47 protein-coding genes, 1 rRNA gene and 1 riboswitch (1 of these 49 running past the window's edge) are annotated in these 57,671 nt (G+C 43.9%); of the genes, 29 read left to right on the top strand and 19 right to left on the bottom strand.

Annotation, left to right across the window (positions count from 1 at the left end; genetic code table 11):
* Both rpoB and rpoC read left to right on the top strand, forming a co-directional pair.
* Positions 1-3,011, top strand: partial view of a DNA-directed RNA polymerase subunit beta gene (gene rpoB / locus D3222_RS16140; protein WP_118987074.1) — the 3' portion only. It extends 1,018 nt beyond the left edge of the window; only the last 3,011 of its 4,029 coding nucleotides appear in the window; its start codon lies beyond the left edge, outside the window; the stop codon is at positions 3,009-3,011.
* Between the two features lie 130 nt (positions 3,012-3,141).
* A complete protein-coding gene (rpoC, locus tag D3222_RS16135; protein WP_118987073.1) occupies positions 3,142-7,362 on the top strand; it encodes a DNA-directed RNA polymerase subunit beta' in 4,221 nt (1,406 codons plus the stop codon).
* A gap of 275 nt (positions 7,363-7,637) precedes the next feature.
* On the opposite strand, the gene D3222_RS16130 is transcribed toward rpoC, so the two are convergent.
* Both D3222_RS16130 and D3222_RS16125 read right to left on the bottom strand, forming a co-directional pair.
* Positions 7,638-7,940, bottom strand: coding sequence for a helix-turn-helix domain-containing protein (locus D3222_RS16130; protein ID WP_118987072.1), 303 nt, complete (start codon positions 7,938-7,940; stop codon positions 7,638-7,640).
* A gap of 7 nt (positions 7,941-7,947) precedes the next feature.
* Positions 7,948-8,298, bottom strand: a complete 351-nt coding sequence (locus tag D3222_RS16125) for a type II toxin-antitoxin system RelE/ParE family toxin (protein WP_118987071.1) — start codon at positions 8,296-8,298, stop codon at positions 7,948-7,950.
* 364 nt (positions 8,299-8,662) lie between these two features.
* Between D3222_RS16125 and D3222_RS16120 the strand changes: the two genes are divergently transcribed.
* The 9 genes from D3222_RS16120 to waaB all read left to right on the top strand — a co-directional run bounded on the left by D3222_RS16120 (position 8,663) and on the right by waaB (position 15,844).
* Positions 8,663-8,920, top strand: a complete 258-nt coding sequence (locus tag D3222_RS16120; protein ID WP_118987070.1) for an AbrB/MazE/SpoVT family DNA-binding domain-containing protein — start codon at positions 8,663-8,665, stop codon at positions 8,918-8,920.
* Complete coding sequence (locus D3222_RS16115; protein WP_118987069.1) at positions 8,920-9,249, top strand: type II toxin-antitoxin system PemK/MazF family toxin; 330 nt, start codon at positions 8,920-8,922, stop codon at positions 9,247-9,249. The genes D3222_RS16120 and D3222_RS16115 overlap by 1 nt, the downstream gene beginning before the upstream one ends.
* 396 nt (positions 9,250-9,645) lie before the next feature.
* The gene (locus D3222_RS16110) at positions 9,646-10,542 is read left to right on the top strand and encodes a hypothetical protein (RefSeq protein WP_118987068.1); all 897 of its coding nucleotides are present in this window, start codon (positions 9,646-9,648) and stop codon (positions 10,540-10,542) included.
* 11 nt (positions 10,543-10,553) lie between these two features.
* On the top strand, positions 10,554-11,210 hold the full coding sequence (locus D3222_RS16105) for a hypothetical protein (RefSeq protein ID WP_118987067.1): 657 nt from the start codon (positions 10,554-10,556) through the stop codon (positions 11,208-11,210).
* Positions 11,210-12,349, top strand: coding sequence for an aminotransferase class V-fold PLP-dependent enzyme (locus tag D3222_RS16100; RefSeq protein ID WP_118987066.1), 1,140 nt, complete (start codon positions 11,210-11,212; stop codon positions 12,347-12,349). The genes D3222_RS16105 and D3222_RS16100 overlap by 1 nt, the downstream gene beginning before the upstream one ends.
* A gap of 252 nt (positions 12,350-12,601) precedes the next feature.
* Entirely contained in the window at positions 12,602-13,228 is a 627-nt protein-coding gene (locus D3222_RS16095; RefSeq protein WP_118987065.1) for a hypothetical protein, read from the top strand.
* Positions 13,229-13,238: 10 nt separating this feature from the next.
* Complete coding sequence (locus tag D3222_RS16090) at positions 13,239-13,985, top strand: hypothetical protein (protein ID WP_118987064.1); 747 nt, start codon at positions 13,239-13,241, stop codon at positions 13,983-13,985.
* A gap of 1 nt (position 13,986) precedes the next feature.
* Positions 13,987-14,757, top strand: a complete 771-nt coding sequence (locus tag D3222_RS16085) for a PIG-L family deacetylase (protein ID WP_118987063.1) — start codon at positions 13,987-13,989, stop codon at positions 14,755-14,757.
* A gap of 10 nt (positions 14,758-14,767) precedes the next feature.
* Complete coding sequence (gene waaB / locus D3222_RS16080; RefSeq protein ID WP_118987062.1) at positions 14,768-15,844, top strand: lipopolysaccharide 1,6-galactosyltransferase; 1,077 nt, start codon at positions 14,768-14,770, stop codon at positions 15,842-15,844.
* Positions 15,845-15,907: 63 nt separating this feature from the next.
* Here waaB and malM read toward each other — a convergent pair whose 3' ends face one another.
* The 3 genes from malM to malK all read right to left on the bottom strand — a co-directional run bounded on the left by malM (position 15,908) and on the right by malK (position 19,386).
* Entirely contained in the window at positions 15,908-16,825 is a 918-nt protein-coding gene (gene malM / locus D3222_RS16075) for a maltose operon protein MalM (RefSeq protein ID WP_118987061.1), read from the bottom strand.
* 122 nt (positions 16,826-16,947) lie between these two features.
* Complete coding sequence (locus D3222_RS16070; protein ID WP_118987060.1) at positions 16,948-18,240, bottom strand: maltoporin; 1,293 nt, start codon at positions 18,238-18,240, stop codon at positions 16,948-16,950.
* A 36-nt stretch (positions 18,241-18,276) separates the two neighbouring features.
* Positions 18,277-19,386 carry a maltose/maltodextrin ABC transporter ATP-binding protein MalK gene (gene malK, locus D3222_RS16065; protein WP_118987059.1) on the bottom strand — a complete coding sequence of 370 codons (1,110 nt, stop codon included), beginning with the start codon at positions 19,384-19,386 and terminating at the stop codon, positions 18,277-18,279.
* Positions 19,387-19,767: 381 nt separating this feature from the next.
* On the opposite strand from malK, the gene malE reads away from it, so the two are divergent.
* From malE to malG, 3 genes are all read left to right on the top strand, one after another.
* Complete coding sequence (gene malE / locus D3222_RS16060) at positions 19,768-20,967, top strand: maltose/maltodextrin ABC transporter substrate-binding protein MalE (RefSeq protein ID WP_118987058.1); 1,200 nt, start codon at positions 19,768-19,770, stop codon at positions 20,965-20,967.
* A gap of 124 nt (positions 20,968-21,091) precedes the next feature.
* The gene (gene malF, locus D3222_RS16055; protein ID WP_118987057.1) at positions 21,092-22,648 is read left to right on the top strand and encodes a maltose ABC transporter permease MalF; all 1,557 of its coding nucleotides are present in this window, start codon (positions 21,092-21,094) and stop codon (positions 22,646-22,648) included.
* Positions 22,649-22,660: 12 nt separating this feature from the next.
* A complete protein-coding gene (gene malG / locus D3222_RS16050; RefSeq protein ID WP_118987056.1) occupies positions 22,661-23,551 on the top strand; it encodes a maltose ABC transporter permease MalG in 891 nt (296 codons plus the stop codon).
* A gap of 66 nt (positions 23,552-23,617) precedes the next feature.
* Here malG and D3222_RS16045 read toward each other — a convergent pair whose 3' ends face one another.
* Positions 23,618-25,633 (bottom strand): LTA synthase family protein, encoded by a 2,016-nt coding sequence (locus D3222_RS16045; protein WP_118987055.1) that lies wholly within the window; start codon positions 25,631-25,633, stop codon positions 23,618-23,620.
* A gap of 1,131 nt (positions 25,634-26,764) precedes the next feature.
* On the opposite strand from D3222_RS16045, the gene D3222_RS16035 reads away from it, so the two are divergent.
* Positions 26,765-27,019: a type II toxin-antitoxin system Phd/YefM family antitoxin gene (locus tag D3222_RS16035; protein ID WP_046974258.1), complete on the top strand. Its 255-nt coding sequence runs from the start codon at positions 26,765-26,767 to the stop codon at positions 27,017-27,019.
* Positions 27,016-27,270, top strand: a complete 255-nt coding sequence (locus D3222_RS16030; RefSeq protein WP_118987053.1) for a Txe/YoeB family addiction module toxin — start codon at positions 27,016-27,018, stop codon at positions 27,268-27,270. The genes D3222_RS16035 and D3222_RS16030 overlap by 4 nt, the downstream gene beginning before the upstream one ends.
* Before the next feature lie 199 nt (positions 27,271-27,469).
* On the opposite strand, the gene malQ is transcribed toward D3222_RS16030, so the two are convergent.
* Complete coding sequence (gene malQ / locus D3222_RS16025; RefSeq protein WP_118987052.1) at positions 27,470-29,557, bottom strand: 4-alpha-glucanotransferase; 2,088 nt, start codon at positions 29,555-29,557, stop codon at positions 27,470-27,472.
* 9 nt (positions 29,558-29,566) lie between these two features.
* Positions 29,567-31,969, bottom strand: a complete 2,403-nt coding sequence (malP, locus tag D3222_RS16020) for a maltodextrin phosphorylase (protein WP_118987051.1) — start codon at positions 31,967-31,969, stop codon at positions 29,567-29,569.
* A gap of 428 nt (positions 31,970-32,397) precedes the next feature.
* On the opposite strand from malP, the gene malT reads away from it, so the two are divergent.
* A complete protein-coding gene (gene malT, locus D3222_RS16015) occupies positions 32,398-35,112 on the top strand; it encodes an HTH-type transcriptional regulator MalT (protein ID WP_118987087.1) in 2,715 nt (904 codons plus the stop codon).
* Positions 35,113-35,120: 8 nt separating this feature from the next.
* Here the strand turns inward: malT and D3222_RS16010 are convergent, their stop codons facing one another.
* A complete protein-coding gene (locus D3222_RS16010) occupies positions 35,121-36,314 on the bottom strand; it encodes a multidrug effflux MFS transporter (protein ID WP_118987050.1) in 1,194 nt (397 codons plus the stop codon).
* Between the two features lie 664 nt (positions 36,315-36,978).
* On the opposite strand from D3222_RS16010, the gene D3222_RS16005 reads away from it, so the two are divergent.
* Genes D3222_RS16005 through D3222_RS15985 form a run of 5 tightly spaced genes read left to right on the top strand, consistent with a single transcriptional unit; the run spans position 36,979 to position 41,742 of the window.
* The gene (locus D3222_RS16005; RefSeq protein WP_118987086.1) at positions 36,979-38,229 is read left to right on the top strand and encodes a class-III pyridoxal-phosphate-dependent aminotransferase; all 1,251 of its coding nucleotides are present in this window, start codon (positions 36,979-36,981) and stop codon (positions 38,227-38,229) included.
* Positions 38,229-39,290: a zinc-dependent alcohol dehydrogenase gene (locus D3222_RS16000; RefSeq protein WP_118987049.1), complete on the top strand. Its 1,062-nt coding sequence runs from the start codon at positions 38,229-38,231 to the stop codon at positions 39,288-39,290. The genes D3222_RS16005 and D3222_RS16000 overlap by 1 nt, the downstream gene beginning before the upstream one ends.
* Before the next feature lie 13 nt (positions 39,291-39,303).
* Positions 39,304-39,936, top strand: coding sequence for an HAD family hydrolase (locus D3222_RS15995; protein WP_118987048.1), 633 nt, complete (start codon positions 39,304-39,306; stop codon positions 39,934-39,936).
* Positions 39,937-39,994: 58 nt separating this feature from the next.
* Complete coding sequence (locus D3222_RS15990; RefSeq protein ID WP_118987047.1) at positions 39,995-41,146, top strand: MFS transporter; 1,152 nt, start codon at positions 39,995-39,997, stop codon at positions 41,144-41,146.
* A gap of 14 nt (positions 41,147-41,160) precedes the next feature.
* Complete coding sequence (locus D3222_RS15985) at positions 41,161-41,742, top strand: DUF1349 domain-containing protein (protein WP_118987046.1); 582 nt, start codon at positions 41,161-41,163, stop codon at positions 41,740-41,742.
* Positions 41,743-41,848: 106 nt separating this feature from the next.
* Here the strand turns inward: D3222_RS15985 and D3222_RS15980 are convergent, their stop codons facing one another.
* The 8 genes from D3222_RS15980 to D3222_RS15945 all read right to left on the bottom strand — a co-directional run bounded on the left by D3222_RS15980 (position 41,849) and on the right by D3222_RS15945 (position 49,285).
* Entirely contained in the window at positions 41,849-42,325 is a 477-nt protein-coding gene (locus tag D3222_RS15980; protein WP_118987045.1) for a carbohydrate binding domain-containing protein, read from the bottom strand.
* A 573-nt stretch (positions 42,326-42,898) separates the two neighbouring features.
* Positions 42,899-44,023, bottom strand: coding sequence for a 2-iminoacetate synthase ThiH (gene thiH / locus D3222_RS15975; protein ID WP_118987085.1), 1,125 nt, complete (start codon positions 44,021-44,023; stop codon positions 42,899-42,901).
* Positions 44,024-44,037: 14 nt separating this feature from the next.
* Entirely contained in the window at positions 44,038-44,805 is a 768-nt protein-coding gene (locus D3222_RS15970; RefSeq protein ID WP_118987044.1) for a thiazole synthase, read from the bottom strand.
* Between the two features lies 1 nt (position 44,806).
* On the bottom strand, positions 44,807-45,007 hold the full coding sequence (gene thiS / locus D3222_RS15965; protein ID WP_118987043.1) for a sulfur carrier protein ThiS: 201 nt from the start codon (positions 45,005-45,007) through the stop codon (positions 44,807-44,809).
* On the bottom strand, positions 45,004-45,753 hold the full coding sequence (locus tag D3222_RS15960; protein WP_118987042.1) for a HesA/MoeB/ThiF family protein: 750 nt from the start codon (positions 45,751-45,753) through the stop codon (positions 45,004-45,006). The genes thiS and D3222_RS15960 overlap by 4 nt, the downstream gene beginning before the upstream one ends.
* A gap of 10 nt (positions 45,754-45,763) precedes the next feature.
* On the bottom strand, positions 45,764-46,414 hold the full coding sequence (gene thiE / locus D3222_RS15955) for a thiamine phosphate synthase (protein WP_118987041.1): 651 nt from the start codon (positions 46,412-46,414) through the stop codon (positions 45,764-45,766).
* Positions 46,398-48,335 carry a phosphomethylpyrimidine synthase ThiC gene (thiC, locus tag D3222_RS15950; RefSeq protein WP_118987040.1) on the bottom strand — a complete coding sequence of 646 codons (1,938 nt, stop codon included), beginning with the start codon at positions 48,333-48,335 and terminating at the stop codon, positions 46,398-46,400. The genes thiE and thiC overlap by 17 nt, the downstream gene beginning before the upstream one ends.
* 106 nt (positions 48,336-48,441) lie before the next feature.
* Positions 48,442-48,567: riboswitch (TPP riboswitch) on the bottom strand.
* Between the two features lie 55 nt (positions 48,568-48,622).
* Positions 48,623-49,285: an HAD family hydrolase gene (locus D3222_RS15945; protein WP_118987039.1), complete on the bottom strand. Its 663-nt coding sequence runs from the start codon at positions 49,283-49,285 to the stop codon at positions 48,623-48,625.
* A gap of 162 nt (positions 49,286-49,447) precedes the next feature.
* Here D3222_RS15945 and nudC point away from each other — a divergent pair, with 162 nt between their 5' ends.
* The 6 genes from nudC (at position 49,448) to D3222_RS15915 (ending at position 53,897) form a co-directional block, all read left to right on the top strand.
* Positions 49,448-50,215: an NAD(+) diphosphatase gene (gene nudC, locus D3222_RS15940; RefSeq protein ID WP_118987084.1), complete on the top strand. Its 768-nt coding sequence runs from the start codon at positions 49,448-49,450 to the stop codon at positions 50,213-50,215.
* A gap of 108 nt (positions 50,216-50,323) precedes the next feature.
* On the top strand, positions 50,324-51,388 hold the full coding sequence (gene hemE / locus D3222_RS15935; protein WP_118987038.1) for a uroporphyrinogen decarboxylase: 1,065 nt from the start codon (positions 50,324-50,326) through the stop codon (positions 51,386-51,388).
* A gap of 4 nt (positions 51,389-51,392) precedes the next feature.
* Positions 51,393-52,061 carry a deoxyribonuclease V gene (nfi, locus tag D3222_RS15930; RefSeq protein ID WP_118987037.1) on the top strand — a complete coding sequence of 223 codons (669 nt, stop codon included), beginning with the start codon at positions 51,393-51,395 and terminating at the stop codon, positions 52,059-52,061.
* A 76-nt stretch (positions 52,062-52,137) separates the two neighbouring features.
* On the top strand, positions 52,138-52,728 hold the full coding sequence (locus D3222_RS15925) for a YjaG family protein (RefSeq protein WP_118987036.1): 591 nt from the start codon (positions 52,138-52,140) through the stop codon (positions 52,726-52,728).
* 186 nt (positions 52,729-52,914) lie between these two features.
* Entirely contained in the window at positions 52,915-53,187 is a 273-nt protein-coding gene (hupA, locus tag D3222_RS15920) for a nucleoid-associated protein HU-alpha (protein WP_012776594.1), read from the top strand.
* Positions 53,188-53,255: 68 nt separating this feature from the next.
* Positions 53,256-53,897 carry a DUF1481 domain-containing protein gene (locus tag D3222_RS15915; RefSeq protein WP_118987035.1) on the top strand — a complete coding sequence of 214 codons (642 nt, stop codon included), beginning with the start codon at positions 53,256-53,258 and terminating at the stop codon, positions 53,895-53,897.
* Between the two features lie 18 nt (positions 53,898-53,915).
* Here D3222_RS15915 and purD read toward each other — a convergent pair whose 3' ends face one another.
* On the bottom strand, positions 53,916-55,199 hold the full coding sequence (gene purD / locus D3222_RS15910; RefSeq protein ID WP_118987034.1) for a phosphoribosylamine--glycine ligase: 1,284 nt from the start codon (positions 55,197-55,199) through the stop codon (positions 53,916-53,918).
* Positions 55,200-55,220: 21 nt separating this feature from the next.
* Entirely contained in the window at positions 55,221-56,810 is a 1,590-nt protein-coding gene (gene purH, locus D3222_RS15905; RefSeq protein ID WP_118987033.1) for a bifunctional phosphoribosylaminoimidazolecarboxamide formyltransferase/IMP cyclohydrolase, read from the bottom strand.
* Between the two features lie 582 nt (positions 56,811-57,392).
* On the opposite strand from purH, the gene D3222_RS15895 reads away from it, so the two are divergent.
* Positions 57,393-57,671, top strand: a 16S ribosomal RNA gene (locus tag D3222_RS15895); the annotation flags it as partial.

Below are 57,671 nucleotides of genomic sequence, written 5' to 3'. Positions count from 1 at the left end.
ATTTAGATCACGGCGCATATATTTCCGAGACACTTCGTGTTGATCCAACCAACGATCGTTTAGGTGCATTGGTTGAAATCTATCGCATGATGCGTCCTGGTGAGCCGCCAACCCGTGAAGCAGCAGAAAATCTGTTTGAAAATCTGTTCTTCTCAGAAGATCGTTACGATCTTTCTGCGGTTGGTCGTATGAAATTCAACCGTTCACTAAGCCGAGAAGAAGTTGAAGGCTCTGGTATTCTGAGTAAAAATGACATCACTGATGTCATGAAGAAGCTCATTGACATCCGTAACGGTAAAGGCGAAGTCGACGATATTGACCACTTAGGTAACCGTCGTATCCGTTCTGTGGGTGAAATGGCGGAAAACCAGTTCCGTGTTGGTCTGGTACGTGTTGAGCGTGCGGTTAAAGAGCGTCTGTCTCTGGGTGATCTGGATACTCTGATGCCTCAGGATATGATCAACGCTAAGCCAATTTCCGCCGCGGTGAAAGAATTCTTTGGTTCCAGCCAGCTGTCTCAGTTTATGGACCAAAACAATCCACTTTCTGAAATCACTCACAAACGCCGTATTTCTGCGTTGGGCCCAGGTGGTTTGACCCGTGAGCGTGCGGGCTTCGAAGTGCGTGACGTACATCCAACGCATTATGGTCGCGTATGTCCAATCGAAACCCCGGAAGGTCCGAACATCGGTCTGATTAACTCATTGTCTGTTTATGCGCAGACTAACGAGTATGGTTTCCTTGAAACCCCATACCGTCTGGTTCGTGATGGTGTTGTCACTGATGAAATTCATTACTTGTCTGCGATTGAAGAAGGTAACTTCGTTATCGCACAGGCAAACACCGTATTGGACGATGAAGGTCACTTCGTTGAAGATCTGATAACCTGCCGTAATTATGGCGAATCCAGTTTATTCAACCGTGAACAGGTTGAGTATATGGACGTTTCCACTCAGCAGGTGGTTTCCGTCGGTGCTTCCTTGATCCCATTCTTGGAACACGATGACGCAAACCGCGCATTGATGGGTGCAAACATGCAACGTCAGGCTGTTCCTACTCTGCGTGCTGATAAGCCGCTGGTCGGTACAGGTATGGAACGTGCTGTAGCGGTTGACTCAGGTGTAACTTCCGTTGCTAAACGCGGCGGCGTGGTTCAGTACGTTGATGCATCCCGTATCGTTATCAAAGTAAACGAAGACGAAATGTATCCGGGTGAAGCAGGTATCGATATCTATAACCTGACTAAATACACCCGTTCTAACCAGAACACCTGTATTAACCAAATGCCATGTGTTTCTCTGGGCGAACCCGTAGAGCGCGGTGATGTACTGGCTGACGGCCCATCCACTGACTTGGGTGAATTGGCGCTGGGTCAGAACATGCGCGTAGCGTTCATGCCGTGGAATGGTTATAACTTCGAGGACTCCATCTTAGTTTCTGAGCGTGTTGTCCAGGAAGATCGCTTTACAACTATTCACATCCAGGAACTGGCTTGTGTGTCTCGTGATACCAAATTAGGGCCTGAGGAGATCACTGCTGACATTCCTAACGTGGGTGAAGCGGCACTCTCCAAACTGGATGAATCCGGTATTGTTTATATTGGTGCGGAAGTGACTGGCGGTGACATTCTGGTTGGTAAAGTGACACCTAAAGGTGAAACTCAGCTGACGCCAGAAGAAAAACTGCTGCGTGCTATCTTCGGTGAGAAAGCGTCTGATGTTAAAGACTCTTCTCTGCGCGTACCCAATGGCGTATCCGGTACGGTTATCGACGTACAGGTATTTACCCGAGACGGCGTTGAAAAAGATAAACGTGCTCTGGAAATCGAAGAGATGCAACTGCGTCAGGCTAAGAAAGACCTGACAGAAGAGTTGCGGATCTTTGAAGCTGGCTTGTTTGCCCGTATCCGTTCTGTCCTGATTTCTGGCGGCATTGAAGCTGAGAAATTGGATAAGCTGCCTCGTGAGCGTTGGTTAGAACTGGGTCTGGCGGATGAAGAAAAACAGAATCAGCTGGAACAGTTGGCTGAACAGTATGACGAACTGAAAACTGAGTTCGAGAAAAAACTGGACGCTAAACGTCGTAAGATCACGCAGGGCGATGACTTAGCACCGGGCGTGCTGAAAATCGTTAAAGTTTATCTGGCGGTTAAGCGTCAGATTCAGCCGGGTGATAAGATGGCGGGCCGCCACGGTAACAAGGGTGTTATCTCCAAGATCAACCCGATCGAAGATATGCCTTACGATGAAAACGGCACTCCGGTAGATATCGTACTGAACCCACTGGGCGTACCATCACGTATGAACATTGGTCAGATCTTGGAAACTCACCTGGGGATGGCTGCGAAAGGTATTGGTGACAAGATTAACGCGATGCTGAAACAGCAGCAGGAAGTCGCCAAACTGCGTGAATTTATCCAGAAAGCTTATGACCTGGGTGATGAAACCCGTCAGAAAGTTGATCTGAACACTTTCTCTGATGAAGAAGTTATGCGTTTGGCAGAAAACTTGAAAAAAGGTATGCCAATTGCAACACCAGTATTTGATGGTGCGAAAGAGAAAGAAATTAAAGAACTGCTGAAACTGGGTGACTTGCCAACTTCTGGGCAAATTACCCTGTTTGATGGTCGTACTGGTGAGCAATTCGAACGTCAGGTTACAGTTGGCTACATGTATATGTTGAAACTGAACCACCTGGTGGATGACAAAATGCATGCTCGTTCAACCGGTTCGTACAGCCTGGTTACTCAGCAACCGCTGGGTGGTAAGGCGCAGTTCGGTGGTCAACGCTTCGGTGAGATGGAAGTGTGGGCATTGGAAGCATATGGTGCCGCGTACACCTTGCAGGAAATGCTCACCGTCAAGTCCGACGATGTTAACGGCCGTACCAAGATGTATAAAAACATCGTGGATGGCAACCACCAGATGGAACCAGGAATGCCGGAATCCTTCAACGTATTGTTGAAAGAGATCCGCTCTCTGGGTATTAACATCGAGCTGGAAGACGAATAAACCGTATTCCCGCTGGTACTGCCCTGAATGGATATGACGGGCAGTTTACCAGCCAGTGGTTGCACTGGTCATAGGGGAGAGTGGCATGGGCCGCTCTCCTGACAGGTCTAACTCCGACAGGAGCCATTTCGTGAAAGACTTATTGAAGTTTCTGAAAGCGCAAACTAAGACCGAAGAGTTTGATGCGATCAAAATTGCTCTGGCCTCACCAGATATGATCCGTTCGTGGTCATTCGGCGAAGTGAAAAAGCCGGAAACAATTAACTACCGCACGTTCAAACCTGAGCGTGACGGCCTTTTCTGTGCCCGTATTTTCGGACCGGTAAAAGACTATGAGTGTTTGTGTGGTAAATACAAACGCTTAAAACACCGTGGTGTGATTTGTGAGAAGTGTGGCGTAGAAGTTACCCAGACTAAAGTTCGTCGTGAGCGTATGGGTCACATCGAACTGGCTTCGCCAACAGCACACATCTGGTTCCTGAAATCATTGCCATCCCGCATCGGTTTGTTGCTGGATATGCCACTGCGTGATATTGAGCGTGTACTGTACTTCGAATCCTATGTGGTTGTAGAAGGTGGCATGACCAGCCTGGAGCGCAGTCAAATCCTGACAGAAGAACAATACCTGGATGCACTGGAAGAGTTCGGCGATGAATTCGATGCGAAGATGGGTGCGGAAGCTATCCAGTCTTTGCTGAAAAATCTCGATCTGGAAAATGAGTGTGAAACTTTGCGTGAAGAGTTAAATGAAACTAACTCTGAAACTAAACGTAAGAAGTTGACCAAGCGTATTAAGCTGTTGGAAGCATTTATTCAATCTGGTAACAAACCAGAATGGATGGTTCTGACCGTTCTGCCAGTACTGCCGCCTGATTTACGTCCACTGGTTCCATTGGATGGCGGCCGTTTTGCAACGTCGGATCTGAACGATCTGTATCGTCGTGTTATTAACCGTAACAACCGTTTGAAACGCCTGCTGGATCTGGCTGCGCCGGATATCATCGTTCGCAACGAAAAACGTATGTTGCAGGAAGCGGTTGATGCCCTGTTGGATAACGGTCGTCGCGGTCGTGCCATTACCGGTTCTAACAAGCGTCCTTTGAAATCCCTGGCTGACATGATCAAGGGTAAACAAGGTCGTTTCCGTCAGAACCTGCTGGGTAAACGTGTTGACTACTCAGGCCGTTCTGTAATCACCGTAGGCCCTTACCTGCGTTTGCATCAGTGTGGTTTGCCTAAGAAGATGGCACTGGAGCTGTTCAAGCCATTCATCTATGGCAAGCTGGAACTGCGTGGTTTAGCGACGACGATTAAAGCAGCCAAAAAGATGGTTGAGCGTGAAGAGGCGGTGGTATGGGATATCCTGGATGAAGTGATTCGTGAACACCCGGTTCTGCTGAACCGTGCACCAACACTTCACCGTTTGGGTATTCAGGCATTCGAACCGGTTCTGATCGAAGGTAAAGCGATTCAGTTGCACCCACTGGTGTGTGCGGCATATAACGCCGACTTCGATGGTGACCAGATGGCGGTTCACGTACCGCTGACACTGGAAGCCCAGTTGGAAGCGCGTGCATTGATGATGTCTACTAACAACATCCTGTCTCCTGCGAGTGGTGAGCCAATCATCGTGCCATCTCAGGACGTTGTTCTGGGTCTGTATTACATGACCCGTGACTGTGTTAATGCTAAAGGCGAAGGCATGGTGCTGACCGGGCCTAAAGAAGCAGAACGCGTATACCGCGCAGGTCTGGCTTCTCTGCATGCCCGTGTTAAAGTTCGTATCTCGGAAGAAGTGAGAGATGGCGAGGGTAATATCACCGCTAGCACGGGTTTGGTTGATACTACCATTGGTCGTGCAATCTTGTGGATGATCGTCCCAAGAGGTCTGCCTTACTCTCTGGTTAACCAGCCACTGGGTAAAAAAGCTATCTCCAGAATGCTCAACACTTGTTACCGTGTGATGGGCTTGAAGCCAACCGTTATCTTCGCTGACCAGATCATGTACACCGGTTTTGCCTACGCTGCACGTTCAGGTGCATCTGTTGGTATTGATGACATGGTTATCCCAGAGAAAAAAGCGGGGATCATTACGGAAGCAGAAGCAGAAGTTGCTGAAATTCAGGAACAGTTCCAATCTGGTCTGGTAACAGCTGGTGAGCGTTATAACAAGGTTATCGATATCTGGGCCGCAGCAAACGAGCGTGTTGCTAAGGCGATGATGGAAAACCTGTCCACTGAGACAGTCATTAACCGTAACGGTGAAGAGGAGCAACAAGTCTCCTTCAACAGCATCTTTATGATGGCTGACTCTGGTGCGCGTGGTTCTGCCGCTCAGATCCGTCAGTTGGCGGGGATGCGTGGCCTGATGGCTAAACCAGACGGTTCCATTATCGAAACGCCAATCACCGCGAACTTCCGTGAAGGTTTGAACGTACTCCAGTACTTCATCTCAACCCATGGTGCTCGTAAAGGTTTGGCGGATACCGCACTGAAAACGGCGAACTCGGGTTATCTGACCCGTCGTCTGGTTGACGTTGCACAGGATCTGGTTGTTACAGAAGACGACTGTGGTACCCACGAAGGTATTCTGATGACGCCGGTTATTGAAGGTGGTGATGTTAAAGAGCCACTGCGTGAGCGTGTACTGGGTCGTGTAACGGCAGAAGATGTTCTGAAGCCGGGTACTGCTGACATTCTGGTTCCACGTAACACCCTGCTGAACGAAAAATGGTGTGATCTGTTAGAAGAGAGCTCTGTTGACAGCATTAAAGTACGTTCAGTTGTAAGTTGTGAAACTGACTTCGGTGTTTGTGCGAACTGTTATGGCCGTGACCTTGCCCGCGGACACATCATCAATAAAGGTGAAGCGGTTGGTGTTATTGCGGCGCAGTCCATCGGTGAGCCGGGTACACAGCTGACGATGCGTACGTTCCACATCGGTGGTGCGGCATCCCGTGCGGCAGCGGAATCCAGCATTCAGGTTCGTAACAAAGGTAGCCTGAAACTATTTAACGCGAAATCCGTTACCAACTCCGCAGGTAAGCTGGTGATTACTTCCCGTAACACCGAGCTGTGTCTGATCGACGAGTTTGGCCGTACTAAAGAAAGCTATAAAGTGCCTTACGGTGCGGTATTGGGTAAAGGTGATGGCGAAGCAGTTAACGGCGGCGAAACCGTTGCTAACTGGGATCCACACACCATGCCAGTTGTCAGTGAAGTATCCGGTATCATCCGTTTCGCTGACATGGTAGATGGCCAGACCATTACCCGTCAGACGGATGAGTTGACAGGTCTGTCTTCATTGGTGGTTCTGGATAGTGCAGAGCGTACCGGTAGTGGTAAAGACTTGCGTCCGGCACTGAAAATCGTTGATGCCAAGGGTGACGATGTATTGATCCCAGGTACTGATATGCCTGCTCAATATTTCCTGCCAGGCAAAGCGATTGTTCAGTTAGACGATGGTGTCAGCATCTCTGCGGGTGATACCTTAGCGCGTATTCCTCAGGAATCCGGCGGTACGAAAGATATTACCGGTGGTCTGCCACGTGTTGCTGACTTGTTCGAAGCACGCCGTCCGAAAGAGCCAGCTATCCTGGCTGAAGTCAGTGGTATTGTCTCCTTCGGTAAAGAAACCAAAGGTAAACGCCGTCTGGTTATCTCCCCGTTAGATGGTGGTGATGCTTATGAAGAGATGATTCCTAAATGGCGTCAGCTCAACGTATTCGAAGGTGAGGTTGTTGAGCGTGGTGATGTGATCTCCGATGGTCCAGAGTCTCCACATGACATCTTGCGTCTGCGTGGTGTTCATGCGGTTACCCGTTACATCACCAACGAAGTTCAGGAAGTTTACCGTCTGCAAGGGGTTAAGATTAACGATAAACACATTGAAGTTATCGTTCGTCAGATGCTGCGTAAAGCAACTATCGAAAGTGCAGGTAGTTCCGACTTCCTGGAAGGCGAACAGGTTGAATATGCCCGCGTTAAAGTGGCAAACCGTAAGCTGGAACAGGAAGGTAAAGTCCCAGCAATTTATGGACGTGATCTGTTGGGTATCACCAAAGCGTCTCTGGCAACAGAATCCTTCATCTCTGCGGCATCGTTCCAGGAAACGACCCGCGTGCTGACAGAAGCGGCGGTTGCGGGTAAACGTGATGAACTGCGTGGCTTGAAAGAGAACGTCATCGTTGGTCGTCTGATTCCAGCGGGTACGGGTTATGCTTACCATCAGGATCGTATACGTCGTCGTCAGTTGAATGAGCCTTCTGAAGCGCCACCAGTGAGTGTGGATGAAGCAACTGCAAACCTGGCAGAACTGCTGAATGCCGGTTTTGGTGGCGATAAGAAGTAATTCTATAGAGTACCATAGCTAATTAAATGCCCTCCTTTTTGGAGGGCATTTCAACTTATTGATAACGTACCAATTTTTTACTTGGTGCTCTGTTTTAATCAAGTTCCGTTCACCAAATGGAGCTTGCCGCCACGTTAAGAATCCTCTCCTCAAATTTTTCTTTCCGAAAAGAGTTCACTTGAAGACCTTATTCTTCACAACCGTCTGGTGCGTAAAAAAGTCGATGCGGACATTGATCTTGAATATATCCGCGAGGGCTACCGGAGCGTTTGTGGTTAAACGGAAAATCCGTAGTGGGTACCGTCGGGTAACTCGATATCGAGACGCAGCTTGCTACCTGTTGCCTCAACGTAACGTTTGAGGGAAGACAGTTTCAAGTCGCGGCCAAGCTTCTCCATGTCAGAAACCGTGGGTTGCTTGATACCAAGAGCCAGAGCTATTTCGCTTTGGGTCTTCTGTACCCGCTCACGAAGTTCTGCCAGATGGATGTTTAGCAACATTTCTGTTGCCACAGCTTGTGCATTGGCAACAACTTCGGGCTTTTCATTTGCTAATATTTGATCAAGCGTTCTTGCCATAGTATGTTTACTCCTTTTTTAGCTTTTCCAGATGTGCCGTGAACTCACGATCAGCAATCGGAATCATTGTTTGATAAAACCGTTTCTCGTCTCCGGTTTTATTACCAGCGCAAAGCAAAATTCCTCTCCGCTTGGGGTCAAACGCAAAGAATGCTCGGAGCGGGTCGCCTTTGCTTTGGACGCGCAATTCTTTCATGTTGCTGTGGCATGAACCGTTCACAGTGTCTGCGTATGGCCTGGGCAACATAGGGCCTCTTTCTCGAAGCGCTATTATTGAAGCTAGCATATTGGCCCTATCGGTATCATCCAAAGCATCGAACCATGCATCAAAGGTGTCCGTCGTTTCTATAGCCCACATGACTACTCCTTACTCAATATAGGTCAAATGCTATATAGGAGAAAATCTATAGTCAAGGAAAATCGGTGTTTGTCAGCGGCCTAAAATGCCTGCCTTTTTGTGAGCATTTCGGGTTGTTGGCAAGGTGCTAATTTTTTATCCGGCACTCTGTTTTAATCACGTTTTGTTCACCAAATGGAAAAACTGAGATGGATGAAAAACGGTTATATTAAGGATATGATCAAATTTGCTGATGCTGATTTTAAGAAGTATCCAGCAGAACTGGAGAGATAAGCGAGGCTATTTTCTCAAGAGAGTTTTATGTCTGTAAAACACAAATGTATTGTTATACTCTGGTATAACGTAAACAGAAGGAGAGATAGACATGACTGCTGTTGTCATCCGCCAATCTGGCGGCGCTAATATTGTTAGCATTCCAAAGGCTATTGTGAAAGCACTTAGCTTGCATACTGGTTCAAAGTTAGATTTATCAATTCAGGATAACAAAATTGTGCTCACACCCATCGAAGAAGAGTTGATGCTGGAATCACTGTTAGCCGGAAGTCCTAAAGAATGTTTCACGGTAACAGACGAGGATAGAGAATGGATCGACGTTAATCCTGTTGGTAAGGAAGTGATTTGATGTACGTACCAGACAAAGGAGATATTGTTTCATTAGACTTTGATCCGAGCGCGGGAAAGGAAATCATGAAGCGTCGCCCTGCGTTCGTGATCTCTCGTAAGATGTTTAACGAACATACCGGATTTGCTGTTGTGGCCCCAATCACCAGTACAGTGAGGGGAATGAAGCTAGAAGTGGTCTTACCCGAAGAGTTATCTATCCAAGGTGCAATTCTTATTCATCAGGTAAAATCCTTGGATTTTTCGAATCGTCAGGTCAAATTTATTGAGAAAGCGCCTCAAGATATCATCGACAAAGTGACTGAGCTAACTAAAGTCATCATTTCATAGATAGGGATAGTACAATGAGCATCGAAGAATAAGAATATTCATCTATTTGAACACCTTTCTATTTAATATCCAGCTCCCTCAGCAGGGTATCGACGAACTCAAAGCGGCGAAATCGTCGTTTCTACCCGCTGAGGTTCATGTTATTTAAAGTTCTACCATATAGAATTTATGAAATATTATTCTTTAAAGAACCCATTTTTACCGGGGTTCTTATATCATTAAAGGCGACTTTAATTTAATCTTTCAAGATAACTAATTACGGTTTGTACTGCTGCTGAATCTTTAAATCATGATACAGGTCATAAAATGCAATATTTCATGTTCATATACTCTGAAATAAATATAAACTGAAAATGAGAGGTAATTAGCGACAATATAAAATAACGAGATAAGATAATGGAGAATATTGAAGCCAGGAAAAATGGAGTAACCTTGGTATGCGAAGATATAACGGAGGATAATTATATTCTGTTAAATAATCTTTATAAGCACGATATAGGAGACTTAGACTATTTTATTTGGAAGAATATTGAAGAAAAAAAATATAATCTCTCTAGTGAAATAAAAGCATTTTCGTTTAAAAGAAACGATACACACTTGTCGATTGTGATAGCAAGAAAGTGTGAGTTTAATCTTAAACACAAGTTGGTACCCATTAATATGCTTAGTGATTTTGGCATAGATGAAAGTGTAAAATCACGAACTTTGATAATAGAAAGTGCTAAACAAACACATCGTAATGATGTAGATGCGACGGTTTGCTACTCAGATGCAAGAAAGATCAAATGTTATTCAAAGATCTTCGAAAAATACATCTGTAGCAGAGTGAACGTTTTTGACTTTACAGAAATAGTGGTGGAAGGATATACCGAAATCGATGTAGACCTGATTGATTTTAATGAAATAGATAAGATTAATAAAATCAATTTTTTCGGCAGGGAAGTCAATAACGATTGGATTGCTTACTCAAAGCAGTGTCCTCGCTACACGGATATTAAGCTGTTAACTGTTGGAAAAGAATTAGCGATATTGGGTTTTGATGATACAACTGTGGAAGTAATAGGTTTGTCAAATACAGCTCCCGGTACAATTATGTCTGTAATTGATTCTTGTCTTGCTATTAGAAAAAAATGTAGAATCATCTTACCAAATCCTATTTATTCTGAACTACAAAGTAGACTGAATAAATATAGCATTATAAATAAATTTAGCATGATGATTGCCTGGCATACCGAAGAAGATTTCAATTTGTGCCATGAAGATATATTTATCAGTAGAATCGACAAACGATAAAGGAGTTTAAAATGGGATGTATTTTTTGTCACCCAGAATCTTCCTTTGAAAAAGATAAAATACTTTTACAAGGAAAATATTTCTATGCCTTTGTACCTAAGGGGCAGATAATTGAGGGCTATATAATCATTGCTACCAACAAATGTGAGGCTGATTTAGGGGGATACCGGTGCTTTGCAGAAATATATGAAGAAGAAGCAATAAAAGAACTGAAACAATTTAAGAATATAATAAATGATTTTTATCGAGAATATTACAATATAAGCAATCCTCTTTTTTATGAAAATGGACGAGCTGGTGGTTGTATCGTCATGGACCCAAATCAAAGGTATTGTTACCATGCACATTTATGTTGTTTCCCTAGCGAGATTGATCTTCATAATAAATTAAAGAATCAATTTAAAATGCATACGATAGACTCATTGGATGAACTTAAGATGTTCGGTGAGGTTGGCCCCTATATTTACATTGAAGATAGTGGTAATAAATATGTCTTTACGATAGGTGAATCAGATTTCATTGAGAGAGGAATGATAAGAACAGTATTGGCAAATAGTTTAAATATGCCAGAAAGATCCGATTGGAGAGCTAATGAGGGAATTAAGGAGATGGAGGCGACTGCTAAAAAATTCAAATTATATATTAATAATCATATGGAGATTGGATAATGTTATATGCAGATGTAGCTTCTACCTCATGGCCAAAGTCACAAGAAGTGAAAGACATGATAAATATGTATTTAGACACTCTTGGGGTAACGCCAGGACGATCTTTATCACAACAATCTAAAAAGGTTACGGAACTCATTGAAGAGTGCCGACATGAATTAATCGAACAAACAAATTTAAATGGTCATGGGACGGTAATTTTTAACTCAGGAGCAACGTATTCACTTAATGAATGTATAAAAGGTACACTTAAGCCGGGTGATAATGTTATTACTACCCATTTAGAACATAATTCAGTATTTAGACCGATAAACCATTTAAAAGATATTGGGGTAAGTAATCAATTGATCGATGTGACAGATGGTGAAATTGATATGTCGCATTTGGAATTTTTATTAAAGGATAAAAAAACTAAGTTATTAGTGGTTCATAGTTGCTCCAATACTATTGGTACATTTTGTAATATAGATGAGATAGGAAAACTGGCACATTTATACGGTGCGATGGTTTTAGTTGATGGTTCACAATCTTTTGGTTCACAATTAATTGATTTATCGAAAGGTCATATTGATTACTTTGTTTTTAGCGGGCACAAAAGCTTAGGAGGAGTATCAGGTATTGGTGGGTACTTTATGCTTGATAATGGATTTTCTCATAATGAATTAATCCAGGGTGGGACAGGTGTATTATCAAGATTAACGACACAACCAACGGGAATACCATACAAATATGAATCAGGAACACAAAACACTATTGGCATACTTTCATTGCTAGCGTCCATAAGGCGTTTAAAAAAAATTGGGATAGAGAATATTCAAAATCAATTACAAACTCTGCGTACCAATCTTATAGATGAGCTATCACAATTAAAGAAGGTCAAATTAATTTGTAGATATAAAGCCGGGTTACCGACAATTATTTTTACAGTAGAAGGTTATCATCCCGGAGAAGTCTCTTATATACTAGAAAACAAATACAATATTATTACCCGTCCTGGGTTGCAATGTGCACCATTAGCCCATAAAAAATTTGGAACTTATCCTGATGGTGCTGTTCGGGTTAGCCTTGATGCGTCGCATACAATGGAAGACATTTTGAAAATAAAATCTGCCTTAGTTAAAATCACTGAGGAAAATTAAAAGGAAATACTTATCATTAATGAGAATAGTTTAGGCGATTTAGGCAATAAGCCGAGATGCGAGTAAACGTTTATAGCTCATGATATTAATATCATAAAAAACAATAAGTTATCGCAAAAAAATATCTTGGTAATCACTAGGGAAATCAATTTGATATTTATTTAAAAATAATGAAAATATATCATTAATTACCATTGGTGAATAATACAATGATATACATTTAATTAACCACAATAGCATATGAGAATATAGATGAATATGCCTAACCAGAATGAGCGTTATCTAATCGATTTAATTAATGGTAAGTTGAATTATATACATATTGATAGAAACGGAGACTTTAACAATACAGACATAGACTGGAAAAATTCTTTAATTTTATCGGGTTCTTTCAATCCACTTCATAAAGGCCATGAAGAATTAAAAGAAATCGCTACAGCGATGACTAAAAGAAAACCATATTATGAACTGTCAATCAAGAATGCGGTAAAACTTACAATTTCAACCGATGAAATTTTCAAGAGGATAAGACAATTTCAGGAAAAAGGAGATATAGTTTTAAGTGACGCTGAATTTTTTACTCAAAAGTCGCATATTTATCAGGGCGCAATTTTTGTAATTGGTGCCGATTTATGTCAAGAAATTAATAACCCTATTTATTATGGAGGTGAGGAAGGATTAAAAAAATCTCTTATGACAATTAAGAGTAATGATTGTAGATTCTTGGTGGCAGGACGTTTTTTTAATAATAAATATCATACCGTTGATGATTTGGTGAATATTAGAGAGGAACATCGGTTTTTATTTGAATCTATTCCAGAAAATCTATTTCGCTTAGATATATCATCAACAGAAATAAGGTTAATGAACGAGGAATAGGAGATGGATCATGAGTAAAGAAAATAACAAAAAACTGCTGGATAGCACAATTAATTTAAATTCAATATATTTAACCAAAGAGATTCAGAGAAGATTAAAGCAAGCTTCGTTTATATTTAATTCTCATCCTACAACTTTAAATTGCCAGTTAAATAATTCACAAATTAAATTATTTTCTGAAATATGTATATTCTTAGAACGGAACGGTAATTTAGATATTCTGGCCTCTTGTGTACACGATTTATGGTGTGCAAAATATTTAGTCGATAATAAAACTGCTATGCAAGAATCAATAACAAAACTTGAGATTGAATACAACTTACAAGTTAATTTTTTAAAACCTTATCAAGCATTCACTGAAAAAGAAAAGGCGTTTGAGAAAAGGTTAATAAAGAGTGACCTGAGTATTATATTAGAAGTAATAAAAGATATTTATTTATATGATGATAATATTGTGTTTGATGATTTTAATTATGAAATTCTGCTTTCTACAAACGATGCTATTTTTTCTGATTTAATGACAATATTAGGTCACAGTGACAGCGTAATAGACGTTGCAGCAAAAAGAATCCATGCCAGCTGGTTTAATATAATGAAAGAATTTTATGCCCATGATGAAAGAGTGCAATTCCAAGAAAAGCCAAGCATTGACAACTCAGATTTTATAAAAAACAGGGATGGGATACGCATTGATTTAGCCGCTATTTATATTGTACTCATGGAAATAAAATATAATCGCCTTTGCATGGAGACTTGAAATGATACATCTATTTCTATCACCCCATTTAGATGATGTGGCTTTAAGCGCTGGCGGTTTAATACATAAATTAGTTTCAGAAAATCAAAAGGTGGTTATTTTAACATTTTTTACTGAATATGACAAAAATCTTACATCTCATTATTCACATTATGATAATATGTATTCATTTATAAAATTTTACTCAAAGCGAGCTAATGAAGATATTGCTTTTTGCAATAAATTATCAGCGATTCCAATACATGGTAAAATTTTAGATTGTATTTACAGAACCGATCAATACGGTGAACCTATGTATAAAAGTTCTGCCATGATTTATAGTGGCCTGATGCATAAATCAGATTATGCATCCGATATGGCTCAAGATCTCATCGACAAAATATTGTTAAATTATCAACCTGATTATATATATGCTCCTTTGGGAATAGGTCGACATGTGGATCACATCATAATAAACAATCTGGTACATAACATAACAGGTTCACGTAAGTTCAAAATATTACTTTATGAAGATTTTCCCTATGTTTTAGGTCAATACCCTGTTATTAACCCCGATAGTTTGGAAAGTGCTTTATTAAGAAATAACAAATTTAATAAGCACGCCATATTGGTGGATATTGATTTAAAAGAAAAAATGCAAAACATCCTATTTTATGAATCTCAATTAGAACCTCTGTTTGATAATAAATCAAATCTTTTAATTTCATTGGAAAAATATCATCATGCGATTAATAAAATAAAAGTCCAAGAGCGTTTTTGGTTAATTAAGTAAAGGGTTGATAATGAAAAAAATATTCATAATATACCATGATCTTTTCTTGAATGGATATGGCGGGGTAGAAACGGTATGTTCGAATTTAATAAATTTGATTGACCGTGCCAACATTGGAATTGATTTTATTTTCATATCTCTAAATGAGAAAAATAGAATTGAAAATCGTGCTTGGTTATCTAATGCTCAATATATCTCCTTAGCGTCAAGCAATTACGTGTCTCGTCAGGATATTGTATGCGAACTGTCCCTGGTATTAGAAAGATTTCACCCTGAGACTCTAATAAGTTTAGACACAACATCTTGTAATATTGCTCGACTCTCCTGTGGAAAAATTAATTTCCCAGTAAAAATTTATTCTTGGCTGCATACCTCCATTAGAAATCCTACCGGACAGAGAATTAAAGACTTATGCTGTGCTGACGAGCACCTTGTAATCAGTTCTGATTTAAGAGATCAAATGTTATCCTTTGGGATAAAAATAGAGAAGCTTCATCTTATTTTCAATCCTATCAAAATGAACTCCTTTATAATTCCTCAACCGAAACACATAGCCAGATTCTTATATGTTGGAAGAGTTCTTGCCTACAAGTCAAAAAATTTAACTGAACTCTTTTTAGCGCTTTCACAATTGTATGGTCATTGGGAGTTACATATAATAGGTTCTGGTGATGATGAAGGTTATTTAAAAGAATTATCTTCACAACTTAATATAAATAACAATATTATTTGGTACGGTTGGAAAGATCAACCTTGGGGATTTGTTATGGGTAGGATAAAAGAAGTATCAGCTCTTATTTTAACATCAAAATATGAAGGTTTTGGCATGGTATTAGCGGAAGCAATATCTTATGGTATCTATTGTATTAGTTCAGATTGTCAGTGTGGCCCGAACGATATCATCAATGATTTAAATGGTGAACTTTATAAATCAGGTCATATTCTTGAATTGTCTAAAAAATTACAACTCATTATTGATGAATATAAAATAAGAGATCATTATGCAATAAAAAATTCTATTGCTTTTCTTTACGAAGATAATTTCCTATTAAGAATCACTAAAGCTTTATCCCTCCATCCCGACTAGAAAATGTGATGAAAGTTAAACCTGATGCCCTCCTCTTCGGAGAGCATTTGTTTTGTAAACGGTTTATTCCTTGTTTTTGATGCTGTTGATAAATGTTTCTCGTGCAGTCGAGGAGCCAAGGCGTTCTGCTTCATCTAGAAGATTGAGTGCCTTCTCAATATTGCCATTATTAATTTCCTTTTTAATTGCATCACTGAAATAGCGCTCTGTATCACTCAAGACCGGTTTGACTTTTTGCGGTGTAGACGGCGTTACGATGGGATGTGTTGGTCCGATAGTGATCGGTTCTTGTGCTGGACTTGAGAAGACTTGACCAATCGTAATGTTGCCGGTGTTTTGTTCCGATTTCACTTTCAGCTTCAACGTACCGGTTTGCGTATGACGGGCAACGGGATCTGGAATAGCGGGAACGGCATTACCGACGCCTTGAGCATAAGCTTTGGCGGGATCAACCATTTGTGTGGATTTCTGTAAATTGGTACGGGTGGTGTAGACCAGTATATAAATTTGCTGTTGTCCTAATGCTGGCGTCAGCTTTAATGTACCTTCCAGCCGATCTGTGGACATAACCCCTGGACGTTCATACGGAAAATAGTCACTTGGATAAAATGCAGCGGGGCGTAATCCTTGATCCAGTACTAAAACATTTGGTACGTAAACTTGTTTATCTTGTACTAAGCTGCTCAGGGTAATATCCAGAGAGCCTCGGTTTGCCGGCAGCGCGAATGCCGCGATTGGCCCCTGAATGTTTCCTTCATTAAGGTGCTGGGATGTGGCATTGAGGATAATGGTCTGCGTATCGTTTGGGTTAACTGGCAGCCAGTTCAGTTTTTGCAGCGCTGCTGTTGAGAGGGAAGGTACAACAGCATCCTGTGTCGTGGTTGCCTTAGTTGTTGTAGTGATAGGTGTTGCATGGCTTATCAGAGGAGCTGCGCTACAGAGTAAGGCACTAAGACAAAATGAGATAAGTTTGGTTTTCATTTCTTACCTTTGTTCGGTTGAAAAAAAGAGACTGATATCCACGAGCAAAAGGCATATCAGTCCAAAGCGCTAATAGTGGCTAAATAACCCTGTTTACCTAAAACCAGCCATTTTTAATGGCATTACCACCAGGCTTCGAATTGTGCACCAAAGGTGAATTCATCATCGTTGCCACGGCTGAATTTATGTGTCGCTGTATCACGGTAGGCCATGCCAGTGGTGTAGTTGTCGCCGTCGTCTTTCCTTGCATTACCCCATTTTTCATCCCACTTCGCATAGGTGACGAACAGGCGGATAGCCGGACGGGACCAGATGCTATCACCAGCCTGCCATTGCTGAGCCAGGGTGATTTTGTACTGATCGTTAGTGTCATTGGTACGCTGAGATTTGACATTATCATAGCCAATGTCCAGCAGGGTGCTCATCGTCGGTGTCCATTTGTACATCGGACGTACCCCAACCGTATACCATGTGTTGCCATTGTTGTTATCACGGTCAGTATCCTGATACATCGCTACGTACATGAGATCCCATTTTTCCGCGAGATTAATCGCGCCATGATTCAGGATGCGTAGCATATAACCGTCATTGTTTACACTGGCGCCTTCAGAGCGACCACTGTTGTTAGAGGTCATGGAGTCTGTTGCGTACTGTACGACAAATTTGTTGAAGCCTCCGGACACGCTTTGTGTATGCTCGGCAGTAAACATGAAACCATCTTTGGACGCGTTGCGGTCAAGGTGATAGTTGTCCCGCGCATTAGCACGCCCATAGTCAAAACCAAGTTCCAGACTACCGCCGGGGTTCACTTCCAAGCCGGACAGACGCATGTCGTAGACATCGTTAGACGTGGGAATTTCATGGTTCCTACCGGCAATCCAGCCATGAGAACCGCCAGACTCGGTGTTACGGGTGACGGCCAGAGAGAGTTTGCTAAAGCCCAGATCAATATCTTGCAGACCAGCACCCGGACCAGAGATATCCCAGTAGTAGAAGTCGATCATATGCACGTCATGGCGCTGGTAGAAGCGTTTACCTGCCCATAATGTTGAGCCGGGTAACCAGTCGATGACGTTCTTCGCTTGAACATTCACTTCACGGAACGCAGGGTCGGTGGATTCCCAATCATTTTTTTGCGCCACGGAATAAGCCACGTTGGTATCGAAGTAGAAACTCTTATTGCCGTCCTTCCATAGCTCTTGGCCTAGCTTAAGCTCAGCATAGGTTTCACACTCATTACCTAAACGGTATTTGCTCTGCGCACCGGTGCTTTGGAAACATTGTTGCTCACCACCGCTGCCGGCCCAGCCAATACCAGAACGGGCGTAACCGTGAAATTCTACGGCTGACGCCTGCATGGACAGTAATCCAGTTATAACTGTCAGTGATATAGGTAATATACGCATTGATTTCATCAATTATTCTCCTGTCGTTTTGTAATTAGCTCAGGTTCAAACACCGGGTTCTTTATGCAAACGCTGGCATGTTGTTCCGTCTTCCCGGAACAAATGGCAGCGGTGGGGAGGTAATCCGATGGTGAAGGTCGCTCCTTCTTCCACCAGTACAACATCAGGCTGGCGATAAACCAGATTCTGATGAATGGCCGGGATTTCAATGTGAACCTGGGTTTCATTTCCCAGCTGTTCAACAACCTGAACTATGCCTTCCAGCGTGACATCTGCGATATCACTCGGAAGGAGGTGTTCTGGGCGTATACCCAGAGATACATTGCTGCCTACTTTTACCCCTTGGCTTTCTACGGGAAGCCAGATCTGCTGGCGATTGGGCAGAGTAATTTGTACCTGATCGACGGCGGTGGCCGTGACTTTAACTGGCAGGAAATTCATTTTGGGTGAACCAATAAAGCTGGCAACAAAACGATTAACGGGATAGTGGTAAAGTTCAAGAGGTTTGCCAATCTGGGCAACATCTCCACCATCCAGTACCACGATTCTGTCGGCCAGCGTCATTGCTTCAACCTGATCGTGGGTGACATAAATCATCGTACGTTGCAATCGTTTGTGCAGGCGTGAGATCTCAATGCGCATTTGGACCCGCAGTGCGGCATCCAGGTTGGAAAGCGGTTCGTCTAATAGAAAAACACTGGGTTCAGCGACCAGAGTACGGCCAATAGCAACGCGTTGACGTTGCCCACCTGATAGGGCTTTAGGACGGCGATCAAGCAGGTGAGCGAGTTGAAGCATCTCGGCAATTTGCTTTACCCGTTGCTGAATATCACTTTTTTTGGCGCCAGCCAGTTTCATGCCGAATGACATATTGTCTGCAACAGACAGGTGGGGATACAGTGCATAAGACTGAAAAACCATTCCAACGCCGCGTTTGGCGGGTGGCACATCGTTCATTCGGATGTTATTGATCAGCAAATCACCGGCAGTCACATCTTCCAGACCCGCAATCATCCTTAATATTGTCGATTTTCCACAACCTGATGGACCGACAAAGACGATAAATTCTCCTTCTTGTATCTCAAGGTTGATGTTCTTGGAAATAATAGTTTCACCATAAGCCTTCGATACATTATGTAATGTGACGCTCGACATGTGTTCCCCCGGACTTATCACCGCAATTCGCGGTGAAAAATGATAAACCAGAGTGTGTTTAAGATGACGGATGAGTAAATCCTCCATACCCAAGTTTTTTATGGGGGAGGAGTTAGGAGGATGAGATAAGCGTCGTTGAGCTGGTTAGGTATGAGCTACTGGATAAATTGTGATATTTATCGCAAAAAAAGATGCCCCTTTTTGTGGTCAACGGCACGGTTCTTCTGTTTTTGTAATAGAGATCACAGCCATTCCGGGCAGGGAGTAGAGTAGGGGAGGATGAGACTTTCCATTGTTGATTGCACACTAGATCAGCATTCTCCGCCAATGTAACAAAACAGTTCACCCTGAACCTATTCAAACTACTATAAGGACGGAATGATGATAAAAACAACCTTAAAAGTAGGCGCCCGTACCCTGGCGCTTTCTGTTTTAGCTTCACTGGTACTTTCTGCCTCTGTTTTTGCAAAAATTGAAGAAGGTAAGCTAGTTATCTGGATCAACGGCGATAAAGGCTACAATGGCCTGGCACAAGTTGGTGAGAAATTTGAAAAAGATACGGGTGTCAATGTGACTGTTGAGCATCCAAACAAGTTTGAAGAGAAGTATTCACAAGTCGCAGCAACCGGTGATGGGCCGGATATTATCTTCTGGGCTCATGACCGTTTTGGCGGCTATGCCCAGTCTGGGTTGGTGGCGGAAATCACGCCGGATCAGAACTTCAAGGATAAGTTATTTCCATTCACTTGGGATGCTGTACGTTACGACGGTAAACTGGTCGGTTATCCTATCGCCGTTGAAGCCCTCTCTCTTATCTACAATAAAGACTTGGTGAAGACCCCGCCAAAAACTTGGGAAGAGATCCCGGCTCTGGATAAGGAACTGAAGAGCAAAGGCAAAAGCGCCATTATGTTTAATCTGCAAGAGCCTTATTTCTCCTGGCCGCTGATTGCGGCGGACGGCGGGTATGCTTTCAAGTTGGAAAATGGCGCATACGATGTGAAAAACGCCGGAGTGAATAATGCAGGTTCCAAGGCAGGGCTGAATTTTATTATAGATTTAGTGAAAAATAAGCATCTGAACGCGGATGCTGATTATTCCATTGCCGAAGCCGCGTTCAACAAAGGTGAAACGGCGATGACCATCAACGGTCCGTGGACGTGGTCCAACATCGACAAAAATAATATAAATTACGGCGTGGCGTTGTTACCAACCTTTAAAGGCCATCCGTCTAAACCGTTTGTCGGCATATTGACGGCAGGTATCAATGCCGCCAGCCCGAATAAAGAGCTAGCGAAGGAGTTCTTGGAAAACTATTTGCTGACCAACGAAGGTCTGGAGATGGTGAACAAGGATAAACCGTTGGGAGCTGTGGCACTGAAATCCTATCAGGATATTCTGGCCAAGGACCCACGTATTGCCGCCACGATGGAAAATGCTCAAAAAGGCGAAATCATGCCGAATGTCTCACAAATGAGCAGTTTTTGGTATGCCATGCGCAGCGCTGTTGTTAATGCGTTGACCGGCCGTCAGACCGTTGATGCCGCATTAAGTGACGCGGAAGCCCGCATAACCAAGTAACCTGTGAGCGCTCTTCTCCCGAGAAGGGTGTCTCTTTCCTGCAACCAGTAAGGATGCCTGTTTGCAGGAAGATTGATTAAGCTATCCGCAAAACTGTTATGTCGTAGTAAAAAGGAAGAGCATTATGTCAGCGACGCTCGAAAAAACATCATGGTGGCAGCATTCTGCTCTGAAATGGTTTGCAGTGAGCTTGTGTATACTCTTTACCGGTTATCTGGTGGTATTGATGTACTCACAGGGAGAGTATCTATTCGCAATACTGACACTGGTATTGTTAGGAATGGGGACTTACGTTTTTGCCAACCGCAATACTTATGCCTGGCGCTATGTCTATCCGGGTATAGCCGGAATGGGATTGTTTGTACTGTTTCCGCTTATTTGCACCATCGCCATCGCCTTTACCAACTATAGCAGTACCAATCAACTAACTTTTGAACGTGCACAATCTGTCCTGATGAGTCGTCAGTATCAATCAGGGCAAACATTGACTTTCAGGCTTTACCCAAAATCGGACCTGTGGGTTTTGGCACTGAGCGCACCGGGCCAGACTAAACAACTGGTATCCGAGCCATTTTCTCTGTCAGTAACAAAAGAGACGACTTTACACTTGCACGAGCAGGACAACATTGAGAACGGTGAAGCCGCGACATTGCGCATTATCACCCAGAATCGACAGGCGCTGAACCAGTTAGTTGCTGTTTTACCGGATGGTGACCGGCTGAGAATGAGTTCACTGCGTCAATTCTCTGGTGTGCATCCTCAATACTCTCTTGGGGAAGATGGCAAGACTCTTACTAACAATCAAACAGGTACGCTTTATCGCCCCAATATCGATACCGGTTTCTATCAGTCTGTCAATGCTGAGGGAAGATGGGGAAATGAGACTTTGACGCCAGGATTTACTGTTTCCATCGGCTGGAAAAATTTCCTGCGTGTGATCCAGGATGAAGGTATTCAGAAACCGTTCCTCGCTATTTTTGTTTGGACGGTTGTCTTTTCTTTGTTCACGGTGGTACTGACAGTCGCTGTTGGCATGGTTCTGGCTTGCATTGTGCAGTGGGAGGCGTTGAAAGGCCGTGGTGTTTATCGCATGCTACTGATTCTGCCTTATGCAGTGCCATCATTTATTTCTATTTTGATTTTTAAGGGATTGTTTAATCAGAGTTTCGGTGAGATCAATCTGTTGCTTAACGGCCTGTTCGGTCTTAAACCTGCTTGGCTTACCGATCCAACGATGGCCCGAACCATGCTGATTATAGTGAATACCTGGCTTGGGTATCCCTACATGATGATCCTCTGCATGGGGTTGTTAAAGGCAATACCAGACGATTTGTATGAGGCATCGGCGATGGATGGTGCGGGGCCGTTGCAGAATTTTTTCAAGATTACCTTCCCATTGCTGATTAAACCGCTGACACCGCTGATGATTGCCAGTTTTGCCTTTAACTTTAACAACTTTGTTCTGATTCAGTTGTTAACCAATGGCAGGCCAGATCGCATTGGCACCACGACACCGGCAGGCTATACCGATTTATTGGTGAACTATACCTACCGTATTGCTTTCGATGGTGGTAGTGGTCAGGATTTTGGTTTGGCTGCGGCGATTGCCACAGTGATCTTTTTGCTGGTGGGTGCGCTGGCGATTATTAACTTGAAAGCTACCCGCATTAAATTTGACTAAGGAGGGAATGCAATGGCGATGGTTCAACCCAAATCACAGAAATGGCGTGTGTTGGCGACACATTTGTTGATGTTATCCTTTATTGCCATGATTTTATTCCCGCTGCTAATGGTTATTACTATCTCTCTGCGGCCGGGGAATTTTGCCACGGGTAGTTTGATCCCGGAAAGCATCTCTTGGGAGCATTGGAAATTAGCACTTGGCTACAGCGTGGTGTCACCAGATGGTCATGTTACACCGCCACCTTTCCCAGTTATGCTATGGCTCTGGAACTCTGTTAAGGTCGCCTTTATTACCGCCGTCGGTATCGTTACATTATCAACCACCTGTGCTTATGCTTTTGCCCGTATGCGTTTTCGCGGTAAAAGTACCTTATTGAAAGGCATGCTGATTTTTCAGATGTTCCCGGCTGTACTTTTCTTGGTGGCGCTATATGCCCTGTTTGATCGTTTGGGGGAATATATACCGTTTATCGGCCTTAATACCCACGGAGGTGTGATTTTTGCTTATCTGGGGGGCATTGCGTTGCATGTCTGGACAATTAAAGGTTATTTCGAAACCATTGATGGCTCCTTGGAAGAGGCGGCTGCGCTTGATGGCGCGACGCCGTGGCAGGCTTTCCGTCTGGTTCTGCTACCGCTTTCTGTACCAATTCTGGCAGTAGTATTCATTCTTTCCTTCATTGGTGTCATTACGGAAGTGCCTGTTGCCTCACTGCTTCTCAGAGATGTGAGCAATTATACTTTGGCTGTCGGCATGCAACAGTACCTTAACCCACAGAACTATCTTTGGGGCGATTTTGCCGCCGCCGCTGTGCTCTCAGCGCTCCCTATCACCATCGTCTTCTTGGTTGCCCAACGCTGGCTAGTCAGTGGTTTGACCGCAGGGGGAGTAAAAGGCTGATCACAATATTCATCAGTGTGAATCCCTTTAATACTTTGAGATTAAAGGGATGCACGGAAGTATCAATTATTGCTGGTGGTGAACTTGACGATTTAATTGCCATGACAGGAGATCGGTAAATACCTGCCAACGTTGGAACTGTTTGGTTTGGTCTGCTGTCATTGGCTGGGGTTCACCGAGTAATAATCCTGTTTGATTTGCCCACGGCCGAAATTCACCTTTGCCGATCATGATATAAGCCCCTTGCGGTGTAATAGTGACTTCTGGGTTATATCCTTGACACCAGATAGGGTCCAGATGTTCAGCCAGCAAATTACAGCCGGTACGGTAGTAAGCCGTATGTGACAAACTTAAATGATAGAGCGTTGGCCAGATATCTTTATGACTGCCGACTCTGGTCGCATCAAAGATCGTGTTTTGGCGATAAGCGGGTGGCACGTAGAGATAAAAGGGTACGCCGTGGCCGATTGCCAGTTCATGAGCATCTGGATAACTAATACCCCGAATATTATGGTCACCGGTTGCTGCGATAATAGTATGAGAAGCCAGTGACTGAGATTTTACCCAACCAATAAATTGTCCCAATTGATCATTGGCGTAACGCAGGGTATGAAAAACCTCTTGTAACTCATTACCGCTAGCCAAATGACTTAAACGTTGTTTCTCGGTATCACTCAGCTTGATGTCGGTTTTCTGATAGCCTTCCGGCGAGCTATACGGTGGGTGATGGGTAGTAGACAATGACATAATCAGAACATGTTCCCCGTTCTTTTCTGCCTGAATCAGGCGATCTTTAATATAACGGAACATGAATTCATCAGGCACACCCCAAGTGCCAAATTTGGCTTCTGGATAGCGTTTTTTCAGCCCATTCTGATCGATAAATTCACTGACTCCCAGGTTTGGCAGGAACTGGTTCAAATTACGCCATGCTCCGTTACCGGATGTGGCGAAGATGATTTTATAACCATTCGCCAGATAGGGTTTGAACATATTGCTGGTGAAATCGAGATCCTGAGCCGTGGATTGACTGATTGCACTGTTCGGGCTGCGGATCAAAAAACGGCTCAAGCTGTCAATGGTGCCATCCCCTTCAGAAACGAAACGTTCAAAATGCCAGTCGTTTTGCCAGTGCTGGCGTAGGGTGCCAAAAACATCAAGGTCTGGGCGATCCAAGCTTTGTAGGTGATAACCCATACTCTCCATGACGTTAAATATTACATGAGGCGGATTTTTTTGAGCGGTGGGATTATCGGCGGTTTTAGCCATAAACGGTGACAGATTCGCGGGGGTTGGCTTCTCCATAAAATGGTTTAATAACCAGTCACCTTGTTCATCTGTTGCTTCTGGGAAGTAGCTGTTTTTGTAATGATCATTAAACGCCCAGTTCAGTGCCATTGGAGCATTAGGTGTCAGCATATTAAGCATTTTGACTTCTGAAACTTGTGTATTGGACTGACGTAGTGGAAAGGTACCTATGGAGCCTCGCATACCAATGAAGCAGACAGTCAAAATAACCAGTGTCGCTATAGCAGAAATGGGCAGGTTGGTTTTGCGCGTTGTGTGTGAAATAAGATAGCGTTGCCAGAGCAGACAGAGCCAGAAAACAATAACGGCGAACAGGGCTAAACAGAGCAAACTTTCGATAATAGGATAGTCATTCCATAGGGTGTGCAGCACGGCTTGCGTATCATCTTCCACTAAGCCGAAGATGAAAATATCGAACGACCGTTCATAAGTGGCATAGTAGTAAACATTACTTACCGTCAAAGCCCCGACCACGGTATTGAGTGTTGTTGCTAACCACGGATAGGCGTGTTGCCATATGTTGAAGCTGTTTTTATTAATGGCAAATAAGCCAGCAATCAGCAAACAAGGCACAAACAGCAGACTGGCAATACGAATATCAAACAGCCCGCCGATCCAGAACATGCGTTCCACATCTTGAGTAGAGTCAGCAAAAAGCTGATAGCTGCCATAAGTTAAGAGAAGATAGATTCTTCCCGCCATTTGCGTTGCCACCGTTAGCAGCCAGGGAAGTAACAGCACGATAAAAGCTTGTTTAAATCTAGAAAACCACATAATGCCTTCTTATTGTAATAGATTGATAAGGTTAATTTAATATTTATCAGATCAAGATCCTATCTTATTCAGCAAATGATTGCCTATCCTATGTTAGGTTATTTTATTAGACATTTTTTGCAGTAAACAGCAGATCTGACCAAGGTCCAGACAAAATCGATTGAGAAAGGATGGTTTAGATTATGAGCCATCTTTTAGGTTGCTGACAAAACCATTTAAGAAATATGGGTTTTCGCATCATCGAAAATTTCAGATAGCGTGTTGTCGGTTGATTAGTTTTCTCTTGTCTAATAACGGCTTATTGCATCAATGATGATAAAAGGTCTGGCAGATTAATCAGCCAGAAAGGTGATAACAGTTGGGCAGATATTTAAGCGTTAACAGAGCGCAAAAATGATTTAGAAAGTAACGATATGAATTGATTTTAGCGTTAAATCACATTAAAGGCATAAAAACAGGCATAGTTTAAATCAAGTCGCAGACGAAACTGATTAAAACAGTGTAAAGCAAGTTTAATCTGGTGTATTTAAGGTATTGCAGTTTTGCATAATAAATTGCAAAATAATAATACTGTAAGTAACCCGATTTATATTCTGTTAAATCATTTGCTTAGAGACTGTAATTTATTTATGACAAAGTTTATTGTCAGTTGAAAACATTATTAAAGTCGGTTTCTTTGGTGAAATAGATTTTATGATTAAGTTATTCATGTTCATATTCATATTCATATTCATATTCATATTCTTATTCTTATTCTTATTCTTATTCTTATTCTTATTCTTATTCTTATTCTTATTCTTATTCTTATTTATCTTTTTTCCGGAGAGATGAGTATTAATAAAGTTTTCATTTTTCACTGATAGTTTTATGATGGGCAGGTTTTAGACTGTTATCAAAATTCATTTTTTTAACTTTTGGTTTTAATCGGTATAAGGTTTTAACAATTGCTTTTACCCTTTTTGACGCCCAGGGTGGGATTCCACTTTGTTTATAATCTATCCAGGTATGGTTTCGCTGCTAAAATGAGGAACTAACCAGCTCTGATGGTATACAGAAATATTGTTAGCGCAACACTTGCGTACTTATATCTGTACAAGTACAGTTTGGGTACAACATTGTGAGGTAATGACTATGAATACGATGAGTTATTCAGCATTCCGGGCTAACTTGGCGAGAACCCTGGATAAAGTGAATGATGACCACAAGCCCGTTATCATCACTCGCCAGAACGGAAAACCAGCGGTCGTTATTAGCCTGGAAGATTTCCAGTCTTACGAAGAGACGGCCTACTTGATGGCTAGCACCAAAAATGCTGCTCGCTTGAACCAAGCTATCGCGGAAGTGGAGGCCGGTAAAACCGTTGAGAAAGGATTATTGGAAGAATGATTTTATCTTGGGCGGAAATGGCATGGGAGGATTATCTACATTGGCAACAGACCGATAAAAAAATCTTAAAGCGCGTAAATATGTTAATTAAAGATATTAAACGGCAGCCCTTTGGTGGGCTTGGTGATCCAGAGCCACTAAAGCATAATTGGTCGGGATATTGGTCCAGGCGGATTGATCGAGAACATCGCCTAGTTTACAAGGTGACAGACGAAACAATCATTATTGTGCAATGCCGCTATCACTATTAATAAAACCTTATTGATGCTCCTTGCTGTGCGGCATCAGAAAATGCCTTGGTGAAAACTCAGCAGTGATAGTCGAGGAGCCAAAAGTCAGTAATCTGGAGGATGGTTTAGGTTATAAACCATCCTTGAAGATTATAATTGCATTAAGTTATTAAATGGGAAGAGATAGCTCTTTCAGAGGGGGAACCCGGTGCTACGGTGTTCAGCTCTCGGCTGCCCCTGCTTTTTTACGGCATATATTCAAATCATTCAGTAATTGGTTTACGTGATCATCACTGAACATCGTTTCCAGTGTAGTATTTAATTTACGTCGCCAATTGGGATATTCCATTGTAGTACCTGGAATATTGACGGGTTTATCCATATCCAGCCAGTCTTCGGGTTGCAGTCCCAGCAGTGCGCAGGTGCTGTGGGCAATATAGCGATGTAATCCCTGGTTTATCTCGGGTGACATTGCCACCTCTTTCGCAGTGTGGCCGATATGTTCCGGAATACAGCCGTAGCGATGCAATCCTTCTAATAACCCTTGTTTGCTGGCCTGACGTTCAGTATGTAACCCTTGCAGTAGGTCTTTATCAGGATATAGCTTGAGTGATTCACCAAGTGTCAAATCGTCGCTTTGCCAGAATCCACGTAAAGTAGGTAAATCATGCGTGGTGATGGTCGCCATTGCTTGTATCGGGTAATCCTCAGGTACACGGTATTCCCCATTGCCATGACGCTCAAAGTAGAGCACTTTATAAGAATAGACACCGCCATCGCGCAGTTTGCCCACAATATCTTCCGGTACAATACCCAAATCTTCACCAATGACCAGACAACGATGGCGTTGACTTTCTAATGCCAGAATTGCCATTAGATCATCAACTGGGTAGTGTACATATGCCCCCTTGTCGGCGGTTTCGCCATAGGGAATCCACCAGAGCCTGAGCATTGACATAACGTGATCAATACGTAAGGCACCGCAGTGGGTCATATTGGTGCGCAGCAGATTAATGAACGGTTGGTAAGCTTGGGTTTGCAAAACATGAGGATTCATTGGTGGTAAGCCCCAGTTTTGACCCAGTGGCCCTAGGGCATCCGGTGGCGCTCCCACTGATGCTTTGGTGCAGTAAACAACTCGGTTGCACCAAGTTTCCGAGCCTCCTTCCGCTACGCCGACGGCTAAATCACGGTAAATTCCAATGGACATGCCACTTGTTTGGCTTTGGGTAAAGCAGTCTGCAAGTTGAGTATCGGCCAACCATTGTAGCCAGAGGAAAAATTCCACTTCCTGCGGGTGAGATTGGCAAAATGTTTGTACCGCTTCACCGTGTGGATCGCGGTATTTTTCCGGCCATGCCGGCCAGCCCCAACAGGAACTCTCTTCCGCGTATAGCTGGCAATGTAGAGCGTCATAGGCGGCTTGATAGTAGAGACACTCACCACCCTGAATGACAAATTGGCGGAAAGAGGTTTTTGGCGAATCATGTTCTGGACGGGCGCTGAATTGTTGATATGCCAGACGCAGTGCCGCCATTTTCAGCGCCATAACTGCGGTGTAATCCACCCATTCCGCGTTACGGGCATCCTGCAACATGCGTTGAGTCGTCGCTGTTTGCCACCATCTCTGCGCTTCTTCGCTGTGTTTGAAATCCTCAACCTGATTAACATCAATGTAAATCACATTAAGCCAGTTGCGTGAAGAGGGGCTATAGGGGCTGGCGCTTTCTGGCATGGTTGGATGCAGTGCATGCAGCGGATTCAACCCGATGAAGGCGCCTCCACGTGTTGCTATCTCTTTCAGCATGTATTTCAGGTCACCAAAATCGCCGATTCCCCAGTTGTTTTCTGAGCGCAGAGTATAGAGTTGTACGCAGGCACCCCAAAGTTTTTCCTGCCTTAGCAGGGCATCCGGTTCATAGCAGCGTTTGGGCGCCACGATAATCTGCATAGACCAGCATTGGCTTCCTTGCGTCACAGTGAGGCGGTGGTATCCCAGATCAAGCGTATCAGGTAGCATCAGTTTATGGCGGCAATGCCCCTGAAATTCCTCTCCTTGCTCTGTCCGTATCTGCCATTGGTAGTGCTCTTCACCTTTCAGGGTGATAGTGAAGTGTTCACCTTGAGTGAAAACTTTTACTGTCGGCAAGGGTGAAACCGGCGCATTGGCCGGTTTGTTTACGTTTATCGCATCCAGCAAGCGATGTCGGGTTTCCGTTGGAATCGCTTGTGGCTTGCCATAAGCATTAATGTAGCTGGCGACAATGCCAGCCTCGGTCGCTAAATGATCGAGGCTCTTCTCCTCCATGATTTTTCCTTATCGGTTTGCTTGCCAGATGCGTTGTTGATAATCACGGATTGTTCGGTCAGAGCTGAACATACCCATCCGGGCGGTGTTCAGGATGGCACTATGTGTCCAATGTTGAGTATCGCGGTACAAGGTATCGATCTGTTTATGCGCATCACAATAGGAGGCAAAATCAGCTAGCACCAGATAAGGATCGCCACCTTCAATCAGACTATGTAGCAGCATATCGAATGCGCGTTTATCGCTATGGCTGAACTCGCCGCTAGCCAGTGCTTTGAGTATGTTGTCCAGGTGTTGATCTTCCTTGAGTAATGTCAGTGGGTCATAACCGGCAGCTTTTAAGGCTTTCACTTCTTCTACGGTATGCCCGAAAATGAAGATGTGGTCATCTCCTACCTGTTCGGCAATTTCAACGTTTGCCCCATCTAATGTTCCGATGGTCAGTGCGCCATTTAGTGCGAATTTCATGTTGCCAGTACCCGAAGCTTCCTTGCCGGCAGTGGAGATTTGTTCTGAAACATCGGCCGCTGGTATCATGAGTTCCGCGACAGAAACTTTGTAATCGGGGATAAAAGCGATCTTGATGCGATCACCGACAATCGGATCATTATTGATTTTTTCCGCCGCCTGATTGATTGCAGAGATGATATTTTTTGCCAAATAGTAGCCAGGTGCGGCTTTTGCACCAAACAGGAATACACGTGGCACGATATCCAGCGCCGGATTCTCCTGAATTTGTTTATAGAGCGATAGGATATGCAGCAGGTTCAGATGCTGACGTTTATATTCATGCAAGCGTTTAATTTGCACATCAAAAATGGCGTTTGGATCTAGCTTGAGCCCCATCACTTTATTGACATAATTCGATAGCAGGATCTTGTTGCCTTGTTTGATAGTTCGGTACTCTTCGCGGAAAGCGGCGTCATCTGCATAGGGTTCAAGTGCTTTAAGGGCATCAAGATCGTTAATCCATTCACGATTAAGCGTACGGTCAAGCAATCCTGACAGTGCCGGATTACACTGTTTGAGCCAGCGGCGTGGGGTAACGCCATTTGTCACGTTGAGAAACTTATTCGGCCATAGTTGATGGTATTCAGGGAAAAGATCCTTAACGATAAGCTGCGAGTGTAGTGCTGCTACCCCGTTTACGGCAAAGCCCGCGACGACGCAAAGATTCGCCATTCGTATCTGATGGTTATAATGTACAGCTAATTTTTCCCATACGGCTTGCTCGCCTGGCCAGGTTTTGTCCACCAGCTTTTTAAACCGGTAGTTGATTTCTTTAATGATGCTGTAATGGCGTGGCAGCAGGTGGCTGACTAGATCCTCGTCCCAACATTCCAAACCTTCTGGCATCAGGGTGTGGTTGGTATAGGCGAAAGTATGGCTGGTTATCTCCCATGCGGTTTCCCAACTCATCTGGTGTTTATCCAGCAGAATGCGCATCATTTCAGGGATGGCAATCGTTGGGTGGGTATCGTTAAGCTGGATAACTTCATACTTAGGCAGATCTTCTGTTTTGCGGCCCGCCAGATGATGGCGACGCAGGATATCTGCGACGGAGCAGGCACACTGGAAATATTGTTGCATCAGACGCAGGCGTTTGCCTTCTTGATGATTATCATTCGGATAGAGAACTTTCGTTAGTTTAGCGGCTTCAACACCTTGCTGTTCCGCTGCCAGGAATTGCCCGGCGTTGAATTTGTCGAGGTCAAATGGAGCAGCATGGGTTGCTTGCCACAGGCGTAATGGTTGAGTAACACCATTGCGATAACCAATGACTGGTAGATCCCAAGCTTCTCCAATCAAGGTGAATTCAGGTGCCCAGGTTTCGCGTCCATCATCTGTTATGACGACTTCGCCACCAAAATTCACCTCAACATCTAACTGAGCATTGTGGCGGAACCAGGGATAAGATTCTCGTCCCCAATTATCTGGTTCTTCAATTTGTTGCCCTTGCTCAAAGGATTGGCGGAACAGGCCGTATTGATAATTAAGACCATAGCCAATCGCTGACTGACCGATAGTTGCCATGGAGTCAAGAAAACAGGCGGCCAGCCGTCCTAATCCACCGTTACCTAAAGCGGGGTCGGTTTCTTGTTCCAGAAGATCACTTAGAATGATATTTTCTTCTGCCAGGTAAGCCTGAACGTCTTCATACCAACCAAGGTTAAGCAGGTTGTTTGCGGTCAAACGGCCAATCAGAAACTCCATGGAGATGTAGTTCACATGGCGTTGTTGCTCGGAATGATTGATGACAGGGCATGCGGGCACCAGCTCTGACAGGGCCGCACTAACGGCTTGCCACCACTGATGCTGGGTCATTTCCTGTGCTGAACCGAGGCCAAAGCGCTGCCATTGACGTGTCAGCGCAGCCTGAAACTGGGCTTTATCTAATCTGGACTGTTGCATGGAGTCTTCATCCTGTAGCTGAAAAGGAAAATTTAGACACTATGCTGAATGCTCTCAGGATCTAAAGCATCATCCTGGAGAGGTATTAGTCAGGGAGGAGTAAAAGGGCGTAGCCAGTCATCATATTTCGCGTCATTTTTGCACCCGTTGAACCCACTTTCTTCCCGGGAACTGATGAGGTGAATTTGCCAATCGCTTCCACAACTTATCTGTAGCAAATGGAATTTGCTGTTCAAGAATGTGATAGGGTGCGCAACTTAATACTATGGGGTTCGCAAACATATTTGCAAAAGCCGTCTATTTCACTAAATTTAGTTGGGCTGATTGATGACGTTATTACGGACTGTGAAATAAATCATTTAACTAATATTACTCATGGTTTCGGCGCAGGTTTCACTTATTTGCTTCTTAATTGGGCACGGAAATTAATGCTTATCCCATCAAAACTGAGTCGTCCCGTTCGTCTGAATAATACGGTCTTGCGTAAACGCTTGTTAATCAGGCTGAATGAGTCGTCTAACTATCGTCTTGTGCTAATAACTAGCCCCGCTGGTTACGGCAAAACCACATTGGTCTCTCAGTGGGCAGCCGGACAGGATAATCTGGGATGGTATTCTCTGGATGAGAGCGATAATCAACCGGAACGTTTTGCCAGCTATCTTATCGCGGCGTTGCAGCAGGCGACGCAGGGACACTGTGTTAAAAGTGAAGTGTTGGCTCAAAAACATCAATATGCCAATTTACCCGCGCTTTTCGCTCAATTATTTATTGAACTTAGTGAGTGGCGGCGGCCTATTTTCTTGGTGATTGATGATTACCATCTGATTGTAAATAACATTATTCATGAGGCGATGCGGTTTTTCCTGCGTCACCAGCCTGAGAATCTGACGTTAACTATCTTATCGCGTAATTTGCCTTCTCTTGGGGTGGCTAATTTGCGCGTGCGTGAGCAATTGCTGGAAGTTGACAGCCAGCAACTGGCTTTTGATTATCAAGAAACGCAGCAATTTTTTGATAAGCGTTTAACCACATCCCTTGACCCTGACGATTGTAAGCGTCTATGCAATGAAGTGGCGGGTTGGGCAACGGCGCTCCAGCTTATCGCGCTTTCAGCGCGGCAGTCGTGTGATGCCGCTGAACTGTCGGCTAAGCGCTTGTCGGGCATTAATGCCAGCCATCTTTCCGATTATTTGGTGGATGAGGTACTCAATCAGGTGGATAGTTCAACGCGTGAATTTTTGTTGCGCAGCTCTATCTTACGTTCCATGAATGATGGCTTGATTGTTCGTCTAACCGGCGAAGAGAATGGTCAGCAGCGCCTTGAAGAAACAGAACGCCAAGGGTTGTTTATCCAGCGCATGGATGACTCTGGCGAATGGTTTAGCTTTCATCCACTTTTTGCTTCATTTCTACGTCAACGCTGTCAGTGGGAAATGGCGTTGCAATTGCCGGAGTTGCATCGTGCGGCCGCAGAAGGTTGGCTGGCGCAGGGGTATCCGGGCGAGGCGATTCATCATGCCTTGGCTGCGGGTGATACCGCCATGTTGCGGGATATTTTGTTGCAGTATGCTTGGTCGCTGTTTAACCATAGTGAGTTATCGTTGTTGGAAGAGTGTATGAATGCGTTGCCCTATGAACAGCTATTGGAAAGTCCGCGTCTGGTGCTACTTCAAGCGTGGCTGGCCCAAAGCCAACATCGTTATTCAGAGGTCAATACACTGTTAAATCAGGCGGAACAGGCTCTGCAACAGAAACAAATTGCTATTGAGCCGGATCTACTGGCTGAATTCGATGCTTTACGGGCTCAGGTGGCAATAAACAGCGGCAAGCCGGAGGTAGCTGATAAGTTGGCGAAACAAGCCATGGCGGCACTGCTTCCTCAGAATGAATACAGTCGTATTGTTGCGACTTCGGTGGAAGGTGAAGTATTACATTGTAAAGGTGAGTTGGCTGATGCTTTGACGCGGATGCAACAAACCGAGCAGCTTGCGCGTTGTTTCCATGTTCATCACTATGCGTTGTGGGCGCTGTTACAGCAAAGTGAGATTTTACTGGCTCAGGGATATTTGCAGACGGCCTATGAAACGCAGAACAAGGCATTTGAATTGATCCGGGAACAGCATTTGGAGCAATTGCCGATGCATGAATTTTTGTTGCGTATCCGTTCACAGCTTTTGTGGTGCTGGTCTCGTCTTGAGGAAGCCGAAGAGGCCGCGCGTCGTGGGTTGGAAGTGTTGTCTAACTTCCAACCTCAGCAACAGTTGCAATGTTTAACTCAGTTGGCTAAATGCTCTTTGACCAGAGGAGATATTGATAATGCCCGCCGTTATCTGGCGCGTTGTGAAAACCTGCTGAGTAATGGGCAATATCACAGAGATTGGCGCACGAATACTGACAAATTGCGAGTCATCATTTGGCAGAATATGGAAGATAGAAGCGCCGCTATTCGGTGGCTGGCACAGACCGAGCGACCAGAGAGCGTCAATAATCATTTTAATCAGGGCCAGTGGCGCAATATTGCTCGTGCTCAGATTCTGCTTGGTTTGTATGATGAGGCTGAACCCATTTTAGACACACTAAATCAACATGCGAGAAAATTGCAATTAATCAGCGATTTGAATCGTAATTTACTGTTGTGTAATTTGCTTTACTGGCAGATCGGACGCAAAAGTGAAGCGCAGAGTGCACTTATCGAGGCATTGGCTCTGGCTAACCGTACCGGGTTTATCAGCCATTTTGTCATTGAAGGTGAGTTGATGGCTCAACAGCTACGCCAGCTTATTCAACTCAATACTTTGTCTGAACTGGAGTTGCATCGGGCACAGCGCATTTTGCGGGATATCAACCGTCAACATCGTCATAAATTCGCTCATTTTGATGAAAGTTTTGTCACACAGTTGCTAACACATCCTGATGTTCCTGAGCTTATTCGCAATAGTCCACTTACACAGCGTGAGTGGCAGGTATTGGGATTGATTTACTCAGGCTACAGTAATGATCAGATTGCCGCGGAGTTGGATGTAGCGACGACAACTATTAAGACGCATATACGGAATCTGTATCAGAAGCTAGGAATTGCGAATCGCCAGGAGGCGATTCAGCAAGCACAGCAACTGATGCAGATGATGGGGTTAGGTGTGTGACGGATATTTTAGGATTCTAGCGAAACTACCTGCCCTTTCAGGTTACGACTGAGTATGTGTGCTGACAGGATTAGCGTGGTACCGAGTATCATGACTAACACGAGTGACTGTTTGAGCGAAAATGGTAACGCCATGGCAATGAGCGAGAGGGCAGAGCCGACAGCCATCTGGACGAATCCTATCAATGCGGAAGCGACACCGGCTTCGTCAGAATAAGGTTCTAGTGCATAACTGGTCGCAGGTCCCATAACAAATGCCATACCCGTGCAGGCGAAAGAAACCGGCAACATATAACTAAGCCAGTGCTGGCTGGCGATAGTTGGCAGATGCATGCCAGAAAACAGAGCCAGGCTAGCCAGTGACATCAGAATTGTCCCTAACAGCAGGCAGGAAGGGCGGCCAATTCGGGGGATGATTTTAGTTGCGGTTAGGAAGGCGATCATCGTCCAGAGTCCGTTACCACCAAAAATCAATGAAAATGCTAACGGCGAAATATGGCCTTCGATCATCAGTACCGTTGGTGCAAATGACACATAGGTAATGACTATTCCCATAACGCCGGCATTAACTAAGGCAAAATGTATAAACTGGGCATTGCTAAGAATTTGAAAGTATTGCTTCAGCGGTAGCCCGCGAATTGGCTTAGTGTTAGCAGGGCGCGTTTCTGGTAGCCAGGTGGCAATGATCAGTAGTGCAATCACCGAGTAGCAAGCCAAAAACCAGAATGGCGCTCGCCAGTTGAACATTTCGGCCAGAATACCACCAAGTAACGGAGCGAGAGCAGGAACGATATTTAGCGTACCGTTAATAAATCCATAGGCTTTAGCCGCTTCGTCACCGTTTAGGCGATCACGCACGCCACTAATGCAGACAACACTGGTACAGCAGACAGCGCATCCTTGAATAATCCGCGCTGCAATAAAAATTTCGGGAAAAGTAGAAAGTGCTGCGATCACAGAACCGATGATATATAAGGTGATACCCGTTAAGGCAACTGGCCGCCGGCCGAATTTGTCCACTAGTGGCCCGGCAACTAATTGGCCTAGCCCCATAATCAGTAAAAACAAAGAAATCGTTGACTGAATAACTTCATTGTTAACTTTAAAATCCTCAGCGATGGCAGGAACCGTGGGTAAGAATACATCGATACCCAAAGGTCCAAAAAGTGCCAGGCTAAGTAGTAGAAGAATATAATTTTGCATGTGTGTTCTTTTGATATTTCAATAATATGGTGGTGGTTTTATTGGCGAATAGGCTCAGTGGAATTCATTCTTTAGCGCAACCAAAGATCTTGGATACACCAGAAATCCGACTGGCAAGTCATTTCAAGCTGGCGATAGGTGTGTTCAAGGATCGCGCACGGACAGAACCCTTTACTTTTTTTAAAGTCTGAACTTTATACGAGCTATTCACCAGTGTAAACCGGCTAGCTTGTGCGGGTATTTTAATGTCCGTCGAGAGTCTGACTATCTTCTCAGTATAAAAAACACACTTTTTCTGGCAGATCAGAAATGATTGAGAGTCTTTTATGACATTTGATCACCTATCAGAAAATAACTATGTGCGATATCAATATTCTTATCATCTGCGCAAAAGTTGCAAGATGGGAGACTTAAGTACAGTTTTGCAGGATTTCTAGCAGAATTTCTTGTGATTAACCTTATAGAGCAGCAGTTCTGCATGTCATTATCAAATCATTCAAAATAATAATGTATTTTATACAAAATACTTTAATTTTTTAAATGTTTTTGTGGTTTTTATAGGTTTTTTGTTGATCTAAATTAATTTTTAGTAAATATTCTCTTACCTATTAAAGATTATTGTGCTTTCTTATAGTTAGAAATGATTAATTAAGGTAATGAAATGATGGAAAATGGAAAACGGTTTGAAGATATGCTTTCTCGCTTTGTTGGGAATGGGCCTTATTTGGAAATTGATGGTGAAAAGTATATCGATGCAGCTTCGGGGACATTTAACCTTCCTCTTGGGTACACTAATCGCAGAATAACAGAAAAATTAAAACAGCAGATCGACAGGTGTACACATCTAAGTTCAGCTTATACCCATGAAATATCACAATATATTTTAGGTAAATTAGTTAAATATACCCCTGAGGGCATTGATAGAATATGGTTACGTGATGTTTCCGGTTCTGGGGCGGTTGAATGCGCAATTCGTATCGCGCAAAAAGCAACAGGGCGTTCAGGGGTTATCTCTTTCTTTTTGGCTCATCATGGCCAGTCTTTAGCCACAGCGCAAATTTCGGGTAATGCTTTTAGGATTAAAGATTTCCATGTCAACATTGATGGTTCTTTAAAAATTCCAACCCCTGCTAGTGTCATGTCAGAGTCTGAACCGAGTATAGAACCCAATCAATATTTTGACTTGGAGCAATTTATTCAATTAGGTTCAAATGACAATATTGCCTGTCTTATCATTGAGCCTATTCAAGGAAACGGCGGCAATAACGTTTTCCCTGTCGATTTTTACCGTAAGATCAGAGATATCTGTCATAAACATGACATTATTATTATCGCAGATGAAGTACAGACCGGATTTGGCCGTACTGGGACATTTTTCGCCTCAACTGGTTACGCCAAAGAATTAGAACCCGATATTATTGTTTTCGCTAAGGGCGCTGGTGGCATAGGTATTCCTACCGGTGGTGTGCTGATGCGGAGTTCATTAGATGTATTAGAGTCATTCGAACACTCCAGTACATCAGGCGCTAACCCTCTTTCATTAACGGCGCTCAACGAAATTATCGATATCATCGAAGACGAGCAGGTTCTGGAGAATGTACAGCGTCATGAAACTTATTTGCGTGATGGCTTATTAACATTACAGCATAAATATCCAGAAATTACGGGTGTTAGAGGCGTCGGTTATATGTTTGGCTTTGATACGCCGTCACCAGAATTTGCGGCACAAGCGATTGCAATCGCGAATTCTCATAACTTGATTATCCGGGGTTCTCGTTATGGTAAGGGGCGTGCGCTTAAAGTTCGCCCACCGTTAATTTGTACTCAGGAACATTTAAACGAAATTTTGTATAAGCTTGATCTAACTTTTGCTGATATGACGTTAAATATGCTGGACAACAAGGAGGTCGCGTAATGAAAGCACTTAAATTTAATCGGGTATGGGATGTTCAAATCCAGAATGTTGAACCACTACGTTGTGTTGAACCTGATGATGTCGTCGTTGATATTGCGGTGTGTGGCGTTTGTGGTACGGATGTTGGGATTATCACCGGATCTTATCCTGTTGCTATTCCGGGAACCACTTTGGGCCATGAAACAACGGGAGTTGTTACGCAAATAGGGAAGAGTGTCACGCGTTTTAATGTGGGTGACCGTGTTGTCATCAATCCAACCTATTCCTGTGGACATTGTCGGATGTGTCAGACAGGCAGTCCAAATCATTGCGAGAAAAAATTGGGAACCGAAGCGGGGGTTTCCTATGATGGGGCATTTGCCGAGCAATATCTGGCTAAAGAGAGTTCGCTGATAAAGCTGGATGATCATGTCAGTATGGAAGAGGCATCATTGACTGAGCCACTCAGTTGCACGCTGACCGGGGTTGATAAACTGGGCATTACTCATACTAATATTCGTGCAGCGGTAGCTGGCGCGGGCCCAATGGGGATGCTCTATATTTGGGCTTTACATGCCAGAGGCGTTAAGGCTTTCATGGTCGAGAAAAACGAAAGTCGTGTTCAATTTGCCAAAGAAAATCTGCCGCCGGAATGTGAGCTGTATACTGATTTTGATGAGGCATTGGCGCAGCAATATGGCGATAAATCAGCGCTTATCGATCTATGTGTGGATACGACCGGGCAGTTAACCGAATACATTTTTGAACATCTGGCACCTGGCGGAAAATTGTTGAATGTGGCGCTTAAAGATAAGCATGCTAATCTTGATATCCTGAAAATTGCTGATAAGAGCCTTTCAGTGATTGGTTCCATTGATTCTCTGAACAACAGTTTTGAACGTGCTTATACCGCGATCCGTGATGGTGTTATTCCAGCAGGTCGTTTGGTCAGCCAGATCTTTGATTTTAATGATTACTTGCAGGCTTTTCTCACGGTTGGTTGTGATATTGCGGGCAAAACCCAAAAACCACTCTTTACTCCAAACTGTAAAGTGCTTATCCGTATTTCCGATCTAAAATAATGGAATGTTTCACATGGATAGATTTAATGTGATTTTTGATATCGATGGGGTCATTGTTGACAGTGAACAACTGCACTTTGATGTTCTTTGTGATTTGGCTCCTGACTACACACAGCATGTACAACCACAGCAACTTATTGGCCTGAGTTTGGCGAAAACGCTGGATTACATTGGGGTTCCAGCTCAGCAACAGAAAGAGATCACTGCTCGAATCGTCTCTGTTTATAAAGATAAGCTGTCTAAAAGTTACCTTCGGCCAGGGATTGCCCGGTTAATAGCGGCTTTACAACAGCACAATATCCCTTTTGGTTTTGTCTCTACTGCGCCGCGGGAAGTGTGTTTGGCAAATATTGGATTGCTGGAATTGAGCGAAAGCCCGGCTTTAATCTCGGGTGACGATGTTGCGAGGACGAAACCTCATCCTGATCCCTATCTTGCTATGTTGAAATTGAAATCTATGGATGTTCATCAGACATTAGTGATTGAAGATACCGATTTGGGAATTACAGCAGCGACGCAGGCAGGTATTCCCTATGTGTATGCTTGGCCTCATGCTTTGTCGGTTGCGGAACAGTATCAACAGGCCACTCGTATTATTGGGGCGCTGACCGATATTCCCCAATTTTCTAAAATTAATTTTGCATAACTTATGCCCTCCGTAAATCATATCGGAGGGCATTTTATTGATATAGAAGGAACATGAGTTGTCTGATCAAAATATTGTCTCTTTGGTAAAACAACCCATTATGGCAACGCGAGCCGCTTTTTTTATTGCCGGCTTTAGTCTTGCAAGTTGGGCGCCCCTCATTCCTTTAGCTAAAGAACGGCTACAACTTGATAATGGCGCGATGGGGCTCCTGATGTTGGCGTTCGGTATTGGCTCTTTCATCATGATGCCGATAGCCGGCATGTTAGCAGCACGTTTTGGCTGTCGGCAAATCTTCACTTTATGTGCTTTGGTCGTGCTAGTGATGTTGCCAGGGCTAAGTGTATTACCGACACCGCTAACATTGGCTTGCGCTTTATTTATCTTTGGCGCCGGTATTGGTGCAATGGATGTTGTGGTCAATATCCACGCTGTCATGGTTGAGAAAATGGCTCGAAGGCCAATTATGTCTGGCTTTCACGCGTTATTTAGTTTGGGCGGGATCGCCGGTGCAGGATCGGTGAGTACATTATTGGCTTTGGGAATATCACCTTTCCAGGTGATGGTAATGGTGGTATTGCTGGTTATTTTACTGTTACTGCCGATATGGAGTGGATTATTAAACGAAGCCGAACCGGGTAATACGCCATTTTTTGCGGTGCCTCATGGGATCGTGATTTTATTAGGCTTTCTCTGTTTTGTTGCCTATATCATGGAAGGATCAATGCTGGACTGGAGCGGTATATTATTAACCAGCGTACATAATATCAGTAGTCATCAGGCGGGTATCGGTTATACCTTGTTTGCTATTGCTATGACATCGGGCCGCTTTCTCGGTGATAAGATCATTGCCCTTTATGGACACCGACGGGTTTTTATCAGCAGTGCTTTATTGGCTACTTCCGGGTTTATCCTTATTTACTCAGCATCAACCGTAATAATGTTAGGGCTCTCTTTCCTGATGATCGGAGCAGGATTATCCAATATAGCGCCAATGCTTTTTACTGCTTCTGGTCAACAGAAAATTATGCCTGATTTTCTGGCCGTTGCTGCGGTTTCTACCATGGGATATTCAGGGATTTTATTGGGACCTGCAATCATTGGTGGATTAGCGCAAATTGTGACATTACACGGCGCTTTTGCTTGTATTGCTTTACTCTCTATTTCCTTACTTGCAGGATATAAATTAATTAATTCAAATGGAAGATAATAGAGGGAGTTCCTATGGGTTTGTCACAATATCATTGGCTTAATGAACCATCTGATTGGCAATGTGGAAGCGGCTGGCTTAATGTCACTACAGATCATAAAACTGACTTTTGGCAACGAACATGGTATGGCTTTGAACGTCATAATGGTCATGTTTTTGGGCGTTATATTGAGGATGATTTCACCTTTCAACTCTGTATTGAAGGCTGTTTTGAACATTTATACGATCAAGCGGGAATCATGCTATTAGTGGATGAGAAACATTGGCTGAAGGGAGGAATTGAATATTCCGACGGCCACGCCACGATTGGTAGTGTGCTAACACGTCATCATTCTGATTGGTCTATGGGCGTATTTCCCGGTGATTCGAGTAAATTCTGGTTACGTTTGACTCGTGAAGAGGGATATTTAAGACTGCAATATTCCACTGATGGTGTACGGTGGCCATTGTTGAGGTTGTCTCCTTTTTTCGAAGATAAACAACCTGTCTTTGTTGGGGCAATGTGTTGTTCTCCAGAACGGCATGGATTACAGGTGCGGTTTTCTGATTTCCAATTGACACTGCCAATAAAAAAACCACTGCATGATTTAAGTTAGATGAGGTTATTTTCGGAGAATTATCTCTACTGAGACAGATTTTAAAACACCCGGAGCTTCCTGTTCCGGGTGTGTTTTAATGTCAAACTACTTCGAAGTTAAATAGTTAGGCTTTTTCTAAAACAAAACCGGTAAAGTCAGCGGTTTCTCCATCTGGTCGATGACCAACTTGGTCTTTCAATAAATAAACGCGTAAAAGTCCCTCTTGATCTGTGCTTAATTCTACCGAGCCCGTTGTAAAATCGGTGCTGTTTACAGCAAAAGATTCGGGGCCATCGGTACGACTCTGTAAACCAAAATAAGCTGATGAGGCCCATTCTGCTGATACGCGCGCTGTAGCTGTTAATTTATATTTAGTGTTAGGTTCTAATCCTTCTATAATTTGATCAATGACGCCAGAACCGGTAACGCTTTGGATTCTGATAAAGTGAACGCCATTTTCAGATAAGATTTCTACTGATTCAGGGGCTGGGATTCTCCAGCCGTTATATCCTTCTTCGAATGAGCCGTTAACCAGTTCTTTATGAGAGTTTTTCTTATTATCAGAATAATCTTCGTTATTCAGGATCTCTTGTACGTTCATATATTAGTCCTTTTTAAATAAATAGAAATAAGTTTAATTTTCTAATCGCTTTGTTTTTCGGGTGGGCACTTTATCAATAATAGGATAATACTCAATTGTATTTTTTGTTGGTGGTGAGTTGTAATTTGAGAAAATTGGTATGAAAATAAAACAAATGAGAGCAATTTTTGATATATTCAGTATACATGGGCTATTCTTCTCATTATTTGTTGGTATTAATTGAAATTTTATTTTGATTTTTATTTTATGTGGATAATTTGTATATCGATGAGTAATATATTTGTATATTAAAAGTTAAATTTTAATTGTGCATAAAACGGTTAGGTGGAAATAAAATATTAATAATAAAAATATATTTTATAATGTTGGTTAGAACTATATGGATGAATTTTTATTTAAAATTCAAAATAGATATTTCAAATGATAATTATTTTCTTGTTCATCGTGTTTTTATGTATTACTGTCTGGTATTAGCACCAGACAGTTTGTTATATTAAATCCTATTTTTTGTCGTTATTGCCTGTTAAAGACTTTTACTTAAAATTGAATTCTTTGATAAGAAAGAAAATTAAATTATCGACCTAAATAACCATCCCAATCTTTCCAGACAGGTTGTAACCCGGCTTTAATTAATACATCCGCGACCTGATAAACAGAACGATTATCATTCGGCATAAATTGCTCCAATTCTTCATGGCTATTATTTGCGTAACCACCGGGTTGGGTTTTCGAGCCGGCACTGACATTATTAATCGCTAGCGGTATGACATGATCGCGGAAGAATGGCGATTCACGAGTAGAAATAGAAAGCTCAACATCTGGTGCAAATAGACGAAAAGCACAAATCAGCTGTACCAATTCTGCTTCACTCATTAGAGATGCTGGTTCAATACCTCCGGTACAAGGCCGCAAACGGGGAAATGAAATTGAGTAACGGCTCTGCCAGTATGTGTGTTGTAGAAAGGATAGATGTTCAGCCACCATATAGCAGTCTGTCCGCCAATGACTGGAGAGGCCAATCAGTGCCCCTAAACCGATTTTATCGATTTTTGTCCGACCGAGACGATCGGGTGTTTCTAACCGCCAGTGAAAATCTTGCTTCTTACCCTGTAGATGATGTAGTCGATAAGTTGGTTTATGATAGGTTTCCTGATAAACCATCACACCATCCAGCCCCAGGGTTTTCAGTTCAGAGTACTCTTCCTGAGTCATTGGCTGAACTTCCATCATGATTGAGCTGAAATATTCGTGGATAAGCGGCAGATAGCGGCGGAAATAATCCATACCGACCTTGCCTTGATGCTCTCCGGTGACTAATAACAGATTGTCAAATCCCAGCGCTTTAATCGCCTGACATTCGGCAATAATTTCATCTTTATTCAGTGTTTTGCGTTTAATGCGGTTACTCATTGAGAACCCGCAATAGGTGCAGTCATTGGCACACAAATTGGAGAGATAAAGCGGTACATAAAAACCAACGGTGTTACCGAAGCGTTGACGAGTCAGTTTCTGTGCCCGTTGTGCTAGTGGTTCGATATAGGGTTTCGCTGCCGGAGAGAGCAAAGCCATGAAATCGTCCAGATTTAATTTGTTACTGCTTAATGCCCGTTCAACATCCTGGGCGGTTTTGCTATTAATGCGAAGGGTAATATCATCCCAGTCCAATTGCTGCCAGCGGTAACTAAAACTACCGCTCATAAGATGATGAATCATCAAAATACCCCTAGAAAATCGGTCAGTGGACTGGATGCAACAGCATGTTGTTTTGGACTTGCCAGCCCAGCTTGATGGGATAATTCACCCGCTTCAATCGCTATTTTGAAGGCTTGAGCCATTTTTACTGGATTACGTGCAACGGCAATCGCGGTGTTGACTAATACAGCATCCGCACCCAATTCAATCGCTTCCAATGCATGGCTTGGTGCGCCGATGCCGGCATCAATGACCACTGGCACTTGTGCTTGCTCAATAATAATTTGCAGAAAATCTCGGGTGAGTAGCCCTCGATTAGAACCAATCGGGGCGCCTAAAGGCATGACTGCCGCACAACCCACTTCTTCCAGACGCTTACACAAAACGGGATCAGCGCTGCAATATGGCAGAACGACAAACCCATCTTTGACTAACATTTCTGCGCCTTTGAGTGTTTCAACCGGATCAGGTAACAAGTATTTTACATCAGGATGAATTTCTAGTTTGATCCAGTTGGTTGCCAGTGCTTCACGGGCCAGACGAGCAGCAAACAGGGCCTCTTCCGCAGTTTTGGCTCCAGAAGTATTTGGTAACAATTTGACGCCAAGTTTTTGCAATGGTGCCAAAATAGCATCATTACCGCTCTGCAAATCAATGCGTTTCATTGCCATCGTGACAAGCTGGCTGCCGGAAGCGGCTATAGCCTGAGTCATTAAATTTGCATTGGCGAATTTGCCGGTACCGGTAAATAGGCGGGAATGAAAAGTCGTATCAGCAATTCTTAACATATCAACCTCCAGCAATAGCCTGAAACAAAAGGATATTGTCTCCATCATTAATTCGATGCGTATTCCACTCTGAACGCGGAATAATGGTTTGATTAATAGCCAGTGCCATTCCCGGTTGTGTTTGTTCAAGTTGTTCTAGCAATTGCTGTATAGCCAGAGGAGCGATAAGCTCCATCGGCTGGTCGTTTACTGTAATTTTCACGCCATATCTCCGCAAATCGGGCATTGCTGCGACGGGTTAAGTTGTAGTGTGCTCCAGCTTTGCTGTTTACCATCAAACAGTCGGAGTTTGCCGCTTAACGGAGAGGGAAGCCCGGTTAGCATTTTGATGGCTTCCAATGCCTGTAATGTGCCGATGATACCGACTACCGGGCCTAATACACCCGCAGTCCGGCAATTTCGTAGTGGCTCTTCCTGTTCAGGGTAGAGACAGCTATAGCAGCCATGAAGATAAGGGGGTTCAAATACCATAAGTTGGCCGCTAAAACCGACAGCACTGCCGCTGATTAATGGTTTTCGCGTTGCCACACAAGCGGCATTGATTGCGTGGCGGGTTGTCATGTTGTCACAGCAGTCGAGAACCAGATCGACTTGCTTCACGATTGTTGTCAGAGATTCCAGGTTCTGACGTTGATTAAGAACAATTGTTTTTATCAGCGGATTCAATGCATTGAGTTGATTGGCTGCAAGTTCAGCTTTTACAGCAGGGATATCCTCAGTGCGGTAAAGTATTTGCCGTTGTAAATTGGAGATGTGTAAGTGGTCATCATCAGCGAGATAAATTGTTCCCACACCTGCTCCGGCCAGATAGAGAGAGGCAGGAGCGCCTAGTCCGCCCAGTCCGACAATGAGTACGTGGCTGGATTTCAGTTTTTCCTGCCCTTCCGGGCCAATATCTTCGAGTAACAGTTGTCGGCTGTAACGCATAAATTCTTGATCATTCAGCATAAGAACCTCTTTATCCCTTCAACTCAATGCCTTCAACCAGATAAAGCAGTTGTGCGGTTGCCTGACGCCAATCCTTTGCTTTGGTAATTGCACTAACCAGCGCCACACTGCCAACTCCCGTTGCAATGACATCCGGTACGCGTTCAAGAGAAATTCCGCCGATGGCGACAGTGGGGTAATCAGGTGTGTTTTCTACCTGCCGTTTCAGTGCTTCCAGTCCTTGTGGAGAAGATGGCATCTCTTTGGTTGTGGTTGGGAAAATGTGGCCGAGAGCGATATAAGACGGACGCAGGGATTTTGCCCGTGCCAACTCTTGTTCATCGTGGGTAGAGATTCCTAACCGCAATCCTGTTTTTTGGATGGCGTTCAGATCCGCGATAACTAAATCTTCCTGCCCCAGATGAACACCATAAGCGCCATGTTTTATTGCCAGTCGCCAGTAGTCGTTAATAAACAGGCGAGCGTTATATTGACGGCCGAGCATAATGGCTTGTTGAATGTCTTTTTCTACTTGATCTTCTGGCAGATTTTTAATTCTCAACTGAATTGTGGTGACACCGGCCTTTAATAAGCGGGAAATCCACTCTAGCGAATCCACGACTGGATACAGGCCCAATTTATATTCAGTTGGGGCAAATGACGCGTTAGGCAGATTGTTCATGGGATACATCCTCTACACTGTGATACAACTCACCACCGTGGGCGCGGAATGCTTCGGACATCTGTTCCATACCTGCGGCGTAATCGCGTACTTCTTGAGAAATCTTCATAGAGCAGAATTTAGGCCCACACATAGAACAGAAATGTGCAATTTTGCCGGAGGCTTGTGGCAGAGTTTCATCGTGATAGGCGCGAGCAGTATCGGGATCGAGCGCGAGATTAAACTGATCTTCCCAACGAAATTCAAAACGTGCTTTGGACATGGCATTATCGCGGATTTGTGCGCCTGGGTGACCTTTAGCGAGATCGGCGGCGTGAGCAGCAATTTTGTAGGTAATCAGCCCTTGTTTAACATCATCTTTGTTTGGCAAACCGAGGTGCTCTTTTGGCGTTACATAACAGAGCATGGCGCAGCCAAACCAGCCAATCATGGCCGCACCGATACCGGAAGTGAAATGGTCGTAACCGGGTGCAATATCTGTTGTTAGTGGGCCAAGGGTATAGAAAGGGGCTTCGTGACAATGTTCCAATTCTTCCGTCATATTGCGACGGATCATCTGCATAGGAATATGTCCGGGGCCTTCGATCATCACCTGAACATCATATTCCCAGGCAATTTTGGTCAGTTCACCTAATGTGTGCAGTTCTGCAAACTGCGCTTCATCGTTAGCATCCTGAATAGAACCGGGGCGTAGACCGTCTCCCAATGATAGAGAAACATCATAAGCGGCGCAGATTTTACAAATTTCACGGAAATGTTGGTAGAGGAAGTTTTCTTGATGATGTGACAGACACCATTTCGCCATAATTGAACCACCGCGGGAAACGATCCCAGTAAGGCGTTTGGCTGTCATCGGTACATAGCGTAGTAATACACCTGCATGAATGGTGAAGTAATCTACCCCTTGTTCTGCTTGTTCCAGCAAGGTATCACGAAATATTTCCCAGGTGAGATTTTCCGCCACGCCATTGACTTTCTCCAGTGCCTGATAAATAGGGACTGTACCGATAGGAACCGGGCTGTTACGTAAGATCCATTCGCGGGTTTCGTGGATATAACGGCCAGTGGAGAGATCCATTACCGTATCTGCCCCCCAACGGGTAGACCAGATTAATTTTTCTACTTCTTCCTCAATAGAAGAGGTGACGGAAGAGTTACCGATATTAGCGTTAACCTTCACCAGAAAATTGCGACCAATAATCATCGGTTCTGATTCAGGATGATTAATATTGGCAGGAATAATTGCCCGACCAGCCGCGACCTCCTGGCGGACAAATTCTGGCGTGATATTTTCCGGCAACTGAGCGCCAAAACTTTGTCCTGCATGTTGTTGGCGTAACACATCACCGCAGATACGTTCACGTCCCATATTTTCCCGCAGTGCGATAAATTCCATTTCTGGTGTGATGATGCCTTGACGGGCATAGTGCAGTTGAGTCACGCGTTTGCCTCTACGGGCTTTTAATGGACGGGGGCGATTATTAAAACGTAAATGATCGAGACCGGCATCCGTCAGGCGTTGCTGAGTGAAATCGGAGCCGAGGGTGGCAACAGGTTCAGTATCTTGGCGTTCGTCGATCCACGGTTGGCGTAGTTTGGTTAACCCAACATGTACATCCAGTTTGGAATCAGGATCGCCATAAGCGCCGGAAGTATCATAAACTGGAATGGCTTCATTTTCCTCATACTGAGGTTCTTCTTTGGTGCCACCAATTAACGTGGGTGATAATTGGATTTCACGCATTGGAACGTGGATATCGTCACGTGAACCTCGAAGATAAATTCGTCGTGAATTGGGGAACGTGACGCCTTGAATAGAATTAATAAATTCCTGAGCGGCATCGCGTTGCGCTTTACGTGGGCGTGCCGGATTGGGTTTTGGTGAGATATCGGTTGTAGGGATAACAGTATTATGAGACATAGCAAATTCCTAACTGTATTATTGGGAAAGTTGCTTGTCTGGAGCTCGCAGGGAGTAATAATTGATGGCTGGACAGACCCGTGGTGAAAACTGGGTGGGCTGACAGCGGCTGATTACTCTTGTTCCCTTCGCGGGTATTAACCCGATCAGGTTCCGCGGATCCCGAATTAACGGTCTCAGCCTGTGTATGCTGCAATGAAACAGCTTACGCTAGGCACTCCGACAAGAAAGTAAGCAGTAGTATAGAAGGGATTATGAAAACTACAACCCTTACTGATTGAAAGTATTTACAGTGACCAGGTTAATTGTTGCCAGCTATGTTGTTGTGCTTCGGCTTTTAAACGGGTATCGGCATTGACCGTAATTACCTCATCGGCAAATTGACACATTGGTAGATCATTAATTGAATCACTGTAAAAACGAATAATTTCAGGGTAATTATTTTGCTGTTCCAGCCACTGTTTTATTCGTTTGACTTTCCCTTCACGAAACGTCGTAATACCGTCTATTTGGCCGGTATAACAGCCATTTTCCATTACCATATCAATGCCTAGAGCAGTGTGAATACCTAATTCGGCAGCAATCTTTTTCACAATGAAAGAGACTGTGGCTGAGATGATCATCATTGGGACTTGCTGCTGTTGATATTCAGCAATAAGAGCTTTGGCTTGCGGATAAAATCGAGGTCTGATTTTTTCGTTAATAAATTCAGTCAGCCAAAGATCAACTTGTTCTTGTGGAACTTTATGCAGTGTTTGCAGGCTAAATGCTAAATAACCACTCATATCCAGTGAACCAGCGCTGTAATCAGCCATCATTTTTTTATCTGCTTCAATAAAACTGGGATCAGTAATGATGCCTTTTTTCCATAAAAACTCTGTCCAGATAGCGCTGGAATCACCAGAAATTAAGGTGTCATCCAGATCAAACACGACAAGCAGTTGTGACATGGTGTTATGCTCCTCAGGTCAAAGTCTATTTAATAGTTGAGAATAATGCCGATTACAATCAGATCGAGCAATACGGTATATGGTAATAGTAATAAAACACGCTTTTCTGATTAAAAAGTGTATGATTTATACAGATATTAAAATTAAGATGTCATAGTGATGATGCAACGACAAATTACAGGCACAGAACGTGGTTGGTGGATTATCAGCGATGAAAATCGTATTTGGCTCCCTAAAGGCGAATTACCTTTTGGAATGGCAACTCAATGGTCACTGCAAGGAAAAATAGCCTTGCCTATCGGTGAGTGGCAAGGTGAGAAAGTTTGGCTTATTCGTCAGAAAATGGCTGCAAATATGGTTTCTTTACGGCAAATTGTTGCAAATGATCGTGGCTTGTTTCAATTAGCTGGCCGGGGAGTGCAATTGGCGGAATTTTATCGCTCTCATCAATATTGTGGTTATTGTGGCAGTGAAATGCATCATAGTGTCAGTGAATGGGCTTGTTTGTGTCATCACTGCCACGAACGTTATTATCCGCAGATTGCACCTTGTATTATCGTCGGTATTCGTCGGGATGATCATATTTTGCTGGCTCAACACCAACGTCATCGTGAAGGCATGTATACAGTCCTTGCGGGATTTGTTGAAGTCGGTGAAACACTCGAAGAAGCTGTGGCCCGCGAAGTGATGGAAGAGAGTAATATTAAAATTCGCAACTTACGTTATGTGGCTTCTCAACCATGGCCTTTCCCTCATTCATTGATGGTGGCATTTCTGGCTGATTATGACAGTGGTGAGATCCGTCATGATCCGCAAGAGCTGATTAGTGCGGATTGGTATCACTATGATCAACTGCCATTGATTCCACCCCACAATACTATTGCTCGTCGGTTGATTGAAGATACGATTGCTCTGTGCCGAAATGCGTAATGTACAGTTTGGTGCAATTCAACGGGAGGGATCTACCTGCCATGTTACAATGGCACCTAATTATTGTAGTCAGATTATATTGCGGCCAATAAATAAATGGAGCCTGTCATGAATGAGCTGAAAAATGACCGTTATTTGCGAGCTTTACTACGTCAACCCGTTGATGTTACGCCTGTTTGGATGATGCGCCAGGCTGGCCGCTATTTACCTGAGTATCAAGCTACTCGTGCTGAAGCCGGTGATTTTATTGCTTTGTGTAAAAATACTGAGCTCGCTTGTGAAGTCACTTTACAACCTTTGCGGCGTTATCCGCTGGATGCGGCAATTCTCTTCTCTGATATTCTCACTATTCCTGATGCTATGGGACTGGGGCTCTATTTTGAAGCAGGTGAAGGTCCGCGTTTTAAATCTCCTGTTTTCAGCCGTGCTGATGTGGAAAAACTGCCGGTGCCTGATCCGGAAATGGAGTTGGGCTATGTGATGGATGCCGTGCGTGCGATTCGTAAGGCACTGGTGGGTCGGGTTCCTTTGATTGGCTTTTCCGGTAGCCCGTGGACACTGGCAACTTATATGGTGGAAGGTGGTAGCAGCAAGGCATTCACTAAAATCAAAAAAATGATGTATGCCGAACCTACCGTAATGCATCTGTTGCTGGATAAGCTAGCAGACAGCGTTATTCTTTATCTCAATGCTCAGATTAAAGCAGGTGCTCAGTCTGTGATGGTTTTCGATACTTGGGGTGGGGTACTGACGGGGCGAGATTACCGGGAATTTTCCTTGCATTATATGCACAAAATTATTGATGGCCTGATCCGTGAAAATGAAGGTCGTCGTGTGCCGGTGACACTGTTTACCAAAGGTGGTGGACAATGGCTGGAAGCCATGGCTGAAACCGGTTGTGATGCGCTTGGTTTGGATTGGACGACGGATATTGCCGATGCGCGCCGTCGTGTGGGCAGTAAAGTCGCTTTGCAGGGCAATATGGACCCATCCATGTTATACGCCTCTCCAGAGCGGATTGAGCAGGAAGTTTCGACAATTTTGCAAGGTTTTGGGACGGGTTCTGGTCATGTCTTTAACCTTGGTCATGGTATCCATCAGGATGTACTGCCGGAACGCGCGGGTGTATTTGTCGAAGCGGTACATAAACTTTCAGCTAAATATCATCAGTAAGAATATGATTAATACGAAAGCATTACGTCAGGAACAAATAGAAAAAGCTCAACAGGTTATCCGTTATGATGATTTTTCCCCACTTAAATTGATTGCTGGCGCTGATGTGGGTTTCGAACAACAGGGAGTGATTACTCGCGCAGCGATAGCGATTCTCTCTTATCCTACCCTTGAACTGGTGGAATATCAGGTAGCTCGAATTGAAACTACGCTGCCTTATATTCCCGGTTTACTCTCTTTCCGTGAATATCCTGCATTAATGGCTGCATGGCAGTTGTTGAAACACAAACCTGATCTGGTCATGGTGGACGGTCATGGCATTGCTCATCCACGTCGTTTAGGTGTTGCTAGCCATTTTGGTTTATTAGCTAATGTACCCACAATTGGTGTGGCAAAACGTCGTTTATGTGGTGAAAGTGAACCATTGGGAGAACAGCCCGGCAGTTGCCAGCCTCTGATTGATAAAGGGGAACAGATTGGTTGGGTATGGCGAAGTAAAAAACGTTGTAATCCATTGTACATTTCTACAGGGCACCGAATCAGTCTTGATAGTGCATTGTTATGGGTGGAATGTTGTATGAAGGGATATCGTCTGCCTGAAACAACCCGTTGGGCAGATGGTGCAGCCTCAAATAGGCCGTTTTTTGAACAAATGATACAGAAAAATCCTTAAATTCGGTGTAAGCGTGTGGATATTCTTGAATTTCAGGTAAACTGCGGAGCAAATTGTGCATAATGAGTAAAAGCTAATGTTACGAAACCCGATACATTTACGGTTGGAGAAACTTGAAAGCTGGCAGCATCTGACCTTTATGGCAAGTCTGTGCGAACGGATGTATCCAAATTACCGGATGTTCTGTTGCCAGACGGCATTTGCAGAACCTGCTATTTACCGCTGTATTCTGGATTTGGTGTGGGAAATATTAGTTGTAAAAGATGCCAAGGTGAATTTTGATAATCAGCTGGAAAAGTTGGAACAAGTTATTCCCTCAGCAGATGATTACGATATTTACGGTGTGTACCCGGCAATTGATGCATGTATTGCGTTAGGGGAAATTATTCACGCTTGTCTGAGTGGTGAAACATTGGAGCATGCAATTGCAGTGAGTGAAGTTTCAATTCGCACTGTTGCTATGCTTGAAATGACTCAGGCCGGGAAAGAAATGACCGATGAAGAACTAAAAATATTACCTGCTATTGAACAAGAGTGGGACATCCAATGGGAAATTTATCGCTTATTGGTTAGCTGCGAAGAGCGGGATATTGAGTTGATTAAAGGATTGAAAGCTGACCTCCGGGAGTCAGGAACGAGTAACATTGGTATAAATTTAACGCAGTAAAGTGAAAAAACGTGATTTAATGCTTTAAATGCCATGTTCAAAGGCTTCACTTTTGCCCCCACTCTGTTCTACATTTGGGGGGTGAAAAGAAGTGGCTATCGGTGCGTGTATGCAGGGGTGCTGTCATTCGGCATATCCGTCGCACTCGATGCTTTGCAAACGATAAACACACTGTAAGGATAATCTATGAATAAGACTGAATTAGTTGATGCAATCGCAGAAAGCACAGACCTGACTAAAGCTCAGGCAAAAGCTGCTCTGGAATCAACTTTGAATGCAATCACCGAATCCCTGAAAGCGGGCGATTCAGTACAACTGGTAGGTTTTGGTACTTTCAAAGTTAACCACCGTGCAGAGCGTACTGGGCGTAACCCGCAAACCGGTAAAGAAATTACAATCGCGGCTGCAAACGTACCTGCTTTCTCTGCTGGTAAGGCGCTGAAAGACGCAGTTAAATAATTTCATTGCAAAAAAGAAAAAATAGAAGGGGTATTATTTATCCCCTTTTGTTGGTTCGTCAGGGGCTGATGACACTAGGATTCGTCTTCGCGCTCAGCGCCTGTACCAATCAACCTAAAGAACCTTCTTTCAGCGCAAGTGGATTCATTGCCGATGATGGTGTTGTCCGCTTGTGGCGTCTCAACGATCAGAACAGTAAACCTCGGGTTCTGATGAGTGTTTACAGCCCCTACCGTAATGACAATACTGTCGTGACTTTTTATGAATATAAGCAGGGAGATTTGCGTCAAATTCGTCGTGAAATTTTGAATGATAAAAATCCACTATCTGAACAACTTCGTTTGAATAAATCCAGTGATGTGATTTTTATGCAAAAGCAGTCGAAAACGCGACGAGAGCCACTTTCCAGCGATGATATTGTTCGTATTCAGTTTGATGCTAAACGGACACTTGAATTAAGTGATGCGTTGATAGTGGGAAATGTGCGTTTGGTGCAAGGGCACTGGAGTAACGGTAAAGTCACTACCTGTGCAGGTGAAACGATTTCCCTTGAGTTTGAACCTTACGCGAGGTCATGGCTTGAGCAGCGCGAAAAAAGCAGCTACAGCCAATTAACCATTGCTTGGTTGGAAGCGCCTGCTGGCCGCGAATTATTGTTGGTAGCGAATAATGACTTTTGTCGTTGGGAACCGACGAAGGACAGCCTCTGACCCTCGTCAGTTTTATGGTTACTTCAATCGGTTAATTGCCCGATATCCGATATCTTTGCGGTAAAAACAGCTATTCCATTTAATCTTTTCTGCTTGTTGGTAAGCATTTCTCTGTGCATCTATAATGGTTTCTCCTAATGCTGTAACACATAGAACGCGTCCACTTGCGGTAATCACGTCATTGCCTTTCATTGCCGTACCCGCATGGAAAACCTTGCTATTTTCATTTTCTTGTTGGGGCAAGCCATGAATAATATCCCCTTTGTGATAATCAGCAGGATACCCACCGGCAGCGAGTACCACACCCAGAGCAGGGTGTTCATCCCAATCAGACGTTTTACCAGCAAGCTCGCCTTTTGCACCAGCTAGACAGAGTTCAACAAGATCAGAACGCATACGCATCATGATGGGTTGAGTTTCCGGATCACCAAAGCGACAATTAAATTCAATCACTTTTGGTTCGCCATTTTGGTTGATCATCAAGCCGGCATAAAGAAAACCAGTATAGACATGACCCTCAGCAGCCATACCATTAACAGTAGGATAAATAATCTCTTCCATAATACGCTGGTGGATTGCATCGGTGACGACTGGAGCGGGAGAATAGGCCCCCATTCCGCCAGTATTTGGGCCAGTATCACCATCACCTATGCGTTTATGATCCTGACTGGTTGCCATCGGAATAACATTCTTACCATCGACCATAACGATAAAACTAGCTTCTTCACCTGTTAGAAATTCTTCAATAACAATACGGTGGCCTGCATCACCAAACGCATTTCCGGCTAGCATATCTTTTATTGCAGATTGGGCTTCTTCCCGTGTCATAGCAACAATCACACCTTTACCCGCAGCGAGTCCGTCAGCTTTTATGACAATAGGGACGCCGACTTTATCCAGGTAGGCAAGAGCGGGTTCGATTTCTGTAAAATTCTGATAATCCGCAGTTGGGATTTGATGACGTGCCAGAAAATCTTTGGTAAATGCTTTTGAGCCTTCTAATTGAGCGGCTGCTTGAGTTGGACCAAAAATAGTCAACCCAGCTTTTTGGAATGCATCGACGATACCCATCACCAATGGTACTTCGGGGCCAACAATAGTCAGCCCAATATCATGGCTTTGTGCAAAGACCAACAAGCCGTTGATATCTGTCGCTGAGATATCAATATTTTCGAGATTGCTTTCTAGAGCAGTTCCTGCATTTCCTGGAGCGACATAGACTTTATCAGCTAAAGGAGATTGAGCTGCTTTCCATGCCAGAGCATGTTCGCGTCCACCGCTACCGACAATTAAAATATTCATCAGATTAACTCCTGCTATTGATTAGTGGCGAAAGTGGCGGATGCCGGTGAAAATCATAGCAATACCGTGTTCATCAGCCGCTGCAATGATTTCGTCATCACGGATAGAACCGCCTGGTTGGATAACACAGCTTACGCCGACAGCCGCGGCGGCATCAATGCCGTCACGAAATGGGAAAAAGGCGTCAGAAGCCACTGCACACCCCTGAACCTCCAAACCTTCGTCGGCGGCTTTAATTCCAGCAATTTTTGCAGAATAGACGCGGCTCATTTGGCCTGCACCGATACCGATGGTCATATCATTTTTTGCATAAACAATGGCATTTGATTTGACAAACTTAGCGACTTTCCAACAGAACAGAGCATCTTTCATTTCTTGTTCAGTGGGTTGACGTTTGGAAACCACGCGTAGGTTAGTTGCTGCAACCATACCAAGATCGCGATCTTGTACCAGTAGGCCACCATTAACTCGTTTGAAATCAAGACCAGCAACGCGGGTTTCCCATTTGCCACTGACCAGAACACGGACATTCTGTTTGGTAGCCAACACGGGTAATGCATCTTCATTTATTGAAGGAGCGATAATTACCTCGACGAATTGGCGGTCGATAATGGCTTGTGCGGTTTTAGTATCAAGTTCGCGGTTGAAAGCAATAATACCGCCGAAAGCGGAGGTTGGATCTGTTTTGAATGCGCGATCATAAGCTTCGTGGATATCTTTACCAATTGCTACACCGCATGGGTTAGCGTGCTTAACAATAACGCATGCGGGCTCTGCGAATTCCTTAACACATTCCAGCGCTGCATCGGTATCAGCAATGTTGTTATAGGAAAGCGCTTTACCTTGTAACTGAGTTGCAGTTGCAATGGATGATTCAGAGAGATTTTCTTCTATATAGAAAGCAGCGTCCTGATGGCTGTTCTCACCGTAGCGCATATCCTGCTTTTTAATGAAATTCAAATTCAGAGTACGAGGGAAACGTCCTGATGGTTGAGTCGTATCGCCATAATAAGGCGGAACCAGCTTGCCAAAATAGTTAGCAATCATACTGTCATAAGCAGCAGTGTGTTCAAAAGCCTTAATGGCTAAATCGAAGCGGGTTGATTGTGTTAATGACCCCTGATTGTTATCCATCTCTTCAATGATTTTTTCGTAATCATTACTATTAACCACAATTGCTACATCTTTATGGTTCTTAGCCGCAGAACGAACCATCGTTGGTCCGCCGATATCAATGTTTTCAACGGCATCAGCCAAAGTACAATCGGGTTTAGCGACGGTCTGAGCGAATGGATATAGATTCACAACCACCATATCGATCGGTGAGATTTGGTGTTGTGCCATGATTTCATCATCTTGTCCACGGCGGCCAAGGATTCCGCCATGTACTTTAGGATGCAGCGTCTTAACACGGCCATCCATCATTTCAGGAAAACCGGTGTAGTCTGAAACTTCAGTAACCTTTAGATCTGATTCAGCGAGTAAACGAGCTGTGCCACCAGTAGAAAGCAATTCGACACCGCGTTGAGATAAGGCTTTTGCAAATTCAACAACCCCTGATTTATCGGAAACGCTAAGCAGGGCACGACGGATTGGACGAAGCTGTTGCATTGATTTGATCCCTTGGATTTTGTAAGGCAGTAACATGTTATTGGGAAGAACCCACTATATCAGGACATAAAAAATGGGCACTGCAATAACATTTCAGTGTAGTCAGATAAAATCGCTTGATGATTTTAACCACCGAATTGTAACGAAAACGTTTGCGTGATGCTCGACAAATTTTCATCCAACTAGCCATATGTGGATAAATCTGTTGGTAAGTAGGTATAAAGTAGAGCTTTGCTGTGGAATTAATCAAACGATCAATTTTTTCAAAATAATTATTGCCAGCACCGAAGAATCCCCTATAATGCGCCCCACTGACCGACACAACGCTGATAAACATTGTGAGGTTGGGCAGAGGGAAGGCGAATAAACGCTTGACTCTGCGGGCGAAAAGCGTAGTATACGCAGCCCGGCTGAACGAGAATATCATTTTTTAATTCAGCCTGCTCTTTAACAATTAATCAGACAATCTGTGTGGGCACTCACAAGACCGTATCACCAAAAAATACGTTTTAAAGTCTTGAAGAGTGAACAACRGTGAATTCATTACGAATGAACGGTCAGTTTCTTTGAGCATCAARCTTTWAATWGAAGAGTTTGATCATGGCTCAGATTGAACGCTGGCGGCAGGCCTAACACATGCAAGTCGAGCGGTAACAGGAAAGCGCTTGCGCTTTTGCTGACGAGCGGCGGACGGGTGAGTAATGTCTGGGGATCTGCCCGAGGGCGGGGGATAACCACTGGAAACGGTGGCTAATACCGCATAATGTCGCAAGACCAAAGTGGGGGACCTGAAAGGGCCTCACGCCCGTGGATGAACCCAGATGGGATTAGCTGGTAGGTAGGGTAATGGCCTACCTAGGC

The organism is Photorhabdus sp. CRCIA-P01 (assembly GCF_003545805.1).
Taxonomy (GTDB): domain Bacteria; phylum Pseudomonadota; class Gammaproteobacteria; order Enterobacterales; family Enterobacteriaceae; genus Photorhabdus; species Photorhabdus antumapuensis.
Note: the sequence above shows the minus strand (reverse complement) of the source record. Positions and strands in the feature narration are given on the sequence as shown.

What these genes read in the sequence shown, in the direction of transcription:
- nudC (WP_118987084.1), top strand. Translation starts at nt 49,448, where the DNA reads ATGCAACGACAAATTACAGGCACAGAACGTGGTTGGTGGATTATCAGC.
- D3222_RS16045 (WP_118987055.1), bottom strand. Translation starts at nt 25,633, where the DNA reads ATGTGGTTTTCTAGATTTAAACAAGCTTTTATCGTGCTGTTACTTCCC.
- D3222_RS15985 (WP_118987046.1), top strand. Translation starts at nt 41,161, where the DNA reads ATGGGTTTGTCACAATATCATTGGCTTAATGAACCATCTGATTGGCAA.
- hemE (WP_118987038.1), top strand. Translation starts at nt 50,324, where the DNA reads ATGAATGAGCTGAAAAATGACCGTTATTTGCGAGCTTTACTACGTCAA.
- malM (WP_118987061.1), bottom strand. Translation starts at nt 16,825, where the DNA reads ATGAAAACCAAACTTATCTCATTTTGTCTTAGTGCCTTACTCTGTAGC.
- malF (WP_118987057.1), top strand. Translation starts at nt 21,092, where the DNA reads ATGTCAGCGACGCTCGAAAAAACATCATGGTGGCAGCATTCTGCTCTG.
- malK (WP_118987059.1), bottom strand. Translation starts at nt 19,386, where the DNA reads ATGTCGAGCGTCACATTACATAATGTATCGAAGGCTTATGGTGAAACT.
- D3222_RS15945 (WP_118987039.1), bottom strand. Translation starts at nt 49,285, where the DNA reads ATGTCACAACTGCTTGTCGTGTTTGATCTGGATGACACCTTAATTTCT.
- thiH (WP_118987085.1), bottom strand. Translation starts at nt 44,023, where the DNA reads ATGAGCGGTAGTTTTAGTTACCGCTGGCAGCAATTGGACTGGGATGAT.
- D3222_RS16010 (WP_118987050.1), bottom strand. Translation starts at nt 36,314, where the DNA reads ATGCAAAATTATATTCTTCTACTACTTAGCCTGGCACTTTTTGGACCT.
- hupA (WP_012776594.1), top strand. Translation starts at nt 52,915, where the DNA reads ATGAATAAGACTGAATTAGTTGATGCAATCGCAGAAAGCACAGACCTG.
- D3222_RS15980 (WP_118987045.1), bottom strand. Translation starts at nt 42,325, where the DNA reads ATGAACGTACAAGAGATCCTGAATAACGAAGATTATTCTGATAATAAG.
- nfi (WP_118987037.1), top strand. Translation starts at nt 51,393, where the DNA reads ATGATTAATACGAAAGCATTACGTCAGGAACAAATAGAAAAAGCTCAA.
- D3222_RS15915 (WP_118987035.1), top strand. Translation starts at nt 53,256, where the DNA reads ATGACACTAGGATTCGTCTTCGCGCTCAGCGCCTGTACCAATCAACCT.
- D3222_RS16085 (WP_118987063.1), top strand. Translation starts at nt 13,987, where the DNA reads ATGATACATCTATTTCTATCACCCCATTTAGATGATGTGGCTTTAAGC.
- D3222_RS16110 (WP_118987068.1), top strand. Translation starts at nt 9,646, where the DNA reads ATGGAGAATATTGAAGCCAGGAAAAATGGAGTAACCTTGGTATGCGAA.
- purD (WP_118987034.1), bottom strand. Translation starts at nt 55,199, where the DNA reads ATGAATATTTTAATTGTCGGTAGCGGTGGACGCGAACATGCTCTGGCA.
- D3222_RS16030 (WP_118987053.1), top strand. Translation starts at nt 27,016, where the DNA reads ATGATTTTATCTTGGGCGGAAATGGCATGGGAGGATTATCTACATTGG.
- malG (WP_118987056.1), top strand. Translation starts at nt 22,661, where the DNA reads ATGGCGATGGTTCAACCCAAATCACAGAAATGGCGTGTGTTGGCGACA.
- D3222_RS16115 (WP_118987069.1), top strand. Translation starts at nt 8,920, where the DNA reads ATGTACGTACCAGACAAAGGAGATATTGTTTCATTAGACTTTGATCCG.
- malP (WP_118987051.1), bottom strand. Translation starts at nt 31,969, where the DNA reads ATGCAACAGTCCAGATTAGATAAAGCCCAGTTTCAGGCTGCGCTGACA.
- D3222_RS16000 (WP_118987049.1), top strand. Translation starts at nt 38,229, where the DNA reads ATGAAAGCACTTAAATTTAATCGGGTATGGGATGTTCAAATCCAGAAT.
- D3222_RS15960 (WP_118987042.1), bottom strand. Translation starts at nt 45,753, where the DNA reads ATGCTGAATGATCAAGAATTTATGCGTTACAGCCGACAACTGTTACTC.
- D3222_RS16120 (WP_118987070.1), top strand. Translation starts at nt 8,663, where the DNA reads ATGACTGCTGTTGTCATCCGCCAATCTGGCGGCGCTAATATTGTTAGC.
- D3222_RS16130 (WP_118987072.1), bottom strand. Translation starts at nt 7,940, where the DNA reads ATGGCAAGAACGCTTGATCAAATATTAGCAAATGAAAAGCCCGAAGTT.
- malT (WP_118987087.1), top strand. Translation starts at nt 32,398, where the DNA reads ATGCTTATCCCATCAAAACTGAGTCGTCCCGTTCGTCTGAATAATACG.
- malE (WP_118987058.1), top strand. Translation starts at nt 19,768, where the DNA reads ATGATAAAAACAACCTTAAAAGTAGGCGCCCGTACCCTGGCGCTTTCT.
- purH (WP_118987033.1), bottom strand. Translation starts at nt 56,810, where the DNA reads ATGCAACAGCTTCGTCCAATCCGTCGTGCCCTGCTTAGCGTTTCCGAT.
- D3222_RS16095 (WP_118987065.1), top strand. Translation starts at nt 12,602, where the DNA reads ATGAATATGCCTAACCAGAATGAGCGTTATCTAATCGATTTAATTAAT.
- thiC (WP_118987040.1), bottom strand. Translation starts at nt 48,335, where the DNA reads ATGTCTCATAATACTGTTATCCCTACAACCGATATCTCACCAAAACCC.
- malQ (WP_118987052.1), bottom strand. Translation starts at nt 29,557, where the DNA reads ATGGAGGAGAAGAGCCTCGATCATTTAGCGACCGAGGCTGGCATTGTC.
- D3222_RS16090 (WP_118987064.1), top strand. Translation starts at nt 13,239, where the DNA reads ATGAGTAAAGAAAATAACAAAAAACTGCTGGATAGCACAATTAATTTA.
- thiE (WP_118987041.1), bottom strand. Translation starts at nt 46,414, where the DNA reads ATGAACAATCTGCCTAACGCGTCATTTGCCCCAACTGAATATAAATTG.
- D3222_RS16105 (WP_118987067.1), top strand. Translation starts at nt 10,554, where the DNA reads ATGGGATGTATTTTTTGTCACCCAGAATCTTCCTTTGAAAAAGATAAA.
- D3222_RS16005 (WP_118987086.1), top strand. Translation starts at nt 36,979, where the DNA reads ATGGAAAATGGAAAACGGTTTGAAGATATGCTTTCTCGCTTTGTTGGG.
- D3222_RS15970 (WP_118987044.1), bottom strand. Translation starts at nt 44,805, where the DNA reads ATGTTAAGAATTGCTGATACGACTTTTCATTCCCGCCTATTTACCGGT.
- D3222_RS16070 (WP_118987060.1), bottom strand. Translation starts at nt 18,240, where the DNA reads ATGAAATCAATGCGTATATTACCTATATCACTGACAGTTATAACTGGA.
- D3222_RS16100 (WP_118987066.1), top strand. Translation starts at nt 11,210, where the DNA reads ATGTTATATGCAGATGTAGCTTCTACCTCATGGCCAAAGTCACAAGAA.
- D3222_RS15925 (WP_118987036.1), top strand. Translation starts at nt 52,138, where the DNA reads ATGTTACGAAACCCGATACATTTACGGTTGGAGAAACTTGAAAGCTGG.
- D3222_RS15995 (WP_118987048.1), top strand. Translation starts at nt 39,304, where the DNA reads ATGGATAGATTTAATGTGATTTTTGATATCGATGGGGTCATTGTTGAC.
- D3222_RS16035 (WP_046974258.1), top strand. Translation starts at nt 26,765, where the DNA reads ATGAATACGATGAGTTATTCAGCATTCCGGGCTAACTTGGCGAGAACC.
- waaB (WP_118987062.1), top strand. Translation starts at nt 14,768, where the DNA reads ATGAAAAAAATATTCATAATATACCATGATCTTTTCTTGAATGGATAT.
- D3222_RS16125 (WP_118987071.1), bottom strand. Translation starts at nt 8,298, where the DNA reads ATGTGGGCTATAGAAACGACGGACACCTTTGATGCATGGTTCGATGCT.